Annotated in this window: 48 protein-coding genes (1 of these 48 only partly in view); 17 read left to right on the forward strand and 31 right to left on the reverse strand. The window is 64.8% G+C overall.

What is annotated here, in order from left to right:
* The first annotated feature begins 271 nt into the window (after positions 1–271).
* Positions 272–1,759 carry a lipopolysaccharide biosynthesis protein gene (locus tag SxD43FB_RS17500; protein ID WP_096063291.1) on the forward strand — a complete coding sequence of 496 codons (1,488 nt, stop codon included), beginning with the start codon at positions 272–274 and terminating at the stop codon, positions 1,757–1,759.
* A gap of 22 nt (positions 1,760–1,781) precedes the next feature.
* Here SxD43FB_RS17500 and SxD43FB_RS17505 read toward each other — a convergent pair whose 3' ends face one another.
* Positions 1,782–2,210, reverse strand: a complete 429-nt coding sequence (locus tag SxD43FB_RS17505) for a CBS domain-containing protein (RefSeq protein WP_096063292.1) — start codon at positions 2,208–2,210, stop codon at positions 1,782–1,784.
* 73 nt (positions 2,211–2,283) lie between these two features.
* Here SxD43FB_RS17505 and SxD43FB_RS17510 point away from each other — a divergent pair, with 73 nt between their 5' ends.
* Together SxD43FB_RS17510 and SxD43FB_RS17515 are read left to right on the forward strand one after the other, a co-directional pair.
* On the forward strand, positions 2,284–2,583 hold the full coding sequence (locus SxD43FB_RS17510) for a hypothetical protein (RefSeq protein ID WP_037479592.1): 300 nt from the start codon (positions 2,284–2,286) through the stop codon (positions 2,581–2,583).
* On the forward strand, positions 2,576–2,953 hold the full coding sequence (locus SxD43FB_RS17515) for an acyl-CoA thioesterase (protein WP_096063293.1): 378 nt from the start codon (positions 2,576–2,578) through the stop codon (positions 2,951–2,953). The genes SxD43FB_RS17510 and SxD43FB_RS17515 overlap by 8 nt, the downstream gene beginning before the upstream one ends.
* A 3-nt stretch (positions 2,954–2,956) precedes the next feature.
* Here SxD43FB_RS17515 and SxD43FB_RS17520 read toward each other — a convergent pair whose 3' ends face one another.
* From SxD43FB_RS17520 to hisS, 6 genes are all read right to left on the reverse strand, one after another.
* Positions 2,957–4,471 (reverse strand): hypothetical protein, encoded by a 1,515-nt coding sequence (locus SxD43FB_RS17520; RefSeq protein WP_096063294.1) that lies wholly within the window; start codon positions 4,469–4,471, stop codon positions 2,957–2,959.
* A gap of 10 nt (positions 4,472–4,481) precedes the next feature.
* Positions 4,482–5,885 carry a DUF4139 domain-containing protein gene (locus SxD43FB_RS17525; RefSeq protein WP_096063295.1) on the reverse strand — a complete coding sequence of 468 codons (1,404 nt, stop codon included), beginning with the start codon at positions 5,883–5,885 and terminating at the stop codon, positions 4,482–4,484.
* Between the two features lie 133 nt (positions 5,886–6,018).
* Positions 6,019–6,969: a DUF4167 domain-containing protein gene (locus SxD43FB_RS17530; protein WP_096063296.1), complete on the reverse strand. Its 951-nt coding sequence runs from the start codon at positions 6,967–6,969 to the stop codon at positions 6,019–6,021.
* A 299-nt stretch (positions 6,970–7,268) separates the two neighbouring features.
* Entirely contained in the window at positions 7,269–8,084 is an 816-nt protein-coding gene (prmC, locus tag SxD43FB_RS17535; protein ID WP_096063297.1) for a peptide chain release factor N(5)-glutamine methyltransferase, read from the reverse strand.
* Positions 8,081–9,172 carry a peptide chain release factor 1 gene (prfA, locus tag SxD43FB_RS17540; RefSeq protein ID WP_037473367.1) on the reverse strand — a complete coding sequence of 364 codons (1,092 nt, stop codon included), beginning with the start codon at positions 9,170–9,172 and terminating at the stop codon, positions 8,081–8,083. Before prfA ends, prmC begins: the two co-directional genes overlap by 4 nt.
* 133 nt (positions 9,173–9,305) lie before the next feature.
* Positions 9,306–10,631 carry a histidine--tRNA ligase gene (gene hisS, locus SxD43FB_RS17545; protein WP_096063298.1) on the reverse strand — a complete coding sequence of 442 codons (1,326 nt, stop codon included), beginning with the start codon at positions 10,629–10,631 and terminating at the stop codon, positions 9,306–9,308.
* 143 nt (positions 10,632–10,774) lie between these two features.
* On the opposite strand from hisS, the gene SxD43FB_RS17550 reads away from it, so the two are divergent.
* Entirely contained in the window at positions 10,775–12,706 is a 1,932-nt protein-coding gene (locus SxD43FB_RS17550; protein ID WP_096063334.1) for a M61 family metallopeptidase, read from the forward strand.
* Between the two features lie 37 nt (positions 12,707–12,743).
* On the forward strand, positions 12,744–13,283 hold the full coding sequence (gene ppa, locus SxD43FB_RS17555) for an inorganic diphosphatase (RefSeq protein ID WP_037473364.1): 540 nt from the start codon (positions 12,744–12,746) through the stop codon (positions 13,281–13,283).
* A 175-nt stretch (positions 13,284–13,458) separates the two neighbouring features.
* On the opposite strand, the gene SxD43FB_RS17560 is transcribed toward ppa, so the two are convergent.
* A complete protein-coding gene (locus SxD43FB_RS17560) occupies positions 13,459–14,922 on the reverse strand; it encodes a PLP-dependent aminotransferase family protein (RefSeq protein ID WP_096063299.1) in 1,464 nt (487 codons plus the stop codon).
* A gap of 155 nt (positions 14,923–15,077) precedes the next feature.
* Here SxD43FB_RS17560 and SxD43FB_RS17565 point away from each other — a divergent pair, with 155 nt between their 5' ends.
* Positions 15,078–16,262: a hypothetical protein gene (locus SxD43FB_RS17565; protein WP_096063300.1), complete on the forward strand. Its 1,185-nt coding sequence runs from the start codon at positions 15,078–15,080 to the stop codon at positions 16,260–16,262.
* Positions 16,263–16,417: 155 nt separating this feature from the next.
* Here SxD43FB_RS17565 and SxD43FB_RS17570 read toward each other — a convergent pair whose 3' ends face one another.
* Entirely contained in the window at positions 16,418–16,897 is a 480-nt protein-coding gene (locus SxD43FB_RS17570) for a hypothetical protein (protein ID WP_096063301.1), read from the reverse strand.
* 86 nt (positions 16,898–16,983) lie between these two features.
* Between SxD43FB_RS17570 and gyrB the strand changes: the two genes are divergently transcribed.
* Positions 16,984–19,473, forward strand: coding sequence for a DNA topoisomerase (ATP-hydrolyzing) subunit B (gyrB, locus tag SxD43FB_RS17575; protein WP_096063302.1), 2,490 nt, complete (start codon positions 16,984–16,986; stop codon positions 19,471–19,473).
* Between the two features lie 172 nt (positions 19,474–19,645).
* Here the strand turns inward: gyrB and SxD43FB_RS17580 are convergent, their stop codons facing one another.
* The 3 genes from SxD43FB_RS17580 to SxD43FB_RS17590 form a co-directional block, all read right to left on the reverse strand.
* On the reverse strand, positions 19,646–20,194 hold the full coding sequence (locus tag SxD43FB_RS17580; RefSeq protein ID WP_096063303.1) for an ankyrin repeat domain-containing protein: 549 nt from the start codon (positions 20,192–20,194) through the stop codon (positions 19,646–19,648).
* A gap of 117 nt (positions 20,195–20,311) precedes the next feature.
* Entirely contained in the window at positions 20,312–21,979 is a 1,668-nt protein-coding gene (locus SxD43FB_RS17585; RefSeq protein WP_096063304.1) for a catalase, read from the reverse strand.
* 145 nt (positions 21,980–22,124) lie between these two features.
* Positions 22,125–24,533, reverse strand: a complete 2,409-nt coding sequence (locus SxD43FB_RS17590) for a ligase-associated DNA damage response DEXH box helicase (RefSeq protein WP_096063305.1) — start codon at positions 24,531–24,533, stop codon at positions 22,125–22,127.
* Between the two features lie 280 nt (positions 24,534–24,813).
* On the opposite strand from SxD43FB_RS17590, the gene SxD43FB_RS17595 reads away from it, so the two are divergent.
* The 3 genes from SxD43FB_RS17595 (at position 24,814) to SxD43FB_RS17605 (ending at position 28,979) form a co-directional block, all read left to right on the forward strand.
* Positions 24,814–26,133, forward strand: a complete 1,320-nt coding sequence (locus tag SxD43FB_RS17595; protein WP_096063306.1) for a cystathionine gamma-synthase family protein — start codon at positions 24,814–24,816, stop codon at positions 26,131–26,133.
* A gap of 3 nt (positions 26,134–26,136) precedes the next feature.
* Positions 26,137–27,066, forward strand: a complete 930-nt coding sequence (locus SxD43FB_RS17600; protein WP_096063307.1) for a 2-hydroxyacid dehydrogenase — start codon at positions 26,137–26,139, stop codon at positions 27,064–27,066.
* A 110-nt stretch (positions 27,067–27,176) separates the two neighbouring features.
* On the forward strand, positions 27,177–28,979 hold the full coding sequence (locus tag SxD43FB_RS17605; RefSeq protein WP_255245789.1) for an AsmA-like C-terminal region-containing protein: 1,803 nt from the start codon (positions 27,177–27,179) through the stop codon (positions 28,977–28,979).
* 63 nt (positions 28,980–29,042) lie between these two features.
* Here the strand turns inward: SxD43FB_RS17605 and SxD43FB_RS17610 are convergent, their stop codons facing one another.
* A complete protein-coding gene (locus SxD43FB_RS17610; RefSeq protein ID WP_096063308.1) occupies positions 29,043–29,717 on the reverse strand; it encodes an HAD-IB family hydrolase in 675 nt (224 codons plus the stop codon).
* A gap of 98 nt (positions 29,718–29,815) precedes the next feature.
* Here SxD43FB_RS17610 and SxD43FB_RS17615 point away from each other — a divergent pair, with 98 nt between their 5' ends.
* Genes SxD43FB_RS17615 through SxD43FB_RS17630 form a run of 4 tightly spaced genes read left to right on the forward strand, consistent with a single transcriptional unit; the run spans position 29,816 to position 33,392 of the window.
* Positions 29,816–30,925 carry an MlaE family lipid ABC transporter permease subunit gene (locus tag SxD43FB_RS17615; RefSeq protein ID WP_037473350.1) on the forward strand — a complete coding sequence of 370 codons (1,110 nt, stop codon included), beginning with the start codon at positions 29,816–29,818 and terminating at the stop codon, positions 30,923–30,925.
* On the forward strand, positions 30,925–31,797 hold the full coding sequence (locus SxD43FB_RS17620) for an ABC transporter ATP-binding protein (protein ID WP_096063309.1): 873 nt from the start codon (positions 30,925–30,927) through the stop codon (positions 31,795–31,797). The genes SxD43FB_RS17615 and SxD43FB_RS17620 overlap by 1 nt, the downstream gene beginning before the upstream one ends.
* A gap of 3 nt (positions 31,798–31,800) precedes the next feature.
* Positions 31,801–32,763, forward strand: a complete 963-nt coding sequence (locus SxD43FB_RS17625; RefSeq protein ID WP_037473348.1) for an MlaD family protein — start codon at positions 31,801–31,803, stop codon at positions 32,761–32,763.
* Between the two features lie 17 nt (positions 32,764–32,780).
* Positions 32,781–33,392 (forward strand): ABC-type transport auxiliary lipoprotein family protein, encoded by a 612-nt coding sequence (locus tag SxD43FB_RS17630; protein ID WP_096063336.1) that lies wholly within the window; start codon positions 32,781–32,783, stop codon positions 33,390–33,392.
* Between the two features lie 40 nt (positions 33,393–33,432).
* Here the strand turns inward: SxD43FB_RS17630 and pepN are convergent, their stop codons facing one another.
* The 7 genes from pepN to SxD43FB_RS17665 all read right to left on the reverse strand — a co-directional run bounded on the left by pepN (position 33,433) and on the right by SxD43FB_RS17665 (position 41,892).
* Positions 33,433–36,030, reverse strand: coding sequence for an aminopeptidase N (gene pepN, locus SxD43FB_RS17635; RefSeq protein ID WP_096063310.1), 2,598 nt, complete (start codon positions 36,028–36,030; stop codon positions 33,433–33,435).
* 68 nt (positions 36,031–36,098) lie between these two features.
* Positions 36,099–37,019, reverse strand: a complete 921-nt coding sequence (locus tag SxD43FB_RS17640; RefSeq protein ID WP_096063311.1) for a ParB/RepB/Spo0J family partition protein — start codon at positions 37,017–37,019, stop codon at positions 36,099–36,101.
* Positions 37,016–37,798 (reverse strand): ParA family protein, encoded by a 783-nt coding sequence (locus SxD43FB_RS17645; protein ID WP_069065606.1) that lies wholly within the window; start codon positions 37,796–37,798, stop codon positions 37,016–37,018. Before SxD43FB_RS17645 ends, SxD43FB_RS17640 begins: the two co-directional genes overlap by 4 nt.
* Complete coding sequence (rsmG, locus tag SxD43FB_RS17650) at positions 37,795–38,439, reverse strand: 16S rRNA (guanine(527)-N(7))-methyltransferase RsmG (RefSeq protein ID WP_096063312.1); 645 nt, start codon at positions 38,437–38,439, stop codon at positions 37,795–37,797. Before rsmG ends, SxD43FB_RS17645 begins: the two co-directional genes overlap by 4 nt.
* Complete coding sequence (gene mnmG, locus SxD43FB_RS17655; RefSeq protein ID WP_096063313.1) at positions 38,436–40,286, reverse strand: tRNA uridine-5-carboxymethylaminomethyl(34) synthesis enzyme MnmG; 1,851 nt, start codon at positions 40,284–40,286, stop codon at positions 38,436–38,438. Before mnmG ends, rsmG begins: the two co-directional genes overlap by 4 nt.
* A 60-nt stretch (positions 40,287–40,346) precedes the next feature.
* A complete protein-coding gene (mnmE, locus tag SxD43FB_RS17660) occupies positions 40,347–41,624 on the reverse strand; it encodes a tRNA uridine-5-carboxymethylaminomethyl(34) synthesis GTPase MnmE (RefSeq protein ID WP_096063314.1) in 1,278 nt (425 codons plus the stop codon).
* A gap of 16 nt (positions 41,625–41,640) precedes the next feature.
* Positions 41,641–41,892: a DUF6489 family protein gene (locus SxD43FB_RS17665; RefSeq protein ID WP_096063315.1), complete on the reverse strand. Its 252-nt coding sequence runs from the start codon at positions 41,890–41,892 to the stop codon at positions 41,641–41,643.
* Positions 41,893–42,052: 160 nt separating this feature from the next.
* Between SxD43FB_RS17665 and SxD43FB_RS17670 the strand changes: the two genes are divergently transcribed.
* Both SxD43FB_RS17670 and SxD43FB_RS17675 read left to right on the forward strand, forming a co-directional pair.
* Positions 42,053–42,754, forward strand: a complete 702-nt coding sequence (locus SxD43FB_RS17670) for a dienelactone hydrolase family protein (RefSeq protein WP_096063337.1) — start codon at positions 42,053–42,055, stop codon at positions 42,752–42,754.
* Positions 42,754–43,722: a quinone oxidoreductase gene (locus SxD43FB_RS17675; protein ID WP_255245790.1), complete on the forward strand. Its 969-nt coding sequence runs from the start codon at positions 42,754–42,756 to the stop codon at positions 43,720–43,722. Before SxD43FB_RS17670 ends, SxD43FB_RS17675 begins: the two co-directional genes overlap by 1 nt.
* 78 nt (positions 43,723–43,800) lie before the next feature.
* Here the strand turns inward: SxD43FB_RS17675 and SxD43FB_RS17680 are convergent, their stop codons facing one another.
* Both SxD43FB_RS17680 and rho read right to left on the reverse strand, forming a co-directional pair.
* A complete protein-coding gene (locus SxD43FB_RS17680) occupies positions 43,801–44,478 on the reverse strand; it encodes a TerC family protein (RefSeq protein ID WP_043151875.1) in 678 nt (225 codons plus the stop codon).
* Between the two features lie 24 nt (positions 44,479–44,502).
* Positions 44,503–45,759, reverse strand: coding sequence for a transcription termination factor Rho (gene rho, locus SxD43FB_RS17685; protein WP_037478949.1), 1,257 nt, complete (start codon positions 45,757–45,759; stop codon positions 44,503–44,505).
* A 340-nt stretch (positions 45,760–46,099) separates the two neighbouring features.
* Here rho and SxD43FB_RS17690 point away from each other — a divergent pair, with 340 nt between their 5' ends.
* Positions 46,100–47,014 (forward strand): retroviral-like aspartic protease family protein, encoded by a 915-nt coding sequence (locus SxD43FB_RS17690; protein ID WP_255245791.1) that lies wholly within the window; start codon positions 46,100–46,102, stop codon positions 47,012–47,014.
* Positions 47,015–47,023: 9 nt separating this feature from the next.
* On the opposite strand, the gene SxD43FB_RS17695 is transcribed toward SxD43FB_RS17690, so the two are convergent.
* The 9 genes from SxD43FB_RS17695 to SxD43FB_RS17735 form a co-directional block, all read right to left on the reverse strand.
* Positions 47,024–49,120, reverse strand: coding sequence for a PBP1A family penicillin-binding protein (locus SxD43FB_RS17695; RefSeq protein WP_096063317.1), 2,097 nt, complete (start codon positions 49,118–49,120; stop codon positions 47,024–47,026).
* Positions 49,121–49,237: 117 nt separating this feature from the next.
* Entirely contained in the window at positions 49,238–49,639 is a 402-nt protein-coding gene (gene msrB / locus SxD43FB_RS17700) for a peptide-methionine (R)-S-oxide reductase MsrB (RefSeq protein WP_096063318.1), read from the reverse strand.
* Between the two features lie 31 nt (positions 49,640–49,670).
* Positions 49,671–50,747, reverse strand: coding sequence for an FAD-dependent monooxygenase (locus SxD43FB_RS17705; protein WP_096063319.1), 1,077 nt, complete (start codon positions 50,745–50,747; stop codon positions 49,671–49,673).
* On the reverse strand, positions 50,744–51,418 hold the full coding sequence (locus SxD43FB_RS17710; RefSeq protein WP_096063320.1) for a methyltransferase domain-containing protein: 675 nt from the start codon (positions 51,416–51,418) through the stop codon (positions 50,744–50,746). Before SxD43FB_RS17710 ends, SxD43FB_RS17705 begins: the two co-directional genes overlap by 4 nt.
* Positions 51,415–52,467 (reverse strand): type III polyketide synthase, encoded by a 1,053-nt coding sequence (locus tag SxD43FB_RS17715; protein ID WP_096063321.1) that lies wholly within the window; start codon positions 52,465–52,467, stop codon positions 51,415–51,417. Before SxD43FB_RS17715 ends, SxD43FB_RS17710 begins: the two co-directional genes overlap by 4 nt.
* Before the next feature lie 91 nt (positions 52,468–52,558).
* The gene (gene holA / locus SxD43FB_RS17720) at positions 52,559–53,584 is read right to left on the reverse strand and encodes a DNA polymerase III subunit delta (RefSeq protein ID WP_096063322.1); all 1,026 of its coding nucleotides are present in this window, start codon (positions 53,582–53,584) and stop codon (positions 52,559–52,561) included.
* On the reverse strand, positions 53,581–54,081 hold the full coding sequence (gene lptE, locus SxD43FB_RS17725; RefSeq protein WP_096063323.1) for an LPS assembly lipoprotein LptE: 501 nt from the start codon (positions 54,079–54,081) through the stop codon (positions 53,581–53,583). Before lptE ends, holA begins: the two co-directional genes overlap by 4 nt.
* Before the next feature lie 121 nt (positions 54,082–54,202).
* Positions 54,203–56,731, reverse strand: a complete 2,529-nt coding sequence (leuS, locus tag SxD43FB_RS17730) for a leucine--tRNA ligase (protein ID WP_096063324.1) — start codon at positions 56,729–56,731, stop codon at positions 54,203–54,205.
* A gap of 104 nt (positions 56,732–56,835) precedes the next feature.
* Positions 56,836–57,117: the 3' portion of a DUF3576 domain-containing protein gene (locus SxD43FB_RS17735; protein ID WP_096063325.1), read on the reverse strand. Its footprint extends 168 nt past the window's final position; only the last 282 of its 450 coding nucleotides appear in the window; its start codon lies off the right edge, out of view; its stop codon occupies positions 56,836–56,838.

Consider the following 57,117-nt stretch of genomic DNA (forward strand, 5'->3'; position numbering starts at 1 on the left):
TTCATCTAAACCAACAATGTCAAAGAACCAGCCAAACTAAAAACCGGACAACCAAGCCCACCTGATCCTTACGGTCCAGGTGAACCAGCGTCCCGCCATAGTGGCAACCTTCCAGAGCGCTTCCATAAGGCAGCGCCCCGTCCGGTGAACACGCCTCTAAGCGGGGAGGCCTGACCCGTCAAACGCTTTTTGCATTTTTGTTTCAGAAATTTTTGCAGGTTAAGGGCTACACCACGTTCGACGGCGACCATGGCCAAGGGTGACAAAGAGAATGAGTTTGCAGGATGCCGACGCGAATGACGCGGGATTCGGCGCGCGCATAAGAAGCGCGATCTTCTGGCGTTCGGGCAGCCAGATCGTCTCGCAGATGATGAGCTGGGTCGTGACCCTGGCCGTCATCCGCCTGCTCGATCCGGCGGACTATGGTCTGTTCGCCATGACGCAGGTGATCCTGAACTTCGCGACCTTCTTGAATGGCTATGGCCTGGTGAGCGCGTTGGTCCAATCCGATTCGGTCACGCCCCACCGGTTGCGGCAGGCATTCGGCATCATGCTGCTGCTCAATGGCGCACTGGCCGCGCTGCAACTGGCGATCGCGCCGATCGCGGCGGACTATTATGACCAGCCGATGGTCGCGGACCTGCTGCGGGTGCAGGCGCTGCTCTATCTATCCACACCCTTCATCTCCATTCCCGAAGCCATCATGGGACGGGCGCTGGATTTCAAACGGCCTGCCTTGGTCAATCTGATCGCGGCCTTCGCCTCGGCGGCCGTCGCGCTCTATGGGGCGCTGTCCGACTGGGGGGTGTGGACGCTGGTGTTTGCGCCGATCGCGGGATTCTGGATCAAGGGGCTGGGCTATATAGTGGCGACGGGTTTCCGGCCGATTCCCAGTTTCGATTTTCGCGGGACCGGGGCGATGGTGACCTATGGCGCGTCGCTGCTGGGTGGCCAGCTGTTCTGGATCGCGCAGAGTCAGGCGGATATCTTCATCGGCGGGCGGGTGCTGGAGCCGCATCAGCTTGGCCTTTATGCCGAAGCTTTGTTCCTGACGCAGATCTTCGTCAGCAAATTCATCCCGCCGCTCAACGATGTCGCCTTCCCCGCTTATGCGCGGATGCAGAAAGACCCGTCGCGCGTCGCTTGGTCCTTCTGCAAGGCGGTGCGGTTGCTGTTGCTGATTTCCTGTCCGGTCTATCTGGGCATGGCGGTGACGGCCGAGCCGCTGGTCGAGACATTGTTCGGCGTGAAGTGGTTGGAGATGGCCCCGTTCGTGGCGATTCTCGCGCTCGCCATGCCATTCATGACGGTGCAAGTGATGTTCGCGCCGGTGAGCAATGCGCTGGGTCGGCCCGGCACCACGGCGCGAGTCGCGGCGGTCGGTGCGGTGCTGATGCCGGTATCTTTTCTGATCGGCATCAAATTCGGTGCGATCGGGCTGGCGTGGGCCTGGCTGGGTGCCTTTCCGATTCTGACCGCAATCACCGCGCGGCTGGCGGGCGCGCCGATGGGGTTGCGCCTCATCGATCTGGTCCACGCGGCCGCGCCGGCGCTGGGCTGTTCGGTGTTGATGGCGGGTGTCGTGATGGCGGTTGATTTTCTGCTGCCGCCGCTGGCCGCGCCAATCCGGCTCGCGATCCTAGTGCCGACGGGCGGCATCGCGTTTCTTGCCGCGTTGATGCTGTGTTCGCGCGCCACGGTGATGGAACTGGTCGCGCTGGTGGTGCGGCGTGCGCCCCCAGCCCAGGCACCGGCCTGAACCGAGGGGGCAGCCGCCTGTTTCAAGCCGTCTGGATATAATCGCGCAGCGCGCTGGCTTCCGATTCGATGCTATCGATGCGGAATTTCACCAGATCGCCGATCGAAATCAGGCCGACCAACTGGCCATCGACCACCACCGGCAGATGGCGAATGCGCCGCTTGGTCATCAGCGAGAGGCCATGGATCACCTGCATCTTGTCATCCACGGTGATGGCGGGCGAGGTCATCAGGTCGCCCACCGGATGGTCGAGCGCCGCTGCGCCATCGGTCGCCACGCGATAGACCAGGTCGCGTTCGGAAAAGATGCCGACCACTTCGCCATCATCGACCACAGGCACGCAGCCGATTCGCCGATCGGCGAGCAACTGGACAGCGGACAACACCGTATCGGTGGACCGCACCTGGACGACATCGCCCCCCTTGCCCCGCAAAATCGCTGCAATCGTCATGGCTGCTCTCCTTCTGCCCTATAATTTGGTTCAGGCGCTTGATGATCCCACTTTCGCGGGCCAAAGAAAAGGGATGACACGCAAGCAAGCGCTCGATGATCCGCAGATCGCCGCCGTGGCCTGGACCCGGTTTCGCCGCATCATGGCGTGGATGGCGCTGGGCGGGGCGGCCTGCACCGCGCTGGCGCTGCTCTTTCTCTATTATCGGTCGGAAACCATGCCGATCCATATGATCATCGCGACCATATTGGGGGTGTGGCTGACCTTCATGCTGGGCACGGGGCTGATGGCGCTCGCCTTCCTGTCGCATGGCACCGGCCATGACGAGCAGGTGATGGACCGGTTGAAGGACGAGGTGCCGCTGGATGACTGACAAGCGCGACGATGTGGTGTTGCGGGTCATGCCACGCATCGCCGACATCAACGCCAACGGCCATATTTTCGGCGGCTGGGTGCTGAGCCAGATGGATATTGCAGGCGGCATCGTCGCGCATCGAATCGCGCAGGGGGCCGTGGCCACGGTCGCGATCGAGAGCATGAAGTTCATCACGCCGATTTTGCTGGGCGATGTCGTGTCGGTCTATGCCCATGAGGAGCGGCGCGGGCGGACCTCGCTCGCCATCCGCATCGAGGTGGTGGCGACGCGCGGGGCGGAGCAGGAGCAGGTCGATTTGACCAGCGGCCTGTTCACCTTCGTCGCGCTGGATGAGAATCACCGGCCGCGCCCCTTGCCCGCGACCTGATCATCAGCGGGGCGTCCGCAGGCGGTAGTCGAGTTGGGCCGTTCCCTGCGCGGGCACGGTGACCGCCCATAGCCAAGCCCCATCGCGACGGACGAGACGCGGACGTGATCCGACGAGTCGGTTGGCTTCGTCATCCTGCACGATGATTTCCGCGACCAGCGGTTCGGTGCCGCTATTGATCAGCCGAAGACCGTATCGCTGCGTTTTGTCATCGAAGGAGCGTTCGTAGCGCAAGTGCGGGCTTTGACCTGCGGCGATCTCTACCTTGTCGCCGATCGCCTGGTCACGCATTCGCGCCTGCGCCAGCAACAGCGATTCGCCCCCGCGCATCGCGAACAGCGACAGGCCGCCGGACGGGAGCGGCACCCCTGCCCCGCTTTCGCCCCGGTTGGTGAAGCGCAGCGTGCGGGTGAGCGGGCCGCCCTCGCTGGCCTCGCCCTGCGCCGACAACCGCGCGGTGTAGAGGATGGTGAAGGCAATCGCCCGCTGGTGCAGGAGGGCGACCTGCTTTTGGCTGCTGGGGTTGAGATCGACCGCCATGGGCACACGATACAATTTGAGGTCGCCCAGTTCCTCCTGCGTTGCGACGCGGCGACCCGTCACCATGATTTCCTGGGCCGCCATCATCGGCGGGGGTGGTGGTGGCGGGGGAGCCATGCCATATACCATCTCGTCATCCTCCCCGTCATAACTCGGTTCGGGCCAGCAGCTCAGGTAAAGCGGGGGCGTGTCCGGCGCGCGTCCGAGATCGGCATAATCCGATGTGCGGTTGAGTCGTCCCGCAATCGCCAGCAATCGGGCATCGGGGAAGGCGACGCTGTTGCCGTTGGCGACCGTCAGCCAGGCGAACAGGTCGAGCGTGCGCCCGTCCGGCGCGATTCGCGCGACATAGTCGGCAGCCCAATCGAAGCCGGTCGTGAGATAGGTGAGCGTCACATCGGCCTGCGTCGCTCGATCGCTCTGCGTGTCGATCGACAAGGTGGGGGTGACGGACAGGTCGGACGGCACGCTGTCATGGATCAGCGTTTCGGGCAGGCCCGAACAGCGCAACGCCTCTACCCCGTCCGCGCTTTCGATGACGAGCGCCTGGTCGGGCGTGGAGCGGACGATGGCGTCCTGCTCCACCACCTTGCCGGTCGCGGGGTCGGTACGGCGCAGATGCACCGCCTTGCCCAGCGCGCCGAGCGTCAGGCTGGCGGGCGACAGCAGCCGAGCGTCGCGATTTTTCTGGATGACGCCGCCGGGCAGGCCGGTCACCGCCGCGCTGACCGCGATCATGCCGTCCGCCACGCCCTCGAAGCGGATGGTCGAATCGCCGGGTGGGAGGGTGATGCGCCGCTGTTCGGTGACGAGCGCGAAGCCGGTGGGGAAGCGGGCGTTGATACTCCCCTCGCCGCGTTCGGGGTCGCGATAGACGGTGACCGAGCGGGAGTGCGCGCCGGGCGAGACGATAAGCGTCTGCGCAGACGCGGGCGCGCCCGTCATGACGAGCAGCAGCAGGATCAGCCAGCGGCGCATGCGCGGGCCGTCAGTAGCGGGTTTCGAAAATGGCGGTGAGGCTGGTGGTGCCGTTGGCGGGCACCGTCACCTGCCAGCGCGCGCTATTGCTGTCGATCCGCTGCGACGGCAGGCTTTCGCTGACGATGCGGGTATCGTCAAAGGCGAAGTCGAGGCCCGACTGGGTCAGTTCGATCGTGACCGGCTGATCCTTCGCATTGCTGAGGTCGTAGCGCATATGACTGCGCCATTTGCTGTTCGAGACACGCTCGCGCTGTTCCACGACGGGCTTGACCTTCACGTCGAAGGCGTCGCCGGTGGCGAGCGCCAGATCGCTGCCCATCGGCGTATGATCGACCTGATTTTCGCCGATGAACTGCGGCGCGCCGCCGGCATCCTTCATATAGAAGCGCACCGTTCCGGCGGGTAGCGCGTCGCCAAGGCCGCCTGCCCGTGCGGTCGAGAAATGCACGACGCTGCGGACGCTTTGCGGCTCTTCGCTGCTGGCGAGCCAGCCGTTGCGATAGGCATAGCCCGCGCGGGCGGGCACGCCCTGTACGTCGAGGAAACTGACCTGCTTGGTCTGGCGATCGGCGATTCGGGTGCGGGCGGCGATGGGGTAGAGGTAGAAATCGCCCAATTGCTCGCGCGGCGCGGTTTCGGTTCCGGCGCGGCGAAGGGCGGTGGCACGTTGCGGGCGATAGCCGCCCTGGCTTTGGCCGACGCTGCCCGCGACCAGCAGCGTGCGGGCATTGTCATAGCTGGTGCCGCTGGTGTTGGTGAGCGTGACCCAGCCCTGCACGTCGATCCGCCCGGCCTTCGCATCGAACAGCGCGACATAATCCGCCGCCCAGCCAAGCCCCGGCGTCAGATAGCGCAGCGAGGCCGCGCGGGTGCCGGCGCGGGCGCTGTCCACCGTCACCGACAGGGTCGGGCGCGCGCGCAGATTGGCGGGCACCTCGTCGAAGATGACGCGCACCGGCAGGCCATCGTCACGCAAAATTTCGATCCGCTGGCCGATTTGCAGCACCACGCCGCCCTGGACGCTCAGCACCTTGGCCTGTTCGCGCTGTTCCGCGCCAGTGGCGGGGTTGGTGCGGACGATGGTGACGGTGCGGCCGATCGCCTTTTCCATCAGTTTGCCGGGGGACAGCAGGTCGAAGTCGAAATTTTGTTCGACGATCGATGCGCCATCGGCGGCGAAGGACAGGGTTTCAGGCCGGATCTGCGCCGACACATCGGGAAATTCGATGCGGCTGATCCCGGCGGGGATGGCGAGTTGGCGCACATCCTGCACCAGCGCGAGATTATTATTGTAGATGGTGACGGCCACGTCGCCCTGCGCCGAGGCGGCGGTCGGGTTTGTCGCGTCCAGCGCCAGCGCGGCAGCGGGCAGGAGAGCGAGCAGGGGCGCAAGCAGGAACAAGCGGGGCATGGCGGCATCTCTCCGGTCGGAACGCCAGTGCCTTGTGCCGGATCGCGACGGGCTTGGAAAGCGGGCATGAAAAAGGGGATGGTGCATCGGCTGCGCCATCCCATTTTTTGTCCGGTAGAACCGCTGTGCGGCGTTATTCGGCCGCTTCCGTCGCGGGACGGGTGCGGCGGGTGCGCTTCTTGGGCGCTTCGACTTCACCGTCATTGTCGGCGCGACCGATGGCGGGCGGCAGCACGGTCAGGTCGAGGCTTTCGTTTGCCTGTTCGGCTTCGGGCACGACCTTGCGCGGGCGACCACGGCGGGGACGCGGCGCTTCGGCTTCGGGCTGCGGCGCGGGTGCCTGTTCGACGACGGGCTGCGGCGCGGGCGCGGCCTGCTCTACCGGAGCCTGCGATTCGGCGGCGACGGGGCGATCGCGCCGCGGACGGTCGCGACGGGCATTGCGATCCTCGCGCGGTTCGTCCTGGCGGCGATTCTGGTCGCGCGGGGCACGATCGCCGAACTCGCGGGGTGCGCGGTCGGCCTGATCGCGTTGCGGACGGTCGCCCTGGTCGCGTTGTCCGCGATCGGCATAATCGCGCTGGGGCCGGTCGCCCTGCTCGCGCGGGGCACGGTCGTTACGGTCATTGCGATCGTTACGGTCATTCTGCTCACGCGGGGCGCGATCGAAACCGGGCTGTTCGCGCGGCGTGCGGTCGTAGGACGAATTGTCGGTGCGGAATTCGTCGACACCGTCGGCGACGCCCTCGAAATCATCGCCATCCTCGTCGAAATTCTCGTCGGGGCGACGCTGGCGCTGGGGCTGGCCCTGCTGCTGTTCTTCCTGCCGGGCGCGATTGTCGGCCAGGACGCGGAAATAATGGTCAGCAAATTGGAGATAATATTCGGCATTGACCCGATCACCCGACATCTGGGCATCGCGCGCCATATTCTTGTATTTTTCAAGAAGCTGGGTCGCATTGCCACGGGCGCGATTGTCGATGCGGTTGCCGCTGTCGCCACCCCCGCCCCGATTGTTGGTGTTGGGACGTCCGTTATTATTCCGGCCGCGATTGCGGCGACCGGCCTGCCGGTTGTTGATCAAGATATGATCCTTGTGTTCGCTGTCATAACCTTGGCTGAAAACACTGTTCCGTCGCCATCCCCAAGCGCGACCCGCTCATCGGGCCGGATATAGCTCCGCAGGACATAGGCCATTATCTGGCTTATGCCGTCCAATGCCAGAGGTGCCGCGCAGCAGCGCCATCATGACTTTAAGGAGCTAGAAAACAGCTTTTCCATCAATGACCTAAAAGGGTCATGTCGCCGGAGCGTGCTGTTCCTGACGTCGATGTAATGGCTTTCATGGGATAAACCAAGCAAATTCGGCTTTATCATCGTTAATCATCGGGTGGCGACCAGGCAGCGGTCCAGCCCGGCCAGATCGCGCAGCGGCCGCACGGCAAGGCCGACGCCCTCCAGCAGCGCCGTAACGGCAAGGCGCTGGTCATGACCAATCTCGATCGCGGCCATGCCGCCCGGCGCGATCAGGCGCGGCAGGTCGGGTGCGATGCGGCGATAATCGTCCAGGCCATCGCTGCCCGCAAACAGCGCGCTGCCCGGTTCACGCAGCACATCGCCCGCCAGCGCTGCGTCGCGCGCGATATAGGGCGGGTTGATGAGGAGGAGGTCGAACGGGCCGTCCACCCCCTGCCCCCAATCACCGAGGCGGAATTGCGCGCGCGTCGCCAGGCCCAGCCGCGCGGCATTGCCCTGCGCGACGGCAAGCGCGCCGGGCGAGGTGTCGATCCCCAAGCCCTGCGCAATGGGCCATTCGCTCAGGGCCGCGAGCAGGAGCGCGCCGGAGCCGGTACCAAGGTCGAGAACGGACGCAGGCGCGCGCCCCGCGAAATGCGCGACCGCCGCGTCGATCAGCGTTTCGCTGTCGGGGCGCGGGATCAGCACGTCGGGCGTGACGGTCAGGCTGATCGTCCAGAAATCACGCATGCCGCTGATATAGGCGATCGGTTCGCCGTTCAGGCGGCGGTCGAGCAATGCGGCGAAGGCGGCGGGGACCGCCAGGTCGCGCTGGCGCAGCAGCATGTCGGCGCGCGAGAGGCCCAGCGCATGGGCCATCAGCAATTCGGCGTCGAGCCGCGCTGTGTCGCTGGTCGCGCTCAAACGGGCCGTAGCCTCGCGCAGCGCAGGCGCGATGCTCACCCCACCCCGTCCAGTTGCGCCAGCCGTGCGGCTTCGTCTTCGGCGATCAGCGCGTCGATGACTTCGGCAAGGCCCGGCCCTTCGAGAATTTCGGGCAGGCGGTGCAGCGTCAGGTTGATGCGGTGATCAGTGACGCGGCCTTGCGGGAAATTATAGGTGCGGATGCGTTCTGAGCGGTCGCCCGACCCGACCATCGCCTTGCGCGCGCCGGCCTGTTCGCTCTGGGTGCGTTGCCGTTCGGCTTCGTAGAGGCGCGCGCGCAGCACCTGCATCGCCTTCGCCTTATTCTTGTGCTGCGAGCGTTCGTCCTGCTGAATCACGACGAGGCCGCTGGGCAAATGGGTGATGCGGACGGCGGAGTCGGTGGTGTTGACGTGCTGGCCGCCTGCTCCGCTAGCGCGGTAAATGTCGATCTTGAGGTCGCCGTCAGCGATCTGGACATCGACTTCCTCCGGTTCGGGGAGGACGGCGACGGTCGCGGCGCTGGTGTGGATGCGCCCGCCGCTTTCGGTGACGGGGACGCGCTGGACGCGGTGGACGCCGCTTTCGAACTTGAGCTTGGCGAAGACGCCGGTGCCGGTGATGGAGGCGACGATTTCCTTGAAACCACCCGCTTCGGACGCGTTGGCCGTCATCTGCTCCATCTTCCAGCCCTGCGTATCGGCATAGCGCTGATACATGCGGAAGAGGTCGCCGGCGAACAGCGCGGCTTCGTCGCCGCCGGTTCCGGCGCGGATTTCCAGCATGGCGGGGCGGGCATCGGCGGAATCGCGGGGCAGCAGTTGCAGCGCCAGCGCGCGTTCGGCCTGGGGCAGCTGGCTTTTGAGGAGCTGCATTTCCTCCTGCGCCATTTCGCGCATCAACGGGTCGGCATCGGCGTCGACCCCGCCCGCCATATAATCGAGCGCGGCCAGTTCCTGCCGCAGGCGGCGCACTTCATGCGCGGCGCGGGCGACCGGCTCAATCTCGGCATATTCCTTCGACAGGCGCACGAACGCATCGGGGGCAAGGTCGGCGCGCGTCATCGACGCCTGCACCTCATCCCGGCGCGCCTCGATCTGCGCGATGCGTTCAGGCGAGATGTGCATTAAGTGTTGCCCCTAAATCCGTTCGGGCTGAGCTTGTCGAAGCCCCGTCCTTTCTTGCAGGCAGCAGAAAAACGGCCCTTCGACAAGCTCAGGGCGAACGAAGGTGGGGAGGCGCGATTGGCGGTGAAGGGCATTAGTCGGCCGTTGCCTTCACGCCTTCAAGCAGCGCTGGATTTCGCGCCATGCCTTCACCAACCAGCAGCATCTTCAACAGTTCATATGGAGAAGTCAGTGGCACTTCCTGCTGCTCACCCGACCGCAGATTTTTGAGCGCCATTACCCCTTGGGCGATTTCATCATCACCCAGGATAGCCGCAAATAACGCCCCGGAAGCATTCGCACGCTGCATCCGCTTTTTCATATTGCCGCGAAAACCCATGTCGCAGGCGATACCAGCGCGCCGCAGATCAGCGATGATGCCGGTGGCCTTCACTTCGGCGGCTTCCCCCATCGGGATGATGGCGACTGTTGGCTTCTCAATCTCCGGCGCATCCACAAGCATCGCCAGCCGCTCGATCCCCGCCGCCCAGCCGACCGCTGGCGTCGCAGGACCGCCCAGATTTTCGATCAGGCCGTCATAGCGCCCGCCGCCCAGCACCGTGCCCTGCGCGCCCAGGCGATCGGTGACGAATTCGAACGCGGTGTGGCGATAATAATCGAGGCCGCGCACGAGGCGCGCGTTGCGTTCCCAGGCGACGCCAGCGGCATCCAGGCCGCTCGTCACCTTGTCAAAGAAGCTGCGGGCTTCGTCGGTCAGATAGGCGTCGATGTCGGGCGCGCTGTCGGCAACGGGGCGGTCGCGCGGGTCTTTGCTGTCGAGTATGCGGAGTGGGTTGCGCTGCAGGCGATCGACGCTGTCTTCCGACAACTCCCCGCGATGCGCCTCGAAATGCGCGATCAGCGCGCCGCGCCAGGCGTCGCGGCTGGCGGCATCGCCCAGCGTGTTGAGCGTCAGCGTCACGCCGTCATCGATGCCCAATTCCTTGAGCAACTGGTCGGCCATGACCAGCAATTCCACGTCCGCGCCCGGCTCGGCCGCGCCGATGATTTCGGCGTCGAGCTGGTGGAACTGGCGGAAACGGCCCTTTTGCGGGCGTTCGTAGCGGAATAGCGGGCCGTGGGTCGCCACTTTAAGCGGCGCATATTGCTGCCAGCCCTCGGTGATATAGGCGCGGCTGATCCCGGCGGTAAATTCGGGGCGCAGGGTGATGCTGTCGCCGCCGCGATCGTCGAACGTGTACATTTCCTTGGACACGACGTCGGTGCTTTCGCCCAGCGAGCGGGCGAAGACGGCGGTGGATTCGAACACCGGCACTTCGACGCGTTGAAAGCCGTAGAGTTTGCGCACCCGGTCGAAGGTCGCGACCACATGCGCGAAGCGTTCCTGGAACGCTTCCGTGGTGCCGCCCAGCATGTCCTGCGTGCCGCGTACCGGACGCGGCGTTTCGATTTTAGCCATGGGGATGGGCCTTTAACCGCAATTGGCCCCCAAGGAAACGCGCTTTTTGCGCGCCTGCATCAAGGGGTGGACGCGCCCGCGTAGCGACGCCATTGTGCGGGCATGAGGGCCGTCCGGCCCAGACTGCATTTTCGGAGATGTTCATGATCCGCAGCCTTGCTGCCGCCCTTTTCCTGACAACGGGCCTTTCGACCGCGATTGTCAGCCCCCTTTTCGCGCAGGAGGCGATCCGGTCCAAGCCGACCGCCCTGCCCGTCGATGACGCGACCCCTGCCCCAAAAGACGTGCCCTATCCCGGTGGCACCATCAAGCTGGAGGTCGATGCGAGCGACACGACCCAGCGCATTTTTCGCGTGAAGGAAACGATTCCCGTTGCGGCCAGCGGTCCGATGACGCTGTTGATGCCTGCCTGGTTGCCCGGCAATCACGCGCCGCGCGGGCAGATCGAGAAGCTGACGGGGCTGACCATCACCGCCAATGGCCAGCCGGTGGCGTGGAAGCGCGATCCGCTCAACGTCTTCGGCTTCATCATCGACGTGCCGCAGGGCGCGCGCGAAGTCGTGGCGCAATTCCAGTTCCTGTCCGCGACCCAGCCCAATCAGGGCCGCGTCGTCATCACGCCCAAGATGCTGAACATCCAATGGGAAAGCGTCTCACTCTATCCGGCGGGCTATTATACGCGGCAGATCCCGGTGCAGGCGACCGTTACCTATCCGGCAGGCTGGCAGGCGGCGACCGCGCTGCGCGGGACCAAGAGCGGCAACCGCGTTGCCTATGAGACGATCGATTATGAGGCGTTGCAGGATTCGCCGGTCTTTGCGGGCCGCTATTTCAAGGCGGTGGACCTGGGCAAGAATGTGACGCTCAACATCGTCGCCGACGATGCCGACGAGTTGGACTATAAGCCCGAACAGATGGCCAAGCATAAGAAGCTGGTCGATGAAGCGGGCGCGCTGTTCGGCAGCTATCATTTCGACCATTATGATTTCCTGCTGGCGCTGACCGACGAGATGGGCGGTATCGGCCTGGAGCATCATCGCTCCTCGGAAAACCAGGTCGAGCCGGGCTATTTCAAGAAATGGGAGTCGGGCGAGGCGCTGCTGGACCGCAACCTGTTGCCGCATGAATTCACCCATAGCTGGGACGGCAAGTTCCGCCGCCCCGATTTGCTGTGGACCCCCGATTTCCGCACGCCGATGCAGGATAATCTGCTGTGGGTCTATGAAGGGCAGACGCAGTTCTGGGGCTATGTGCTGGGTGCCCGGTCGGGGATGTTCACCAAGCAGGAAACGCTGGACGCCTATGCCCAGATCGCGGCCAAGCTCGATACCAATGTCGGGCGGCAATGGCGGCCGATGGAAGACACCACCCATGATCCGATCATCTCCGCGCGGCGGCCCAAGGGCTGGGCCAGTTGGCAGCGGTCGGAGGATTATTATAATGAAGGGCTGATGATCTGGCTGGAGGCCGATGCGATCATTTCGAAGGCGACGCGCGGCACCAAGGGGCTGGACGATTTCGCCAAGGCGTTCTTCGGCGTGAAGCCGGGCGACTGGGGCCAGCTCGTCTATAATCGCCAGGATGTGATCGATACGCTCAACGGCATCGCGCCTTATGACTGGGCCGGTTTCTTCCGCACCTATGTCGACAGCCCGACCAAGGAAACGCCCAAGGGCGGCTTCATCCTGGGCGGCTATAAGCTGGTCTATGGCGACGAACCGAACGCCATCACCAAGGCCGCCGAGGGCGCGAACAAGATGGTCGACCAGAGCTTTGGCCTGGGCGCGATCGTCAAGAATGACGGCGATATCAGCGCCGTCATCTGGGACAGTGCGGCGTTCAAGGCCGGGCTGGTGATCGGTGCCAAGATCGTGGCGGTCAATGGCGACGAATTTTCCAGCGACGTGTGGAAGGCGGCAATCAAGGCCAAGCAGCCGATCCAGATCATCCTAAAGCAGGATAAATATTACCGCACATTGTCACTCGATTATTCGGGCGGGCTGCGCTATCCGCGCCTCGAAAAGACAGGAGAGGGTGAAGGCAGTCTCGACCGACTGCTCAAGCCGAGAACATAATCACCCGTAGCGCATCATCGTAGCAAAAGGCGTTTCCATGAATATCGAACTGATCCCGGTGGGCGACGATCCGCCAAACAGCCTGAACGTCATCATCGAAGTGCCGGTCGGCGGCGAGCCGGTGAAATATGAATTCGACAAGGCGTCGGGCGCGCTGTTCGTGGACCGCATTTTGCATACGCCGATGCGTTACCCCGCCAATTATGGCTTCGTGCCGCACACGCTGTCGCCCGATGGCGATCCGCTCGACGCGCTCGTCATCGCGCGCTCGCCCTTCGTCCCCGGTTCGGTCGTGCGCGCGCGCCCGATCGCGGTGCTGAATCTGGAAGACGAGGCCGGCGGCGACGAAAAGCTGGTGTGCGTCCCCGACAACAAGACCTTCCCTTATTATGCCGACATCAGCGAGAAGGACGACCTGCCCGGCATCGTGATGGAGCAGATCGAGCATTTCTTCACCCACTATAAGGACTTGGAAAAGACCAAGTGGGTCCGCATCGGCACCTGGGGCGGCGCGGAAGACGCCAAGCAGATCACGCTGGAAGCCATCGCCCGCTATCAGGCGGCGAAGGCAGGCTGAGGCTGTAAGGTTTGAGCGAATTAAGAGGCCGCGCGGGGTGACCTGCGCGGCCTTTTTTGTGGCAGACAAGTGGCAGCGTCGAGCCCCCTCATCCAACTTCGCCTAAGTGCCTGCGGCACCAAGGCTGCGTATCCTTCTCCCCGCCGGGAAGAAGGGGCATCTACTCGTTACCCCCTCAAATCAATCGGTCTGCTTCCAGCGCGAGCGCGAGCGAATCGCGGCTTCTGGGCAGGCGGGCGTGGAGGCGGGCGTCGGCTTCGGCGAGGCGTTCGATGCCGGTCGCGAGTTGCTCTTCGGACAGAGTGAAGGGCAGCCGCAGGAAGCGTTCGAACGCGCCGCTGACGCCGAAGCGCGGTCCCGGCGCGACGCGCACGCCCAGATTTTCGGCTAGCGCCGCGAGTGCGGTGGCTTCGGCGCGGGGGAGTTGCGCCCAGAGCGACAGGCCGCCCGCAGGCGCTTCGACCCGCCAATGGGGCAGATGCCGGTCGATCAGGCCAAGCAGATGGTCGCGCCGGTCGCGCAGCATCGCGGCGCGGCTGCCAAGCCCCTCGCCCGCATCCAGCAGATGCGCGACGGCGAGCTGTTCGAGGACGGGGCTGGCCATGTCGGTCGTCGTGCGCAGGCGGGCGAGCGCGGCGATCGTCTGCGGGTCGGCGCGAATCCAGCCGGTGCGCAGGCCGCCCCAATAGATTTTGCTGGCCGAACCCATGGTGATGACCTGCCGCCCCGACGGATCGTGCAGCGCGACCGGCGGCGGGGCGGTGAAATCGAGGCCCATCGCCGCCATCGTCTCGTCGATCACCAGCGGCGTGTGGCTGCGCGCGGCGACCGCGACCAGCGCGCGGCGCGTGGCCGGGTCCATGCTGCGCCCGGTGGGATTGTGGAAATCGGCGATGATATAGGCAAAGCGGGGGGCCGTCTGGCGGAAGGCGGCGTCCATCGCGTCGATATCCCAGCCCTGGGTGGGGAGGCCCACGGGCACCGGCACGACATGGGCCCGCTGCAACGCCTGGATCGCATTATGATAGGTCGGATGATCGATGACGACGCGGTCGCCCGGCCCGGCGAGCCAGTGGAGCAGCAGCGAAAAGCCCTGCTGCGCGCCGTTGGTGACGATGATCTGGTCCGGGCTGGTCGGGCAACCGCGCCGTTCATAATCGGCGGCGATCGCACGGCGCAGAACGGGAAGGCCAAGCGGATCATAGCCAAGGTCGCCCAGATGCGCGGGCAGCGCGTCGAGCGCGGCGGCATAGGCGCGCGCCACGCCGGGCGCGGCGGGGAGCGCGGCATGGGTCCAGTTCAGGAGGTTGCCGCCGCTGGCGATGTCGTCGTCGGCTGGTGGTGCGGGCGCGTCGCCGGGTGGCAGGCGCGTGACGCTGCCTGACCCCTGGCGACTTTCAAGATAGCCTTCGTCGCGCAGCCGATCGAAGGCGGCGGCGATGGTGGTCCGGCTGAGTCCGAGCGCGGCGGCCAATTCCCGCTCGCCGGGCAGGCGGACGTTGAGGCCGATCCGGCCGTCCAGCACCAGCATCCGCAAGGCCTGCGCAAGCTGGCGATAGGCGGGCTGGGCGCTATCCAGTGCGCGCCACGCGCCGAGCAGGCGCAGCAGCGAGGGCGGGCGAAGGTGCGAAGTGGACATGGCCTAGCGTTCCATTTGGGGAGCAATGCCATGCCATTTACCGCGCAATGGCCCTGATGGGAAAGGCCAGTTGCAGCGAACCTGCCTGCGCCGTTGACCTGTCGGATCAGATGGGCATGATCCCGCCAACCCGTTGATCCCAGGAGCCTGACCCCATGCGCCCCGTCCTTGCCTGCGCCCTTCTTCTGATGTTGGGTGCCGCTGCGCCCTCCCCGCCTGCCCTGTCGCCGCTGGCGTTCGAGCAGATTGCACCGGCTGGCACCAAAATGCCGCGTTTCAAGGTGGATGCCGCCTGGCCGACGATGCCGGACGACCTTTTGCTGGGGCAAGTGAGCGGCGTCGCGGTGGGGCCAGACGATTCGGTCTGGGTCGTGCATCGGCCCCATTCGCTGACCGGCACCGACACGGGCTTGGCGCAGACGCCGCCGATCGCGGTCTGCTGCAAGCCTGCGCCGCCGGTGGTGCGGTTCGCCAAGGATGGCACGTATATGGGCGGCTGGGGCGGCGCGGCGAGCGCGCCCACGGTCGATGGTGTCAGCCAGTGGCCCGCCAGCCTGCATGGCATATTCATCGATCAGGCCAACACGGTCTGGTTCGGCGGCAATGGCAAGGACGATCATGTCGTGCTGAACTATAGCGCGGACGGCACATTCTTGCGCGCCTTTGGCCAACGGGGCGAGACCAAGGGCAATGATTCGACCGACCGGCTCGGCAATCCGTCCGACGTGCATCAGGTCGATGGCATGGTGCTGGTGTCCGATGGCTATGTGAACCGGCGGGTGATCGGCTTCGACGCGAAGACCAACGGTTATAAGGGGCGCTGGGGCGCCTATGGCAAGCCGCCGATCGCGCCGACCCGTCAAGGGGCCTTCGACCAGAGCCATGCGGTCGATCCCAGCAAGGTGGCCAATCCCAAGTCCGACATCTTTGGCGACATCGTGCATTGCGTGGTGCCGACGAAGGATGGGCATGTCTATGTGTGCGACCGCAACAACAACCGGGCGCAATTGTTCAAGCGCGGCAAGGACGGGGCGCTGACTTTCGTCCGCGATCTCGCCATCGCCCCGGAAACCGGGGGCACGCATACGGTGACCGACATCGCCTTCTCGCCTGACCCGGAGCAGACCTATCTCTATGTCGCCGACATGATGAACGGGCGGGTGTGGATTTTGCTGCGCAAGACGCATGAAGTGTTGGGGGCGGTCGGGCGGATCGGGCGGCAGGCGGGACAGTTCACCTGGCTGCACAGCATCGATACCGATAGCGAAGGCAATATCTATACGACCGAGGTCAATACAGGGCGGCGGGTGCAGAAGCTGGTGTTTACCGGAGTCGAGTGAATGGGTTCACGCGGAGGCGCGGGGACGCGGAGGGATATTGGGGCGAGCCAGACCTGCCGTCTGCTGCCGCTCGTGGCTTGGTACGGTAGAGAGATGGATTTGCCGCTTTACGGCCCACCCTCTCCGCGTCTTCGCGCCTCCGCGTGAACCCGATCCTACCCGCCGATCAACCGCATATAGGGGCTGGCGAGCCAGCCGCTGACGCAGGGGCCGTCATAGGGTTGTTTGCGGTCCACGGGCGACGACACGCCGCAATCGCCCGCCGGTTCGCCCTCTTGCGCGGGTGCGGGCTGCACGACGACGCCCAGCCATTTCTGGTCGAGGCTGCGGGTGCAGATATAGGCGCGCTGGCCTTCGGGCAGTTGGGCGATCACCTTGGCATCGGCGAACGGCGCGGCGAGCAGGGGAAGCCCCCCTGCCCCGCTGCGGCTTACCTGGCCAAGGCCACCACAGGCGTCGAGCCGTGGCCCGTCTTCGCCGATCGTCACGGGCCGAGCGGATGGCGTATCCATGCGGGTTTCGGAAACCTCCGGGCGCGGCGCATCGGCGAGTGAGCTGTTGGGCAGTTCGTCCAGCACCTCGCGGCTGTCGGAGCAGGCGGTGAGCATCAGGATGAGGGCAAGGGTTCGGACCATGGAGACGGGATAGACCGGCAGGCTGGTGGGGGGAAGGGCCCATGTTTCGCTTTAGTTTCAGCCCGCCTTTCCCTATAGGCTGGGCTATGAGCGAAGAACCCGTAAACTCCCCGAACAGCAACGAATATGGCGCCGACAGCATCAAGGTGCTGAAAGGTCTGGACGCGGTCCGCAAGCGGCCGGGCATGTATATCGGCGATACCGATGATGGCAGCGGCCTGCACCATATGGTGTTCGAGGTGAGCGACAATGCGATCGACGAGGCGCTGGCCGGACATTGCGACCGGATCGACATCACGCTGAACCCCGATGGATCGGTCAGCGTGATGGACAATGGTCGTGGCATCCCGACCGGCATCCATACCGAAGAAGGCGTGTCGGCGGCCGAGGTCATCATGACCCAGCTGCACGCCGGGGGTAAGTTCGAGAATACGTCGGACGACAATGCCTATAAGGTATCGGGCGGCCTGCATGGCGTGGGCGTGTCCGTGGTGAACGCGCTGTCCGACTGGCTGGAGCTGAACATCTGGCGCGACGGCCAGGAACATTGGATGCGGTTCCGCCATGGCGATGCCGAAGCGCCGCTCAAGGTGCTGGGTCCGGCCGCGCCGGGGCAGAAGGGCACGAAGGTCACCTTCATGTTCTCGACCGACACGTTCAAAAATGTCACCGACTATGATTTCGACAAGCTGGAGCATCGCTATCGCGAGTTGGCGTTCCTCAACAGCGGCGTGCGCCTGTTCCTGACGGATGCGCGTCATGAGGAGAGCAAGACGGTCGAACTCTATTATGAAGGCGGCATCGCGGCCTTCGTCAGCTATCTCGATCGCAACAAATCGGCGATGATGCCGGAGCCGATCGCCATTTCGGGCACGCGTGACAATGTGACCATCGAAGTCGCGCTGGAGTGGAACGACAGCTATTATGAAAATGTGCTGTGCTTCACCAATAATATCCCGCAGCGCGACGGCGGCACCCATTTGGCGGCGTTCCGCGCCGCGCTGACCCGCACCCTCAACAATTATGCCGAAAAGTCGGGCATGTTGAAGAAGGAGAAGGTGAGCCTGACCGGCGAGGATATGCGCGAAGGGCTAACCGCGATCGTCTCGGTCAAGCTGCCCGATCCCAAATTCTCGTCGCAGACCAAGGACAAGCTGGTCAGTTCCGAAGTGCGCCAGCCATTGGAAAGCCTGATGGCCGACAAGATGGCCGAGTGGCTGGAGGAAAATCCCGCCCACGGCAAGATGATCATCCAGAAGGTGATCGACGCCGCCGCCGCGCGCGAGGCCGCCAAGAAGGCGCGCGAGCTGACCCGGCGCAAGGGCGTGTTGGATATCGCCAGCCTGCCCGGCAAGCTGGCCGATTGTCAGGAGCGCGACCCGGCCAAGTCCGAACTATTCCTGGTCGAGGGCGATTCGGCTGGCGGTTCGGCAAAGCAAGGCCGCAACCGGCATAATCAGGCGATCCTGCCGCTGAAGGGCAAGATCCTGAACGTCGAGCGAGCGCGCTTCGACAAGATGTTGTCGTCCAAGGAAGTCGGCACGCTCATTCAGGCGATGGGCACGGGCATTCGCGACGATTTCAACCTGGAAAAGCTGCGCTACCACAAGATCGTCATCATGACCGACGCGGACGTCGATGGCGCGCATATCCGCACGCTGTTGCTGACCTTCTTCTATCGCCAGATGCCGCAGATCATCGAGGGCGGGCACCTCTATATCGCCCAGCCGCCGCTCTATAAGGCGACGCGGGGCCGCAGCGAACTCTATCTGAAGAACGATACCGCGCTGGAGCAATATCTGGTCGATAATGGTGTCGAATCGATGGTGCTGGAGGGACCAGCCGGCACGCGGACCGGCAATGACCTCAAGAGCCTGGTCGATCATGCGCGGCGGATGCGCGCGGTGATGCGCTACGTCCCCCGCCGTTATGACCCGGCGATCATCGAGGCGCTGAGCCTGACCGGGGCGCTCGACCCCGAATTGTCGCAGGACGAGCAGGCAACCCGACTGGCCGCTGCCGTTGCCTGGATGGGCGCGCAGGATGCCGAGGGCAAATGGACCGGCCGGATCGCCGAAGAAGGCGGTTTCCATTTCGAACGGCTGTGGCGCGGCGTGACCGACCATCATGTCATCGAACATGGCTTCGTCGGGTCGGCCGAGGCGCGCAAGTTGCACACATTGGCGAGCGAAGAATCGCAAAGCTATCTGACCCCTGCCCGGCTGGTGACGGCCAAGGCGGCGATGGCGGCCGAGGAAGCGGGCGACGACGACCTGCCTGCGGCACCGGCCAAGGGCATGACGCTGGTGACGCGGCCGAGCGAATTGCTGGAAGCGATTTTGGCGGCCGGGCGCAAGGGGCTGGCGATCCAGCGCTACAAGGGGCTGGGCGAGATGAATGCCGAGCAGCTGTGGGAAACCACGCTGGACCCCGACAACCGGTCGATGCTGCGGGTCGAGGTCGAGCAGGCGGATATTGCCGACGAGATTTTCAGCCGCCTGATGGGCGAAGTCGTCGAACCGCGGCGCGAGTTCATTCAGGATAATGCGCTGAACGTCGCCAATCTGGACGTCTAAAGCGGACAGCGAAGCGGACATTGGTTTGCGAAAATGACGTTGGACGGGGGTGGTTCGCCGCCCCGTCCGGTGTCGCCCCATGTCCGCTTTGGTTGATCGGAAGATGCTGAAATAGCGCCATCTTCTGTTTCACGTGGAACAGGCTTTGTACGCTATTCCCGCCAAATGGGGGTTATGGCCTGGCGTCGAGCTGTTTGACCATCGCGTCATTGCCCTGGCCCTGTGCGACGGCCTTGGCGGTGCGGCCGGAGGCGTCAGCCAGCGCGGGATCAGCCCCGGCTTTCACCAGCATCGCGACCTGAGCGCTGCGGCCGAAGAGCGCGGCCATCATCAGCGCGGTTTGCCCCGCCTTGTTGCGGGCGTTGACGTCGCAGCCTGCGGTCAGCAGCCGCGCGGCGATCGCGTCATTGCCCTTGAAGGCGACGCCCATTTGCGCGGTGTTGCCCTGCGATTCGTCGGGCTTGCAGGGGTCCGCACCAACGGCGATCAGCGCGTCGAGCGTGTCCGCCTGACCATTATAGGCCGCGAGGATGAGCGGGGTGAATCCGCGGGCGTCGGTGGCGTTGAGATCGACGCCTGCCTTCACGAGGGGTTCGATCATGTCGGTACGGCCGAGTCGGGCGGCGTCGAACAAGAGTTGCTGGCGGCGTTCGGGGGGGGGGAGTGCGTCGGGCGCGGGCGTTGCGGCGGCCAGCGCTGTGGCCAGGAGGAGGGAGAGCATCGCTAGTCAGCCTTATTGTAGAAGATATCCGTTCGGGCTGAGCCTGTCGAAGCCCCTCCCTTCTTTACATAGGGAAAGAAGGAAGGGCCCTTCGACAGGCTCAGGGCGAACGGTGTTTTAACGCACGGTCAGGCGTTGTTGCGGGTAGGCGGCTTCATATTCGGAGACCGCCTTGGTCACTTCCGCCATGGGCACGTTGACCGCCTTGGCGATGCGGGTGCCGTAATCCTTGTCGGCCTGGTAGAAATAGCTGACCATCATCGTGCGAGTGCGGTCGGAGGTGACCTGGCCCAAATCGCCCGCGAGGTTGGCGATCAGGTCGGCCTTGTCCTTGGCCGACAGTGCGCGATAGAAAATGCCAGCCTGCGCGAAATTATTGGTCTTTTCGATCGGCTTGGTATCGACCGTCGCGTTGATTTCGTAGGTCGACTGGCCAAATTCGGCCGCTGCCTGCTTCTGCACCATCGCCGGGAAATAATTGACGTTCGAGGTCGAGCCGGTCGCGTCCATCACGCCGTCCTGCGAATTATTGACCACCGGCGCCAGCGGCTTGTTGACCGGCAGTTGCAGGACGTTCGCGCCGACGCGATAGCGCTGCGTGTCGGCATAGCTGAACAGGCGGCCCTGGAGCATACGGTCGGGCGAGGCTTCGATACCGGGCACCATGTTGGACGGCGCAAAGGCCGACTGTTCGGTGAATTCGAAATAATTGGCCGGCATCTTGTTGAGCGTCATCTCGCCGATCTTGCGGAAGGGCACGTCGAGCCATTCCTTGGTATCGTCGAACGGATTATAGTCGAGGCCTGCAAATTGTTCGGGGGTCATGGTCTGCACCAGCAGATCCCAGGTCGGGAAATTGCCCTTACCGACTTCACGATAGAGATCGTCAGTCAGGAAGTTGAACTGGGCCGCGCCCGCATCCTTCCCGGTCAGATTCTTGACGCCCTGGCGGCTGATCCAGCGGAACTTGGCGAAGGTCACCTTGCCCTGCGCGTTCACCAGCTTGAAGGCGTGGACGCCATTGCCGTCCATGGTGCGGTAGGAAGATGGCGTGCCCAGGTTCGAATAAAGCTGGGTCAGCATATTGGTGGATTCAGGCGTGTTCGAGAAGAAGTCAAAATAGCGGTTCGGGTCTTGCTTGTTGGTGACCGGCGAAGGCTTGAGGCTGTGGACCATGTCCGGGAACTGCATGGCGTCGCGGATGAAGAAGATCGGCAGGTTGTTGCCGACCAGATCCCAATTGCCCTGATCGGTGTAGAATTTGGTGGCGAAGCCGCGTGGGTCGCGCAGGCCTTCGGGGCTGCCCGACGGGTGGATGACGGAGGAGAAGCGCACGAAGACCGGGGTTTCCTTGCCCGATGTGAAAAGCGAGGCGCGGGTCAGGTCGCTCATGTCGGCGGTGGCGCGGAATACGCCGTGGGCGCCGGTGCCGCGGGCGTGGACGACGCGCTCTGGGATGCGTTCGCGATCGAAGCGGGCGAGCTTTTCAATCAGCGTGGTGTCTTCGAGCAATACCGGGCCAAGGTCGCCTGCGGTCTTGCTGTTGCGGTTGGCACCGATCGGCGCGCCATTGTCGCGCGTCAGGTTGGGGACGGTCGCGGGCGCGGCTTCGGCCGGGACGGTCATGGTCTGCCCGGCATCGGCGGGCAAGGTGACGGTGGCCATGCGCGGAGCGACCTGCGTGCTGGTCTGGGCCAGGGCCTGTGCGCCGACAAGCGCGGACAGGCTGACGGCAGCCAGGGTCAAGCCGCGCAAGGGCGCGGCCGAAATCGGTGAATTCGACATAATCAGGTTCCTCTGTTGTTTTGTCGATCGTGACGATCGACACCCCTCGGACTGGGAAACGATGGATGGACCCGTAAGGTCCGCAAGAGAAACGGCTTATCTAGCTTTCAGATAGTGGGATTTTCGATCATTGCCGCAGCAATGCTCAATCGGCGCGCATCGCCAACGTCACCAGTGCTTCGGCTTCGATCAGCAACGCATCCTCGGCAGCGCTTTGCGCGACCTGCTCGCGGCCGATGAGGATGAGGACCGGCACCGCGAGCGGGCTGACCCGGTCGAGCGTGACATGCAGCATCGTGGTCGCCGCCCGGTCGATCAGGTCGCCCAGCCGCCCGACATCGGTCATACGCGCGCGGGCGTCGGCCCAGGCCGCCTTGATCAACAGATGGTCGGGCTGATATTTGCGCAGCACGTCGTAGATGAGGTCGGTGGAGAAAGTCACCTGCCGTCCGGTCTTGCGCTTGCCGGGATGCTGACGCTCGATCAGGCCGGAGATGACCGCGACGTCGCGAAAGGCGCGCTTGAGCAGGCTCGACTGTTCGACCCAATCGACAAATTCATGGTCGAGTATGTCGGCGGAAAAGAGGCTTTGCGGGTCGGTGACGGGCTTGAGGCCATAGACTGCCAGCGCATAATCATTGGCGACGAAGCCCAAGGGCATGAGGCCCTGGCTCTCCATCCGGCGGGTGAGCAACATGCCAAGCGACTGATGCGCGTTCCAGCCTTCGAAACTGTAGCAGATAAGATAGTGGCGGCCTTCGTGCGGGAAGGTTTCGATCAGCAGTTGGCCCGGTTGCGGCAGGACGGAGCGGAGTTTCTGCATGTCCAGCCATTCGCGCACGTCGGACGGGAAGCGATGCCACTGATCAGGGCTGGCGAGGAAGGCACGCACCCGGTCGGCGAGGCGCGTGGACATGGCCATGCGGCTGCCGCCCCAACTGGGGATGCGCGCTTGTTTGGAGGTGGCGCGGACGACCAAGTCGGTGGTGTCCATCTTGACCACTTCCAGCGCCATGCCGGAGAAGAAGAAACTGTCGCCGGGCGTAAGCTGGGCGGCGAAGCCCTCCTCCACCGTGCCGAGTTTGCGACCATTGGCGAAGCGAACGGCAAGCGCGGGTTGATCGACAATGATCCCGGCGTTGAGGCGATGCTGCTGGATGAAGCGGGGATGGGCGACGCGCCAGGTGCCGTCCGCATCCTGCGCCAACCGCTTGAACCGGTCATAGGCGCGCAGGGCGTAGCCGCCGCCTTCGATGAAATGCAGGACGGAGGCGAAAGCGTCGGGTGTCAGCGCGCTATAGGGGGTGGCGGACTGGATTTCGGCGAGCATCGCGGCTTCGTGGAAGGGACCGGCGCAGGCGAGGCCCATGATATGTTGTGCCAGCACATCGAGGCTGCCGACGCGGAAATCATCGGCATCGCGTTCGCCCGCCTCCACCGCATCCAGCGCGGCGCGGGCTTCGAGATATTCGAAGCGGTTGCCGGGGATGAGGATCGCCTCGCTGGCCTGATCGAGCCGATGGTTGGCGCGGCCGATCCGCTGGAGCAGGCGCGAGGAGCCCTTGGGTGCGCCCATCTGGATGACGCAATCGACATTGCCCCAATCGACGCCGAGGTCGAGCGAAGCGGTGGCGACCAACGCGCGGAGTTTGCCATCGGCCATCGCGCTTTCGACCTTGCGCCGGGCTTCGATTGACAAGCTACCATGGTGGATGGCGATCGGCAGGTTGGCGTCGTTCGCTGACCAGAGTTCCTGAAAGATGAGTTCGGCGAGGCCGCGCGTGTTGCAGAAGACGAGCGTGGTTTGATGCGCGGCGATTTCGGCCATCACCTGATTGGCGGCATATTTGCCCGAATGGCCCGACCAGGGAACGCGGCCTTCGGGGATGAGGATGGTGACGTTCGGCTCCGCGCCCGCCTCCCCCAACACGGCGGCGACCGTGTCGATATCGCCATCGGGCGCGAGCCAGGCGCGATAGGCGTCTACGTCCGCCACGGTGGCGGACAAAGCGACGCGGCGCAGGGCGGGGTTGATCGTCTGCAGCCTCGCCATCGACAGGCTGAGCAGATCACCGCGTTTCTGCGTGGCGAAGGCGTGGACTTCATCGACGATGACGGTTTGCAGGTCGGCGAACATCAGCGCGGCATCGGGATAGCTGAGCAGCAGCGAGAGCGATTCGGGGGTCGTGAGGAGGATGTGGGGCGGCTTGACGCGCTGGCGCGCCTTGCGGTCCGAGGGCGTGTCGCCAGTGCGGGTTTCGACGCGGATGGGGAGCGCCATCTCCTCAATCGGGGTCAGGAGATTGCGGCGGACGTCTACCGCCAGCGCTTTGAGCGGCGAGACATAGAGGGTGTGGAGCCGGTCGGTCGGGCGGTCGATCAGGTCGGCCAGGGTCGGCAGGAAACCCGCCAGCGTCTTGCCCGCCCCGGTCGGGGCGACGAGCAGCGCATGATCGCCCCGGCGCGCGGCGGCGAGCATGGCGCGCTGGTGCGAACGTGGCGCCCAGCTGCGGGCGGCGAACCAGTCTTCCAGCACGGGGGGGAGGGCATCCATGGGGTGGATGTAGGGAGTCGGCCCCAGCCTGTCACGACATGGGCGGGAAGAAGGGTTCGCGCGGAGACGCAGAGACGCGGAGGGCATAGCCGACCGTGCGCGCGCTCCGCGGCTCCCCGCATGGATATTCGCCGATGATCTGCACGGCGCGATCGCGTAATTTAAGTCCACGTCGGTAAAATTTTATGTCGCTGCCCTCTGGCCGTCCGACCTGTCCCTGCGTTACCATCGCGCCATCAAGAGCGGCGCAGCAGATGCCGCATCATGCAGGAGATATGATATGTCTGGCGAAACCGAAGCCGATCTGACGGGTGTCGAGTCCAACCGCCGCCGTCCCAAGCCGCCGATCATGGAGATTGACGGGCGCAAGTTGAAGCCCGCGACGCTGATGATGGGGCATGGCTATGACCCCACCCTGTCCGAAGGATCGTTGAAGCCGCCGATCTTCCTGACCTCCACATTTGCGTTCGAGAGCGCGGCGGCGGGCAAGCGGCATTTCGAGGGGGTGACGGGCATCAGGCCGGGCGGATCGGAAGGCCTCGTCTATTCGCGCTTCAATGGTCCCAATCAGGAAATTGCCGAGGATCGGTTGTCGGTGTGGGAAGAGGCCGAGGATGCGCTGCTCTTTTCCAGCGGCATGTCGGCGATCGCCACCACCCTGCTGGCGATGGTGCAGCCGGGCGACGTGATCGTTCATAGCGCGCCGCTCTATGCCGCGACCGAATCGTTGATCGGGCGGATATTGGGCAAGTTCGGGGTGCAGTGGCTCGATTTTCCCGCTGGCGCGAGCGCCGACGAGATTGGCGCGGTGATCGAGAAGGCCAAGGGGCTGGGTCGCGTGGCGATGATCTATCTCGAAAGCCCGGCCAATCCGACCAATGTGCTGGTTGATATCGAAGCGGTGGTTGCGCGGCGCGACTTGGCCTTTGCGGGCGAAGACCATGTGCCGCCGATCGCAATCGACAATACATTTTTGGGGCCGTTATGGTTGAAGCCGTTGGCCCATGGCGCGGATCTGGTGATCTACAGCCTGACCAAATATGCTGGCGGGCATAGCGATCTGGTCGCGGGCGGGGTGCTGGGGTCCACGGCGCTGATCACGACCATAAGGTTGATGCGCAATACGATCGGCACGATTTTGGACCCGCATTCGGCGTGGATGCTGATGCGCAGTCTGGAGACGCTGGAATTGCGGATGAGCCGGGCGGGCGAGAATGCGGCCAAGGTGTGCGCCTGGCTGCGCGACCAGCCGCAGGTGGAGAAGATCGTCTATCTGGGCTTTCCCGAAACCGAGCGGCAGCGCGACATTTACGAGCGGCATTGCACCGGGGCAGGATCGACCTTCTCGCTCTATCTGAAGGGCGGCGAGGCGGAGGCGTTCGCTTTTCTCGATGCGCTCAAGATCGCCAAGCTGGCGGTTAGCCTGGGCGGGACCGAGACGCTGGCGAGCCATCCCGCCGCGATGACCCATTTGTCGGTGCCGACCGCGCGCAAGGCGGCGTTGGGGATTGGCGACAATATGGTGCGCATCTCGATCGGCTGCGAGGATGCCGACGACCTGATCGCCGACTTTGCGCAAGCGCTGCGGGCGATCGGGTAAGCCATGACGCGACCGGTTCTCTTGGTGGGGCAGCCTTTGCTGGCCCCGGTCGTGCCGCTGCTGGCGCAGGATTATGACGTCATGGCGCTGTGGGAAGAACCCGACGCGGCGGCGTTGGCGCGGGTGGATGCGGTGATCTGGGCGGGTGAGTTCGTGCTGGAGCGGGCGCTGGTCGACGCGATGCCGCGCCTGTCGCTGATCGCCTGCTTCACTGTCGGCTATGACGGAGTGGACCTGGCGCTAGCGCGGGAGCGCGGCATTGCGGTGACTCATGCGGGTGACGCCAATGCGCAGGATGTCGCCGACCATGCGATCGGCCTGATGATCGCACATCGGCGCTGGATCGTGGGCGGCGACCGGCATTTGCGGGCAGGCAAATGGACGATGGAGGCCAAGACGCGGACCCGGTCGATGGGCGGGGCGAAGCTCGGTATCATCGGCATGGGCTCGATCGGCGTTGCGGTGGCGGAACGGGCGCAGGCGATGCGGATGCAGGTCCGTTGGTGGGGACCGCGCGAGAAGCCTGCCCTCCCCTGGCCGTGCGCCGCCAGTCTGGACGCGCTGGCGCGGGAGAGCGACATATTGTTGGTCGCGGCGCGGGCGGATGAGAGCAATCGCGGCATGATTTCGGCCGATATCCTGGATGCGCTGGGGCCGGAGGGATTGCTGGTCAATGTCGCGCGGGGGCAGTTGGTGGATGAGGCGGCGCTGATCGCGGCGCTCATATCCGGGCGGCTGGGCGGTGCGGCGATCGACGTCTATGATCCCGAACCGACCGACCCCAAGCGCTGGGTCGATGTGCCCAATGTCGTGCTGACCCCGCATACCGGCGGGGCCACGCATGAGGCGGTGGCGCATATGGCGCAGATGCTGCTCGCCAATCTGACGGCGCATTTCGCAGGCAGGCCGCTGATCTCGCCGGTGCGCGGCTGAACCCTAAGACGAGTTGTGCGTTGAGCGCGACACAATGATGGGGGACTTGGGGGGTGTCGGTGAACGCAAAGCGGGGAGCGCGATGGGCCATAGGCATTGGGGCCGGGCTGGTGGCATTGCTGGTCGTTGCGACACTGCTGCTGGCGGCCTTCCCCTGGGGGATGTTCAAGGATCGGATCGAGGCACGATTGTCGGCGCGGATCGGCAAGCCCGTCACGATCGGGACCATGACGCGCGAGGATAGCCTGTCCTTCCATCCCGTCGTCCGCCTGACCGATATGCGCGTGCCGCAACCCGATTGGGCGAAGGGCGATGGCGATCTTGCCCGGATCGGCGAGGCGCGGGTCGGCTTTTCGGCGCTGGCGCTGCTGACCGGCGGGCCGGTGGTCGAGACGCTGGACCTGCGCCGCGCGCGCTTGAACTTCTATCGCGCGGCCGATGGACGGGAAAGCTGGAGCGGGGAGCGGAGCGGTGGCGATGAGCGCAAGGGCCGACGTCCGGCGTTGCGCAGCCTGACCGTCAGCGACAGCCGCATCGCCTATCGCGACGACAAGCGCGGCCGGTCGGTGGACGCGGCGCTGGCCGTGGATGGCAAGGGGCTGCGCCTGTCCGGCAAAGGCGATGTGCGCGGCTATCCCGTCACGGTCACCGCCAGCGGCGCGCCGATACTGGGTCATAAACCAAGGACTCGCTGGCCATTCCGCGCACAGATTGCGGGCGATGCCGTGGGCATGACGTTCGATGGCACCATGGATGGCCCGCTCGACATCGGCCATTTGCGCGGCAAGGTGACGGGCCATGCGATCGACCTGCGGGTGCTGGACGCGATCATCGAGGCGGGCCTGCCCGGCACCCAGCCCGTGCTACTGACGGCGCAGGTTGTGCGCGAGCGGCCCGACTGGATCATCGAATCGCTCAAAGGCACGATCGGGCGGTCCGAGATTGCGGGCCATGCCACCGTGCGCAAGCGCGAAGGCCGTACCCGGATCGATGGCGCTATCCGCGCGGCGCAGCTGGATTTCAACGATCTGTCGTCGGATGAAGGCCGACGCAAGGCATTGGCCAAGCGTGCGCGGCTGGGCGACCGGCTGATCCCCGACACCGCGATCGACCTGCGCAAGATGGCGCGCACCGATGGGCGGCTGGAGATACAGGCCGACCGGCTGTTATGGCCTGGGTCCAGCCCGTTCCGGTCGCTCAAGGGCGTGTTGACGCTGGAGCGCAGTCGGCTGGTGGTCGAGCCGTTGCGGATGGACCTGATGCGCGGCGTGCTGGGCGGGCGGTTGACGGTGGATCAGCGTGACGGCGGGCCGCGACTCGATCTGGCGCTTGATCTGCGATCGGCGCGATTGCTCGATTTCTTTCCCGAAACGCGGATCGACGGCGGGCTGGTAGGGCGGATCGCGCTCAATGGGCCGGGGCGCACCATCCGCCAGGCGGTGGGGCAATCATCGGGCACGATCGCGCTGGTCGCACGCGACGGATCGATCCCCGCGCGCACGGCGGCGTTGATGGGGCAGGATGTCGGCAAGGGGCTGACGCTCGACAAAGACAAGATGGCGGTCCTGCGCTGCATGGTCGCGCGGTTCGACGTCAAGGGCGGGGTCGCGCGGACCAACCCGGTGCTGATCGACACATCCCGCGCACAGACGCGCGCCACCGGCACGATCCGCCTGTCGGACGAGACGCTGACGCTAACGCTGAGCGGGCAGCCCAAACAGGGGAGCCTGTTGCGGCTGAAAGGCACGGTGCCGATCCGCGGCACGATCAAGGCGCCCGATATTCAGGTGCCCAAGGAAGCGCGATCGGCCAAGGGCATCCTCAAGATGATCGGCGATGCCATCGGCGGCGACAAGGTGCCACGCGCCAGCGATGCGGATTGCGACGCGCTGGCACGATCGGCGATGCGTTAGACCGACATATCGGTGCGGTTCGCGCGTTTCTCGACTTCGCTCGCAACGAACGCATGTCTATGTCTAATTCCAGTCGACCCGCGTCCAGCCGCGCACCGCCGCCAGTTTGGCCAGCGGCTTGTGCGGGTTGGAGGCGATGGGGACATCGGCGAATTCCAGCATCGGCGCGTCCGACACATGGTCGGAATAGGCGCGGATATGGGTCTGGGTCCGGTCGATCGCCTGCGCCGCCATCCAGGCCTTGATCATTCGCAGCTTGCCGGTGTCGTAGCAATTTTCGCCGGCAATCTTGGCGCGGACATAGCGCAGATCCTGCGAGAGATGGTCGGTCGCGATCACCGCGTCGAAACCCAGCCGCCGGGCGATCGGTTCGACATAGAGGCGGTAGGAGGCCGTAGCGAGAACGAGGCGATAGCCATCGGCGCGGTCGCGCGCGATCTGCGCCACGGCATCGGCGCGCAGATTGGTCGCCAGCACCTTGTCGGCATAGCTTTCGACATGGGGCATCAACCGGGCGCGTTCCACATGGACCCCGATCATCAGCGCCTGATTGAGTTCCTTGAGCCGCTGGCGCGACAGCAGTTTGAGCACATAGGCCAGCATCAGCAGCACGACGCAGGGCAGCAGGATCAGCCGCCACGGGGCCATCGCCCGCGCCACATGGATGAGGAAGCCGGTATAGGTGCCGCTGAACGTCACCGTGCGGTCCATGTCGTAAATCGCCAACCGATGCGTCATGCCGTATCCGAAACTTTTGCCGCTGCCCTTCGTTCGGACTTGCGGATGGGCCGTTTCGGCTTGCCGTGCAACCGATATTGGACCACTAATCCCATCGCATGAATAAAGCCGCTTCACTGGCCGAAGAACAAAGCGACGGCGGCAGCGTGCTGCGGCTGTCCGGTTCGCTGGCGATCGCATCGCTGCATGACCTGCCCGACCGGCTGGATGCCGTGCAGGGTCCGGTCGGGACGATCGACCTGTCCGACGTCGATCATATGGACACGATCGGCGCGTGGACGGTGCATCGCACCGCCAAGCGGCTGGGCAGTCAGATCAGCGGCGCGCACCCGGATGCGCAGCGGCTGATCGATACGGTCGGCGCGCTGGACGATCCGGTTTCGATCCACCCAGACAGCGTTCCGGCCCTGCGCCGCGTCGTCGGCCAGATCGGCGAGGCGGTCAGCACCGCCGGGTCGACCATGTTGGGACTGCTGGGCTTTTTCGGCGCGACACTGGTCGCGGCCTGGAGCCTGATCCGCCATCCCAGCCGCTTCCGCGTCAATGCAGTGGTGCAGCGTTTCGAGGTCGTGGGCGTGTCCGCGCTGGGCATCATCGGCCTGATGAGCTTCCTGATCGGCATCGTCATCGCCCAGCAGGGATCGGTGCAGTTGCGTCAGTTCGGCATGGAGATGCTGACGATCAACCTGGTCGGTCGCCTGACCTTCCGTGAGTTGGGCGTATTGATGACCGCGATCATGGTCGCTGGCCGCTCCGGCTCAGCCTTTGCCGCGCAATTGGGCACGATGAAGTTGACCGAGGAAATCGACGCGATGCGGACCATCGGCGTGTCGCCGATGGAAGCGCTCGTCCTGCCGCGCACGCTGGCCGTCATCATCATGATGCCGCTGCTTGGCTTTTATGCGTCGATTCTGTCAGTGCTGGGCGGCGCTTTCCTGTGCGCGATCGCGCTCGATATTCCGCCTATCACCTTTTTCCAGCGGTTGCGCGAAGTCGTGCCGATCACCGACCTGTGGGTCGGGCTGATCAAGGCACCTGTGTTTGGCCTCATCATCGCCATTTCCGGCTGTTTTCAGGGGATGCAGGTCAAGGGCAATGCGGAGGAAGTGGGGCTGCGCACCACCGCCGCCGTCGTGCAGGCGATCTTCCTCGTCATCGTCATCGATGCTTTCTTCGCGGTGTTCTTCACCTGGGTAGGGTGGAACTGATGACCGAAGACGAACAGCGCCAGGCCGAAGAGCAGCGGCTCGCCCAAGCGGTCGAAGAGTCCGACATCGCCATTTCGGTGCGCGGCATTCGTAATGCCTTTGGCGACCAGGTCATCCATGATGGCCTCGACCTTGATGTGCGCAAGGGCGAGATATTGGGCGTGGTCGGCGGATCGGGCACCGGCAAGTCGGTGCTGATGCGCGCGATCATCGGCCTTCAGACGCCGAACGAGGGCGAAATCCATGTCTTTGGCGAATCGATGGTCGGGCGGCTGGACGATGATGCGCTGGCGATCCGCAAGCGGTGGGGCGTGTTGTTCCAGGGCGGTGCGCTGTTTTCGACGCTGACCGTGGCGGAAAATATCGAAGTGCCGATCCGCGAATATTATCCCAATATCGGGGCGCAATTGCGTGACGAGATTGCGGCCTACAAGATCCGCATGACCGGCCTGCCCGCCGAGGCGGGGCCGAAATATCCGTCGGAATTGTCGGGCGGCATGAAGAAGCGCGCTGGCCTGGCCCGCGCGCTGGCGCTGGACCCGGACCTGCTGTTCCTCGATGAGCCGACCGCTGGCCTTGATCCGATCGGCGCGGCGGCGTTCGACGAGCAGACCCGCAAATTGCAGGAGACTTTGGGTCTTACCGTCTTCCTCATCACCCATGATCTCGATACGCTCTATTCGATTTGTGATCGGGTGGCGGTGCTGGCGGATAAGAAGGTGATCGCGGTCGGCACGATCGATGAGCTGCTGGCGCTCGACCATCCGTGGATCCAGGAATATTTCAATGGGCCGCGTGGCCGTGCGGCGACGGCGGCAGTATCGCGGGAAAAGAACAAGGCGGCTCAGACCCCGCCGGACGGAAGGCAATAGGATATGGAAACCCGCTCCAACCATGTGCTGGTGGGCACGGTCACGCTGCTGCTGCTGGCGGCGATCATCATCGCGGCCTTCTGGTTCTCCCGCATATCCGACGGGCAGAACAAGCAATATGATATTTTCTTCAAACAGTCGGTCAGCGGCTTGGCCAAGGGTTCGAGCGTCAACTATGCGGGCGTCCCCTCCGGTCAGGTGGAATCGATCGACCTGTGGAAGCGCGATCCAAGCTTCGTGCGGGTGCGCATTACGGTGAAGGACGGGACGCCGGTGCTGCAGGGCACGACCGCGAGCATTGCGGGCGTCGGCTTTACCGGGGTGAGCGAAGTGGTGCTGGACGGCGCGGTCAAGGGCGCGCCGCCGATCATTTGTCCGGCGGAAAATCCCCAGGCGGTATGCCCCGATGGCGTGCCCGTGATCCCGACCAAGCCGGGGGCACTGGGCGAATTGCTCAATAGCGCGCCGCAATTGCTGGAGCGCTTGTCCACGCTGACGGAGCGGCTGACCGAAGTGCTGAGCGACAAGAATCAGCAGTCGATCGCGGGCATATTGGCCAATGTCGAGCGGGTGTCGGGGGCTTTGGCCGACCGTAGCCCGGAGATCGCCGCAACCCTGGCCGAAGCGCGTATCGCAGTGCAGCGCACCGGCGTTGCCGTCGAGCAGATCGGCAAGCTGGCCGCGACGACCGACGCGATGCTGAACGAAGAAGGCAAGCCATTGATGGCCGATCTGCGCAAGAGCGTGCAGTCGGCGACGCGCAGCATCGATACGCTGGACAAGACCATCGGCGCGGCGCGGCCGGGCGTGGAGGCGTTCAGCACCCAGACCATGCCGGAAGTGAACCAGCTGGTGCGCGACCTGCGCGAAATGTCGCGCGCCTTCCGCGGCGTTGCCGAGAAACTGGACCAGCAGGGCGCTGGTTCGCTGGTCGGATCGCCCAAGCTGCCGGACTATAAGCCATGATGAGAGAGATGCGGACCATGTTCCATGCCAAACCCACGGGCGCCCTTGCGGCGCTGACCGCCGCCGTCCTGCTGTCGGGCTGCGTCTCGATCGGCGGGAAGGTGCCCGAACGGCTGTTGACGTTGGATGCGGTGCAGAAGGTGCCGACGGGCACGGCGCAGCGTGCTGGCGCTGGGCGCACATTGATCGTGTCCGATCCCGACGCACCCAAGATGCTGGATACGATACGTATCCCGGTGCAGACCAGTCCGACGTCGGTCGCCTATGTGACTGACGTGCAATGGGCCGATACACCGCGCCATCTGTTCCGGCGCTTGTTGGCCGAGACGATTTCGGCGACGACGGACCGGGTTGTGCTCGATTCGGGGCAGTTTTCGGGTGATGGCGGGCAGCGGCTGTCGGGCGAGTTGATTGCCTTTGGGCTTGATGCGCCGGGGAATAATGCGGTGGTGACCTATGACGCCGTGCTGACGACGCCCAATGGGGTCGCGCTGGCGCGGCAGCGTTTCACCGCCAGCCAGCCGGTGGGTGGGAAGATTGAAGCTGCGACTGTTGGTACGCCGCTCAACAGTGCCGCCAACAAGGTCGCGAGCGACGTGGCCGCCTGGGTCGCGGCGATGAAGGACTGATTGCTGCTCCGTTTGCGTCGCGCGAACGGAGTAATCTACTCTAATCCAGAATTTTACCGGCCTGCTCGGTCACGTCCTTGGACAGGCCGGGCTGCGCCAATATGCGCTCCAGTTCGCCTCGCATCAGCGCGCCGCGGGTTGCGTCGAAGCGCTTCCAGCGGCCGAGTGGCGGCACGAGGCGTGCCGCCGTTTGCGGATTCAATCGGTCCAGCGCAATGATGCAGTCCGCCACCAACCTATAGCCCTTGCCGGATATGTGGTGGAACGCCCACTGATTGCCGGTGAAGGCGCCATAGAGCGCGCGGACGCGGTTGGGATTGGTGAGGGTGAAGTCCTTGTGCCGCCCCAGTTCCTCGACCAGATCGACCGTGTCGGGATGGACGGCGAAGGCCTGGGTCTGGAACCATTTGTCGAGCGTCAGCGCGTCGGCGCCATAACGGTTGTAGAAGATGTCGAGCGCCGCCACGCGCTCGGCGCTGTCGCCATTGGCGAGGACGGCGAGGGCCGCTTGCCGCTCGGTCATATTATGGGCGTGGTCAAACTGGACGAAGGCGGTTGCGGGGCCGTCCATCGCACCTGAGGCAACGAGATAGCCAAGCGCGCTGTTGCGTAGCTTGCGCGCACCCTTGGCGGCGGCGGACATGGAAAATTCGGTGGCTTTGGTGCGGGCATGGATCGCGCGCCAGTCCGGCTCCAATTCTGCGCCGATCCGCTGTTGCAAGGCTTCGCGCGCGGCGTGGATCGCGTCGGGATCGACCTGCGCCATCTGATCGCCGAGATAGGCTTCGCTGGGCAGGCGGATGGCTTCGGCGACGAAGGCGGGATCAAGCATGGGGTCGGTGATGACCTGACGGAACGCGGCGATCACAGGGCCGTCGTCCATGGGCTGACCGGTGATGCGGCCGACCAATATGTTGACCATCAACTGTTGCATCGCCTCATAGCGGGCGAATGGATCATCATCATGGGCGGACAGGAAGGCGAGATCGTCTTGGCTGCGGTTGGTGTCGACGATCACGGGAGCGGAGAAGCCGCGATTGATCGACAGGATCGGCGCGGTCGTGAAGTCGGGGAAGGTGAAGCTTTGCTGCGGCTCGGTGAGTAGCAGCAGTTCATCGCCATGATGGGTGCTGGTGGCGGGATCGAACAGGGCGACGCGCAGTGGGATCGCCATTGGGGCCTTGTCCGGCTGGTCGGGCGTGGGGGCGAGCGACTGGTGCAGATGCAGGTTCACCATCCGGGTCACCGGATCATGGTCGAGCGTGGCGCGGACGTGCGGGGTTCCGGCCTGCTCATACCAGCGACGGAATTGGCTGAGGTCGATCTCCCCGCCCTCTTCCATCGCCAGGACGAAATCCTCGCAGGTGGCGGCTTGGCCGTCATGGCGATCGAAATAAAGATCAGCGCCCGCGCGGAAGCGTTCCGGCCCCAGCATCAGGGCAATCATGCGGATCAGCTCCGCGCCCTTATTATAAATGGTCGCGGTGTAGAAGTTACTGATTTCCATATAGGATTCGGGCCGCACGGGATGCGCGAGCGGGCCAGAGTCCTCCTGAAATTGGGCGGCGCGCAAGATGCGCACATCTTCGATCCGCTTGACCGCATGGCTGCCCATGTCGGCCGAGAAATTCTGGTCGCGAAAGACGGTGAAGCCTTCCTTGAGACTGAGCTGGAACCAGTCGCGGCAGGTGACGCGATTGCCCGACCAGTTGTGGAAATATTCATGCGCCACAACGCCTTCCACGCCATCATAATCGATATCCGTCGCGGTTTCGGGATCGGCCAAAATATAGCGTGAATTAAAGATGTTGAGGCCTTTATTCTCCATTGCGCCGAAGTTGAAATCGGCCACGGCGACGATGTTGAACACATCGAGATCATATTCGCGGCCGTAGACGCGCTCGTCCCATGCCATGGAGTTTTTGAGCGCCTGCATGGCATGGCCGGTGCGTGGCAGGTCCGCCTCACGCACCCAGATGCCCAATTGCACTTCCCGGCCGCTCATCGTCACGAAGCTGTCGGCATTGCAGGCCAGGTCGGCAGCGACCAGCGCGAACAGGTAACAGGGCTTGGGGAAGGGATCGACCCAGCGTGCCCAATGCTGTCCAGCGTCACCCTCGCCCTGCTCCACCGGATCGCCGTTGGAGAGCAATATGGGAAAGCGCGCCTTGTCGGCGCGCAGTGTCACATCATAGCGCGACAATATGTCCGGGCGATCGGGGAAGAAGGTGATGCGGCGAAAGCCCTCCGCCTCGCATTGGGTGCAAAGCAACCCGCCGCTGGCATAGAGGCCCATTAATTTGCTGTTCGATTCCGGGGCCATCTCGACCAGCGTTTCGACACTGTGCGCCGAACCGGACAGCGACACGGACAAGGAGCCGGCTTCCATATGCCATAGGTCGGACGTGGCGAGTTCGCCATCGATGCGCACCTCCAACGGAATGAGGCCATCGCCGTCGAGCCGCAAGGGCCGGTCATGACCGCCATTGCGCGTGACCATGAGCGTCGCGCGGACGCGGGTGCATGCGGGATCGAGGTCGAAATCCAGCTCGATATCGGGCACCAGCCAGTCGGGCGGGCGATAATCCGAACGACGAATGACGGAAGGAGAAGCGGGGGAAGCGTGCATGTCGGCCATCCCCCCAAGCTAGGGAGACGGCCGGGAAAAGGCCAGCGGCGTGGCCCGGTTTTTCGCGTCCTGCCCGCTTAAATCCGTTCGCCCGACAGGCGTTGGCAGAGCATGTCCAACTGATCGAGGGTCGAATAGCGCAGGGTCAGCGTGCCGCCGCCATTGCCTTCATGTCGGATGTCGACTTTCAGCCCCAATATGTCGGCCAGATGCTGTTCCAGCGAGGCAATGTCCGCGTCCGGTTCGGCGGCGGCACCGGTGCGACGCGCGGCAGGCGTGTCGTCGCCGGTCTTCATGCGGCGGACCAATTGTTCGGTATCGCGGACCGACAAACCCTTGTCTTCGACCTGCCGCGCCAGCGTCTCACAATCGGGCACGCCGATCAGCGCGCGGGCATGGCCCATGCTGATCTTCTGCTCCATCACCTGCTGCTGCACCGAAGCGGGCAGGTCGAGCAGGCGCATGAGATTGGCGATGTGGCTGCGCGATTTGCCGACGATGCGACCTAGGGCGTCCTGCGTGTGCTGGAAGTCGCCGATCAGTTTGCGATAGGCTTCGGCCTCTTCGATCGGGTTGAGATCCTCGCGCTGGATATTTTCGATCAGCGCGATTTCGAGCGTTTCCTGCTCGTCAAAATCGCGGACGATGGCGGGGATGCGGTGGAGCTGCGCCCTTTGCGCCGCGCGCCAGCGACGTTCGCCCGCGACGATCTGAAAGCCGCCGCCATGCGGGCGGACAATGATCGGCTGGATCACGCCGCGCTTGGCGATGCTGTCGGCCAGCTCCTGCAACGCGCCTTCGTCGAAATGGCGACGCGGCTGTTCAGGATGCGGCTGAATGAGCGACACTTCAATGTTCTGCACCGCCTTGCTGGACGGCGAAGCGGCGGGCGCAACCGGCTCTTCGCGCGCAACGTCGCCGAGCAGCGCGGACAAGCCGCGCCCCAGGCCGTGCGGCCGCTTCACAGTTTTGGGCTTGTCGGTCGTTTCGTCGCTCAAGCGGCAACCTCCTGTCGGGGCAGGCGCGCGATCAATTCGCGCGCGAGCCGCATATAGGCTTCCGATCCTGAGCAGCGGAAGTCGTAAATCAAGGCCGGAACGCCATGGCTGGGCGCTTCGGACAGGCGCACATTGCGCGGGATGACGGTGGTGAACACCAGATCACCAAGGCAGGCGCGGACATCGTCGGCGACCTGATCGGTCAGCCGGTTGCGCCGGTCATACATGGTCAGCGCAACCCCCATGATCGACAGGCCGGGATTGAAGCGTCCGCGAATGCGCTCGACCGTCTGGAGCAATTGCGACAGCCCTTCGAGCGCGAAAAATTCGCATTGCAACGGGACGAGCAAGGATTGCGCCGCGACCATCGCGTTGATCGTCAGCAGGCCAAGCGACGGTGGGCAATCGATCAGGCAAATGTCCCAACGGCCCGGAGGGGCTTCGGCCAGCACCCGTTCGAGCCGGTGGGTACGCTGTTCATATTCGATCAGTTCGATCTCGCAGCCCGACAGATCCTGGGTCGCGGGGACGAGGTCGAGCTTGGGCACGCGGGTCGTGACGATCGTGTCCTCCAGCGCGCAATTGCCGACAAGCAGATCATAGCTCGACCGCGCCCGTTCGGACTGGCCGACGCCCAAGCCGGTGGAGGCATTGCCCTGCGGATCGAGATCAAGCAGCAGCACGCGCAGGCCGGTGGCGGCGAGACCGGTGGCGAGGTTGATCGCCGTCGTGGTCTTGCCCACGCCGCCCTTCTGATTGGCGATAGCGATACAGATCATGCGCGACCTTTCCTTCTGGCGACGGGTTTGACGGCGTGCGCGACGATGATGGCGCTATCGGCGTCCGTCACGCTCGGTTCCACGTGAAACACACCCTGCCATGATGGGCGCGTCGCCTCCAGTTCATTCTGCGCATTTCGTCCCTTAGGCAGCACCCATAGCGTATTTTTGTCGGAAAGATGCGCGGCGGATTCGAGCAGGCGCGGGAGTGGTGCATAAGCGCGCGCGCTGATGACGGCGGCGGCGCAAGGCGGCACCATCTCGACCCGGCCGCCGAAGACCGTGGCGTTGGGCAGGTCCAATGCGGCGATGGCTTCGTTCAGAAAATCGATGCGTTTGCGCCGGGATTCGACCATCAACATGGGTCGGTCGGACAGGCAGGCAACGACGATACCGGGCAACCCGGCTCCCGATCCGAGGTCGATCCATGCGCCCTCCCCCGCCGATTGGGCGCGGGTGAGGAGCTGCGCAGAGTCCACGATATGCCGCGCCCAGACATGGGGGCGGGTCGATTCGGCGATGAGATTCTGTTCGCCCATCGCATCCAGCAGGATCGCAACGAAGCGTTCCAGACGCGCCATTGTTTCACGTGAAACATCGAATTGGCCCGTCAGCCAGGCGCGGGCTTCATCCTCCGTCATGCTGCAACCTTGCGGACATGCACGAGAATGGCGGCGAGGGCCGCAGGGGTAACGCCCCGGATGCGGCCTGCTGCGGCGAGCGTATCGGGACGCGCGGCGTCCAGGCGTTCGATCATCTCGGTGGACAGGCCGCCGATACTGGCGAAGTCGAAATCGGCGGGGATGAAGACGCGCTCGTTGCGGCGCAGGTCGGCGATCTCCGCATCCTGGCGGTGGAGATAGGGGGCGTAATGGGCGTCCTCCAATATCTCTGCGCGCAGGTTAGCGGGCGCTGCGGCGAGGCGGGGGGCGAGCGACAGGATCAAGGCCCGATCGACTTCGGGGAAGCGCGCCCATTCGAACAGGCTGCGGCGTATGCCATCCTGCCGCACCGACGCGCCCGCGCGGGCCATGGTCGTGGCACCGATGGGCTGCGCGAGTTCAGTCTCTATCTCGGCGCGCAGGGCATCGCGCTCGGCCAAACGCGCATAGCGGACGGGGCCGATGATGCCATGCGCGATGCCGATCGCGCCAAGGCGCGTTTCCGCATTGTCGGCGCGCAGGCGCAGGCGATATTCGGCGCGCGCGGTCAACATGCGATAGGGTTCGGTTACACCCTGCAATGTGAGGTCATCGATCATCACGCCGATATAGCTGCTGGCGCGGTCGAGGATCATGGCCGCTTCGCCGCGTGCGCGGGCGGCGGCGTTGACGCCCGCGATCAAACCCTGAGCGGCTGCCTCCTCATAGCCGGTCGTGCCGTTTATTTGCCCGGCGCAAAAGAGGCCGGGGATGGCGCGGACCTCCAATGTGGCGTCGAGCGCGCGCGGATCGATATGGTCATATTCGACGGCATAGCCGGGCACGACGATGTCGGCGCGTTCCAAGCCGGCCATTGACCGGATCATAGCGACCTGAACATCGGTCGGGAGCGAGGTGCTGATGCCATTGGGATAGACGAGTGGGTCGTCCAGCCCTTCGGGTTCCAGAAAAATCTGATGCCCATCGCGGTCGCCGAAGCGCTGGATCTTGTCTTCGATCGACGGGCAATAGCGCGGTCCACGTCCTTCGATCGCGCCGCTGAACAAAGGCGACCGGCCGAGGCCATCGCGGATGATCTGATGGGTGCGCGCATTGGTGCGGGTGATGGCGCAGGCGAGTTGGGGCAGTGGGCGACCGTTGGACAAAGGCGACATGGTCCAGCCGTCACTGTCCGAAGGCTGCGCTTCCAGCCGCGCCCAATCGATCGTGCGGCCGTCGATGCGGGGTGGCGTGCCGGTCTTGAGGCGACCGATGGGGAGAGCGAGATCGCGCAGTTGGATGCCCAGGCTGGTCGCGGCTCGTTCGCCGACGCGACCACCCGTTTCGCGTTCATCGCCGCGGAACAGCTTGCCGCCGAGGAAGGTGCCGGTCGCCAGTACGACTGACGCGGCCTCCAGCACGCGCCCATCGGCAAGGGACAGACCAGCGATCAGACCATCTTGCAGAAGCAGCCCTGCCGCCTCGCCCTCTACGATTGTCAGACATTCTTGCGCATCAAGCATCTGATGGATAGCGGCGCGATAGCGTTTGCGGTCGGCCTGGATGCGCGGCCCCTGGACCGCGGCGCCCTTGCTGCTGTTGAGCATCCGATAGTGGATCGCGGCCTGGTCTGCGGCGCGGCCGATCAGGCCATCCAGCGCATCGACTTCGCGCACGAGATGGCCCTTGCCCAACCCGCCGATCGCCGGGTTGCAGGACATGGCGCCCACGGTAGTACGGTCGAACGTCAGCAGCGCGACGCGCGCGCCTTTGCGCGCAGCGGCCGCCGCCGCTTCGCACCCGGCATGGCCGCCGCCGACCACAATCACATCATAGCGAGTTTGCATGGGTGGCCTGTAGCAGATGCAGGCCATCGCGGTCAAAAGCGTTCCACGTGGAACATCGCGCTATTTGCCGATGCAGAAGCCCGAAAAGAGACGGTCGAGCATGTCCTCGGTCCCCGCCTGTCCGGTGAGCGCATCGATCGCGCGGCGGACCTGCCGCAGCTCTTCGGCGATGACGAGCAGGTCATCGCTGCGCCGTGCGGCGTCGACATGGGCGAGCAATTCGCCGACCCGCGCACGCTGGCGGGCGTGGAGGGCATAATCGCCCTCGCCCGGCAAGAGTTGCGCGGCGCGATCCAGCAGGGTGGTGACGAGGCTGTCCATCCCCTCCCCTGTTCGCGCGGACAATTGCAGGCCGGGTCGGGTCGGATCGCGATCGCATTGGGCGGCGATCAACAGCGCATCAGCGCGCGGCAGGTCAGCCGCATCGCCCAGCCATAGGATGATGTCCGCTGCGTCGAGCGCCGCACGCGCGCGATCCATGCCGATCGCCTCGATCGCGTCCCCAGTCCCCTCGTGCAGACCGGCGGTGTCGGTGAAGAGGAAGGCGGTGCCGCCGATTGCCGCAGGCACTTCGATGCGGTCGCGCGTCGTTCCGGCAATGTCGGACACGATTGCGGCGTCGCGCCCGACCAGCGCATTGAGCAGGGTCGACTTGCCTGCATTGGGTGGCCCCGCCAGTACGACGCGGATGCCGTCGCGCAACCGCTCAGCCGACGGCGCGGCCAATGCGGTGCCAATGTCTTCCGCAAGCGCCGCGATGCCCACACCGATCCGCTGCTCGATCGCAGCATCGGGCACATCATCCTCGTCGGAGAAATCGAGCGCGGCCTCGGCCATGGCCGACAGGTCGAGCAGATCGCGCCGCCAGCCTTCGACCCGGCGGGAAAAATGTCCCTCGGCCATCATCAACGCAGCACGGCGTTGCTGCTGGGTCTCGGCGGCGAGCAAGTCCGACAGGCCCTCGACCGCATTGAGATCCATCCGACCATTGAGAAAGGCGCGGCGGGTGAACTCGCCCGCTTCGGCCATGCGCAGCCCTGGCATCGCGGCCAGCACCGCCTCCACCGCCGCAACGACAGCGCGGCCGCCATGGCAATGAAGTTCGACCAGATCCTCGCCGGTCACCGTGCCGGGGCCAGGGAACCAGAGGATGAGCGTGCGATCTAGGGGCGCGCCATCCTGCGGGTCGGTAAGTAAGGCGAGGCTGGCCTGACGCGGCGGCGGGACGCGCTGGGCAAGACTTTCCAGCGCCGCGCGGGCGTGCGGCCCGCTGACTCGCACCACCGCAATCCCGGCGGGCGGCGCGCCGCTGGACAGGGCGAAAATCGTGTCGGTCATCGGCGTGGCGACGATCCTATTTCTTGTCGCCCGTCCCGCCCATGCCGGACAGGCCGATATTCATCATCTGCTGGAACAGGCGCACGCCCGCATCGCCCATCGGCGAGAAGCTCTTGAACAGGGTTTCCATCTGCTCGACATTGCCGACCCCTTCGAAACTGTCGAGGACGGTGCGGATATATTTGTCGTGGATGGGCGTCACGTCGGGCAGGCCGAGAAAGGCGCGCGCCTCGGCTGGGCTGCAATCCACATCGACCGTTACCTTCATAATCCTGGCCCTTCTGGTTCTTCTATCGTCTGTTTCCCGTCATGCCGCAAACAGGCACATGGTGGCAAATTTTTTGCGTCGGTCGATGGTTGCGCGCCTACCGCGATGCGCCAATATGCGGGCCAGCCGCCTAATGGCCAACCGCGAAAAGGAATGCGACATGACAGGCTTTACCCCGATCGAGACGCTGGAGGGCGGTGCCCGGTTCGACGCCTATGTGGCACGACCGGAAGGCGATGAGGCCAAGGCGGCGATCATCGTCATCCAGGAAATTTTCGGCGTGAACGAAGGCATCCGCCGCAAATGCGATAATTGGGCGAAGGCAGGCTATGTCGCTTATGCCCCCGACCTGTTCTGGCGCGAGACGCCGCATGTCGAACTGGACGCCGATGTGCCGGAGGAATTCCAGGCTGCGCTCGGCCATATGCAGAAGCTCAATCAGGATCAGGCGATCCGCGACATCGAAGCGACGGTTAAGGCGGCGCGTGCGGCGGTGGATGGCGGCAAGGTCGGGCTGGTCGGCTATTGCCTGGGCGGGCGGCTGGCGTTCATGGCGGCGTGCCGTACCGATGGCGATGCGTTCGTGTCCTATTATGGCGTCGGGATCGACGGCTTGCTGGGCGAAGCGAAGGCGATCGGGAAGCCCGTCATGCTCCACATTCCGACCGCCGATCATTTCGTCCTGCCGGACGCGCAGAAGGCGATGCATGACGGGCTGGAGTCGAACCGCCATATTGTCCTGCATGACTATGACGGACTGGACCACGGGTTCGCCGCCGAGATGGGCAGCCGACGCGACGAGGAAGCGGCTGAGCTGGCCGACCAGCGCACCGCCGATTTCTTCGCCGAGCATCTCGCCTGATGGTCGATGCCTGGCGGATGGTGGCCCGCAGCCATGGCGGGCCGGAGGTGATCGCGCGCGAGGATTTCGATCCGGGCGTGCCGGATGACGGCGAGCTGCTGATCGCGCAGGAGGCGATCGGGCTGAATTTCATCGACACCTATTATCGCACCGGCCTCTACCCTGCCCCCCTCCCCACCCCCTTGGGGTCGGAGGGGGCAGGCCATGTCGTTGCGGTCGGGCCGGGCGTGTCGGGTTTTGCCGTCGGCGACAAGGTCGGCTGCGCGCATGGACTGGGTGCCTATGCCAGCCACCGCATCGTCGCGGCCGAGCGCGCAGTGAAGATCCCCGATGGCGTGTCGAGCGAGGATGCCGCCGCGATGATGCTCAAGGGCATGACCGCCTGTTACCTCGCCGAAGACACGATCAATCTGGCGGCAGGTCAGGTTGCTCTCGTCCACGCAGCGGCGGGCGGAGTCGGATCGGTTCTCGTGCCGTGGCTGCGCGACAAGGGCGTGGTGGTCATCGCCCATTGCGGGTCGGCGGAGAAGGCCGCGCTGGTCGATGCCGACCATAGCCTCCATGGTCCGTTCGCCGATCTGGCCGCGGCCGTTCGCGACCTGACCGGTGGTCAGGGCGTCGATGTCGTCTATGACGGCGTCGGCAAGGATAGTTGGGCGGCTTCGCTTGCCAGCCTTAAGCGCCGTGGGCTGATGGTGAGCTATGGCAATGCGTCGGGCGCGGTGCCGCCGATCAGTCTGCTGAACTTGAGCAAGGGCGGATCGCTCTATGTCACGCGGCCGACGCTGTTCGACTATGTCGCAACGGCGGAGGCGCTGGCGCATACGGCCGACCGTTTGTTCGACCGGATGCAGCGCGGCGTGGTGCGGGCGGTGATCGGTCAGCGCTTCGCGCTTGCCGATGCAGCCGAGGCGCACCGGGCACTGGAGGCACGGCAGACGACCGGCGCGACGATCCTGCTACCCTGATCGGGGTGGCCAGCAGACACAAAAAAGGGGGGCGAAACCATGATGGTTTCGCCCCCCTTTTTAGGTCAGATCAGCAACTTATCGGAACAGCTGCAGCAACCCGACTTCCTGATCGGTGATCCCGGTATAGATCATCGTGCTGGCAACATAGAGGATGACCAGCAGGCCAACCCAGGCGATCCAGCGATAGCGCTCGATATATTTGGCGATGATGTTGGCAGCGATACCCATCAGGCCGACGGCAATCACCAGCCCGACCATCAGGATGCCCGGATGATCGCGTGCCGCACCAGCGACGGCCAGCACATTGTCGAGGCTCATCGACACGTCAGCCACGGCGACCGCCCAAGCGGCGGCGGCGAAGCTCTTGGCGGGCTTCATGCCAGAATGTTCGTCGCCTTCAATTTCCGGCGACCCGGCGCTTTCGCCGCCATGGCCGATTTCGCGATACATTTTCCAGGCGACCCAGAACAGCAGGACGCCGCCCGCGAACACCAGGCCGATCAGCTGCAGCAACTGCGTCACCACCAGCGCAAAGCCGATGCGCAGCACCAGCGCGGCGATGATCCCGATCAGGATCACCTTCTTGCGCTGATCAGCGGGCAGGCCGGCGGCCAGCGCGCCGATGACGATCGCGTTATCGCCCGCCAGCACGATGTCGATCAGGATCACCTGACCAAAAGCCAGCCAGGCCGATCCACTGCCAGAAAATAGCCCGGCAAAATCCGTGACGATATGGCCCCAAATGTCGGTCATGTCCGTCTAGTCCCCTTCACGCCGTCACTGGTTCATCGAATCGAAGAAATTCTCGTTGGTCTTGGAATCCTTCATCTTGTCGAGCAGGAATTCCATCGCATCGATCGTGCCCATCTGCATCAGGATGCGACGCAGCACCCACATCTTGCTGAGCGTGCCCTTGTCCACCAGCAATTCTTCCTTGCGGGTGCCCGACTTGCCGACATCCAGCGCCGGGAAGATGCGCTTGTCGGCGACCTTGCGATCCAGCACGATTTCCGAGTTGCCGGTGCCCTTGAATTCTTCGAAGATGACTTCGTCCATGCGGCTGCCGGTGTCGATCAGCGCAGTGGCGATGATGGAGAGCGAACCGCCTTCCTCGATATTGCGCGCGGCACCGAAGAAGCGCTTGGGTCGCTGGAGCGCATTGGCGTCCACGCCGCCGGTCAGCACCTTGCCCGACGAGGGGACGACGGTGTTGTAGGCGCGGCCGAGGCGGGTGATGGAATCGAGCAGGATGACGACATCCTTCTTATGCTCGACCAGGCGCTTGGCCTTTTCGATCACCATTTCAGCGACCTGGACGTGGCGGGTGGCAGGCTCGTCGAAGGTGGAGGACACGACCTCGCCCTTCACGCTGCGCTGCATGTCGGTGACTTCTTCCGGCCGTTCGTCGATCAGCAGGACGATCAGGAACACTTCGGGATGATTGTCGGTAATGGCCTTGGCGATATTCTGCAGCATCACCGTCTTGCCGACGCGGGGTGGGGCGACGATCAGCGTGCGCTGGCCCTTGCCCTGGGGCGAGACGATGTCGATGACGCGCGCCGACTTGTCCTTCTGGGTCGGATCGCCCGGATCGAGCGTCAGTTTGGATTCGGGATAGAGCGGCGTCAGATTGTCGAAATTGACGCGATGACGGACCACATCGGGATCGTCGAAATTGACGGTGTTGAGCTTCACCAAAGCGAAATAACGCTCGCCATCCTTGGGCGCGCGGATTTCGCCGTCCACCGTATCGCCGGTGCGCAGGCCGAAGCGGCGGACCTGGTTAGGCGAAACATAGATGTCGTCGGGACCGGCCAGGAAGTTGGCTTCCGGGCTGCGCAGGAAACCAAAGCCATCGGGCAGCACTTCGATCGTGCCTTCACCCATGATCTGCTCGCCATTTTCCGCCTCGGCCTTGAGGATCGCGAACATCAGATCCTGTTTGCGCAGGGTCGACGCACCCTCGACGCCCAGTTCCTCGGCAAGCTGCACGAGGTCGGCGGGCGCTGTTTTCTTAAGGTCCTTGAGATGCATTGCGAGTCGGTCCGATGACGAGAGGGAGACAGGCGCCGGAAACGGCGAGAAACAGGCGAGCAGGACGCTGCCAGACGCTTGCCGCGAACAGGCAAGGTCGATCGTGCGCGCATTTAGCGAGGCGCGGCCCGCCAAGTCAAGGCGGGAGTGCGCCAGACGGGTGCGGAAAGCGCGGCGCGGCGGCGATTCGGGGCCAAGGGTGGCGCTGGCGCGATGACCGGGATTCATGCTATAGCGGGAGCATAAGATAAGCGGAAAGGATGCGGACATGAGACGGCACCGCGCAGGGCTTTGCGCCGTGCGCTTCGCGGGATTGGCGATCGGGCTGGCGACGGCCTGGATGCCGCTGGCCGCGCAGGACGTCCCCGCGCTTGACCCCGACATTCCGCCCGCCGTCGTCCGCACCGGCCCCTCGCTCGATGCGCGGGTGACCATCCCCATCCATATCGATGGCAAGGGGCCGTGGAACTTCATCATCGATACCGGGTCGCAACGCACCGTGATCGCGCGCGACCTGGCGGAGCAACTGGCCCTGCCCGCGCGCACCAATGTCACCATCATCAGCATGACCGGCCGGTCGGAAGCGACGACGGTGGCGGTGCCGCGCCTCGGCTTTGCGGGCGGCACGATCGACGATATCGAAGCCCCGGTGCTGGAGGGCGAGCATCTGGGCGCGCCGGGCCTGCTGGGGCTGGACAGCCTGCACGCCAAGCGGGTGACGCTGGATTTCCGCAGCGGACAGATGGCCATCGCCAGCAGCAACGCGCGCCGCAGCGCCAAGGTCGATCCCGATACGATCGTGGTGGAGGCGCGGCGCAAGCGCGGTCAGTTGATCCTGCTCGATTCCAACGTCAACGGCATGCGCGTGGCCATCATGCTCGACACCGGCACCAATTTCAGCATCGGCAATATGGCGCTGCGCAACAAACTGATCGCCAAGAAGCGCGCGCCTGAATTGCTCACCGCGTCGCTGACCAGCGTGACCGGCGGGACGCTGACCGGCGAAGTGGGGCGGATCAAGGCGGTACGGATGGGCCGGGTCAATTTGATCGACGTGCCGGTGCTGTTCGTCGATGCCAGCCCTTTTGCGGAACTGGGCATGGCGGACAAGCCGGCGCTGTTGCTGGGCATCAGTGCGTTGCGGCTGTTCGACCGGGTCGCGATCGACTTCGGCCGGGGCAAAGTGGACTTCCTGCTGCCCGATGCGAGCGCGCTCGACAAGACGCAGTTGGCGGCCAACGACGTCCGCCCTTAGGCGCGCGCCTCAAGGATAAGGGTTGGGACGCGGGGGTGGCTGGCGCTGACGATCACGGTCGCGGCCCAGCACATTGTCGATCCATTGCTGGTCGATCTGCTGGGGCGGCTGTTGCCGATCCTCCGGGTCCACCTCAAGCTGTTGCTCGTCACCCTCGTCTTCCATCGCCGGGGGACGGGGGCGTTCGACGGGGAAGCCATTCTCATCGACCATCATGCCGCCCTCGGCCTCGCCATCAGGCGTGCCATAATAGGCTTCCTCGTCCGGCTCCAACTGCCATTCGGGCAAGGTGACTTCGGTTTCGAACTGTTCCACGGGGCGTTTGGCGACGGCGACCTTCATATAATCGGCAAAGGCGCGGGCGGGGGCACGGCCACCCTGCAGCACGCCCACCGCGCGCGCATCGTCGCGCCCCATCCATACGCCGGTCGTGATGCCGCTGGAAAAGCCCAAGAACCAGCCATCCTTGTTGCTGCTGGTCGTGCCGGTCTTGCCCGCGACCGGGCGGCCGATCTGCGCCGCCTTGCCGGTGCCGGTGGACACGGCGGTCTGCATCAGGTCGGTCATGCCGGCCGCGACCCAGGGGGCGACCAGCACGCGGCTGGTGTCGTCCTGATGCTCGTAGAGCAGTCGGCCGTCCGCCGTCGTTACCTTGGTAATGCCATAGGGGGTGACGGCAATGCCCTTGCGCGCGATCGAGGCGAAGGCGCGGGTCATGTCGATCAGGCGCACGTCCGATGTGCCTAGCACCATGGAAGGATGGGTGTTGATCGGCGTCGTCACACCAAAGCGGCGGGCCATGTCGGCAACGGTCGGAAAGCCGACCTCGACACCCAGCTTCGCCGCGACGGTGTTGATCGAATAGGCGAAGGCGGTGCGGATATCGATATCGCCCGAAAAGCGCCCGGAACTGTTGCGCGGCTTCCACCCGTTGATATCGACCGGCTCGTCGGTGACGCCGGTATCAGGGGTATAGCCCGCCTCAAGCGCGGCCATATAGACGAAGATCTTCCACGCCGATCCCGGCTGCCGCGTCGCTGTGGTGGCGCGATTATAATTGGACGTCACATAATCGAGGCCGCCGACCAGCGCGCGCACTGCGCCATCGCGGTCCAGGCTGACCAAAGCGCCCTGCGTACCCGAAGGCACATTGGCCTTGATCGCCGCCGTCGCCGCATTCTGCATGCTGAGGTCGATGGTGGTATAGACTTCCAGCGGTTCGTTGGACTCGTCGATCAGCACATCGAGCTGCGGCAGCGCCCAGTCGGTGAAATAGCGCACGCTGTTCTGCGGCGGTTCGGGCGCGAGCGCGACATTGGCAATGTCGGCCGCCGCCTTGTCCGCTGCGCTGATGACGCCGTTCTGCACCATCAGGTCCAGCACCACGCCCGCTCGGCCGATCGCGGCTTCGGCATCGGCGGTGGGCGAATAGCTAGACGGCGCTTTCACCAGCCCTGCGACGATCGCCGCTTCGGGCAGGTCGAGCGTCGTGGCGGGATGGCCGAAAAATTTGCGGCTGGCGGCGTCGATGCCATAGGCGCCGCCGCCGAAATAGACTTTGTTGAGGTAGAGTTCGAGGATCTGCCGCTTCGAGAATTTGCGCTCCAGCGCCAGGGCCAGCACCATCTCGCGGATCTTGCGGCCGAAACTATAGCTGTTGTTGAGGAAGATGTTGCGCGTCACCTGCTGGGTGATGGTCGATGCGCCCTGCAGGCGGCGGCCGGTGCCGCGATTTTCGACCGCGACCCAGGCCGCGCGTGCCATGCCGACCGGATCGACGCCGGGATGATGATAAAAGCGCTTGTCTTCGGTCGACACCATCGCGTCGATCATGACCTGCGGGATTTGATCATAGTCGAGCCAGCGGCCAAAGCTCGGCCCCAGTGACACGATTACACTGCCATCGGCGGCATGGACGCGGATCATCTGGCCATTGGGCGAGGATTTGAGGCTGCCATAATCGGGCAGCGACTGAAGCGCGATGACCACCGCAATCACGATCGCCAACAGGCCCGCCACCGCCGCCGCCACGCCGATCTTCACCGTGCGCAGCGCCCATGTCTTCGCGCGGCTGGGCGCGCCCTTGCTCTTGCCTGATCCTGCCATCTGTGCCGCCCCGGATACGCGCTAATCCCGGCCCCGGCCAGCGTGATTTAGACGCTTTGCCGGGAAAAATGCCGTGGCCGTCTCCATGACGATCGCCGCTTTACGGACGATGAACGATCAGTCGTCCTGGCGCGGTTTGAAGTCGAGCGAGGCGCTGTTCATGCAATAGCGCAGGCCGTTGACGCCTGGACCATCGGGGAAGACATGGCCCAGATGCCCGTCGCACTTGGCGCAGCGGACTTCGGTGCGGACCATGCCGTGGCTGACATCGCGGATTTCCTCGACCGCATCGATATCCACCGGTGCGGTGAAACTGGGCCAGCCGGAACCGCTGTCATATTTTTCCTCGGCATCGAATAATCCGGTGCCGCAGCCCGCACAATAATAGCGGCCATCGACCTTGTTGGCGTTGAGATTGCCGGTAAAGGCCCGCTCCGTGCCGCCTTCGCGCAGCACATGATAGCGTTCAGGCGAAAGGCGCGCGCGCCATTCCGCATCGGTCAGAGTCAGCTTTTCCATGGCGGCAATATGGGTGCGCAGAGCGCGCCGATCAAGCGTCCGCGATGCGGGTGAGGCGCATGGCGAGACCCGCGGCCCCCGGTGTTGCGCTCAGGACACGGAGCAGGCCGGGATAGCGCCCCAGCGCGCGAAAACCCGCCGCCGCGCGCAAGGGCAACAGCGCTCGCCGCCCGAAATGGCGCTGGTAAGGCTCTGCGCCGTCGCGCCCCTGCACCTGCCATTGCGCCACGGCTTCTGCGGCGCTGGCCAGCGCGATGCCAATCCCCTCCCCCGCCAGCGAGGGAATCACTGCGGCCTGATCGCCGAGCCGATAGAGGCCCGGCCAGGTCGTGGTTGCGCGCCAGCCATAGGGGACATCACCGATCGCATCGACGCGAGCGTCAGCGGGCACATCCCCCAGCCGATCGGCCAGCGCGAGCGAGCGGTCGGCCAGCGCCGCGATCAGGCCGAGCGGACGGCCGCCCGCTGCAGTCAAGCGGCTCTTGCGCACCGCCATGCAGAGATTGGCGCTGCCATCCTCCTGCAGCAAGAGGCCGACATAGCCGCCCTCGACCCAATGGAGTTCGATGCGGCCACCGATCAGGCGTTGGCGCGCAGGGCTGGCGGGCAGGCGCAGCCGCAGGCCGAGTTCGGGGTCTGCGCCGTCACGGGGCCGCGCCGCGCCGCGCACATCATGCTTGCCGGTGGCGAGAAACAGGCTGTCCCAGTCGAGCACCTGCCCATCGTCCAGGGTGATCGCGGTCGGCGTCAGCGTGCGCACGGCATGGCCCAGCCGGAAGGTCACCCCCGCCTCGGTCGCGGCGGCGCGCAGCAGCCTGTCGAGTCGATGCCGCGACAGGCCCATGCCGGGCGCGGGGAGCGGCAGCTCTATCTCCCGCCCGCCCGCGAACAGCGCCAGCCGGTCGATCCGGTGACCGCCGAGCATGGCTGCGTCAATGCCCAGCGCCTCGATCTGCGCGATCGTCGCCCAACTCAGGAATCCGCCGCACAGCGCATCCCCCGGCACCTGTTGCCGATCGATCAGCAGCGGCTCCGCGCCCAGCCGTGCGAGCCGCAGCGCCGCCGCTGCGCCTGCCGGGCCTGCGCCGAGGATCAGTGGCGGGGTCATCGCTGGCGGGCGACGCAGAGCCGGAAGGGGAAGACACGCTCAATGCGCGCATCGCCGATATGCGCCGCCGCCAGCATCGCCCGCCATTCGCCGGGCACGAAGCTGCGCGCGATCGACAATCGCCCGTCGGCGCGGACGATCGGATGGACGCCGAGCAAGCGGGCGAGCAGCGGATAGCCATGATAGGCAAAGCCATGGCGATGCAGGTCGTTGACGAACCAGCCCATGCGCGCCTGATCCTCCATGAAATGCAGGAACGCCAGCCGCTCCGCATCCTCCATATGGTGGGTGACCAGGCTGGAGATAATGATGTCCCATGGTTCATCCGCCAGCGCGACATAGTCGCCGGTGCGATAGTCGATGGCCAGCGCCGGGTCGGTGCGCGCCTGCGCCACGGCCTGGCTGCGCGGGTTGAGGTCGATGCCGACGAGCGTGCAGGCAATGCCACGCCGCTTCGCCCAGGCCGCGATCCGCCGCAGCATGCCGCCATCGCCATAGCCGACATCGAGCAGCCGGAACGGGCCGGTTACCGCGCGATCGAGAAAGCGGAGCGTCGGCCGCGCCGCCAGCGTGACCCGATTAACCCGGTCGAGATCGGCCAGCACCCGCGCATAGACGGCTTCGGGCAGGTCGGCCGCATCCATCTGCTCCTGCGCCAGCGATCGCTTCATGCGTCCGCCCGGTGGAAGGTCAGGCCTTCGGCCGCAAGCCCCGGCCCGAAGGCCAGCGCCATCCCCTGCCCGCGCGCATTGCCCGCCAAGATGCGCGCCAGCACGAACATCAGCGTCGCCGACGACATATTGCCAAAGGCGCGCAGCACGGCGCGGCTATGGTCGAGCGCGTGGGGGGCGAGATCGAGCGCGCGGGCTACCGCGTCGAGGATCGAACGGCCCCCGGCATGGACCGCCCACAGATCGATGCTTTGCGCCGGAATCGGCAAGGTGATCGTTCCGGCGAGCGCCTGCGCGATCGCGCCGGGCACTTCGCCCGACAAATGCATGGCGAAACCATGGTCGCCCAAATCCCAGCGGATCAGCGCCTCCGTATCGGGCACGGTCATGGCGAAGGGCTGGCCGAGCGTGATGCCGCCCGCCGCCGCGCTCACCAGCGCCGCCGCCGCGCCATCGCCAAATTGCAGCATCGCCAGCAACGGTTCGACCCGCGCATCGTCCTGCAGATGCAGGCTGCTGAGTTCCACGCACACCACCAGCACGCGCGCATTCGGTTCCGATCGCACGATATGGCGCGCGGATCGCAGCGCGACGATGGCGGCATAGCAGCCCATATAGCCGACCATCAGCCGCTCGACCGTCGGGTCCAGCCCCAGCATCGTCACCAGTTTCTGGTCGATCCCAGGCGCAATAAAGCCCGTGCAACTGGCGACCACCAAATGAGTGATACCGTCGGTCGCCACCTGGTCGGCGAGCGCCGCCACTGCGCGCGTGGCCAGCATCGGCGCGGCGTCGGCATAGATGGCCATGCGCTGCGCCGTGGTTGGCCATGACCCGCCGTAAAAGCCGCCTTGCGCGGTCGGCGATCCAGTGCCGCCATCCAGCACCGACCAGCGATGTTCGATCCCGCTGCGCTGCGCCATGCGCGTGAACAAAGCCCGTTCGCGCGGGTCGGCGATCCGTTCGCCTGCCCAATCGATAAAGGCCGGGTGGATGTCGGTGTCCGGGACGGCCGTGCCGATGGCGTGGATCGTGGCGGGAAGGGAAATGATGCGCTGCCTTTGTTGCGCGCGGACGCGGTGGGCCGGTCATACCACCAAGTCGCGACCTGTTCAGCCCTGCAAAGCGCCCGGACCCGCCCTATCGTTCCCGCGCCGCCTGCCGCGCGATGGTCAGCAATTCGTGGCGCACCAGCAGGTCGCCGGTGCCCCGGCCTGATCGGGTAGCGCGTTCCGCCTCCAGCAGGCGCTGGATCACGCGCGCGATGCCATGGCTGTCCCACAGCCGCACTTGCCGCGACACCAGCCCTTTTTCCTTCCAGAACACGGCCTTGCCCGCCGCCTCCATCGCCGTTTCCAACCGTCCGCTGGCGTCGAAACTGGTGCGGATATTGGCGATCAGCATCGCGCGGGTCATCAGCGGACGGATGACGGAGGCCATTGCCGTGCTGGTTTCCTGCAGGCGCGTGAGTTCATGGTGCATGGCCTTTAGGTCACCACCCAGCACGGCGTTTACCAGCGGCGCGACCTCCGTATCGGGATTGTCCGCTGACAGCGCGTCCAGCGCCTCCGCCGTCGCTTCGCACGGCCGGTCGGGCGCAGCGTCGAGATAGAGGATCAGCTTTTCGACCTCGCCCTGCATCAGCGCGCGATCGCCATTGGCGAGCGCCACGATCCGCCGCGCCAGGTCCGACGAGAGGCGCAGGCCGCCTTCGCGGGCGATGGCAATGGCGATCTGCTCGGCCTCGCGCGCGTCGGGCTGGTAGGAAATGAAGGCCAGCGTCGCCTTATGATCGAGCGCCAGCTTGAGCAGCTTGGACGTGGCCTTGAGCGCGCCCGCCACGGCCACGACCGGATTGCCCGCCGCCGGGCTTTCGAGCAGCGCGGTCAAGGCGGGCAGCGATTCCTCGCCTATGCCATTGACGCGAATCCAGCGCCGGTCACCGAACATGGAAAAGGACGCGGCCTCATCCGCCAGCCGGGCGGGATCGTCGCGCAGGGTCGATCCGTCGAGGTCGATGCGTTCGGCCTGCGGCCCCATCGCCCGCTCCAGCCGCTTGAGCAGCGCCTGGCTGCCCGCATCGTCGGGACCGTAGAGCAGGAAGAAGCGGACGTCGGCAGGCGGTGCGTCGAGCGCCTTTTCGATCTGGCCGCGATTGGCCTTCAAGGATTGGCCGCCTTGCGTGAAAACAGCGCCAGCCGGGTGACGATCTGGTCCGCCACCGTCTGCGACAGCCGCTCCAGCGCCGTGTCTTCGGCTGCGATCGTCGCATATTCGCTCGACGTGACGTCGATGCCCGCGTCCGACCCGGCGGTGTCATCCAGGATTTGCGCGCCAGTCGCTTCGTCGATCAACTGGTAACGCGCGCGCAAAGTGCGCCGTTCGCGGGTGACGGCCGCGTCGGCGCGCAGGCCGAAACCGGTGATCTGGTCATCCAGCTTCACCACCAGACGATAGCGCGGACCGCTGCCGCCGCTCATCGCGCCCAGCCGATCGTTGAGCGCATTGCGGACGAGCCAGCCACCGCGCCCCTCGATCGGCGCGACATCGACATTGCCCAACGCCTGCGCCACCGCGCCCTGCGATCCCCCGCCATAGACCGGGCGGAGGCCGCAGCCGGTCAGCAGGAGCGGGATGGCGAGAAGGGGGAGGAGACACTTCATGACCAGAACCCTTATCCGTTCGGGCTGAGCTTGTCGAAGCCCTTTGCTGAGCGGAGCGAAGCTGCTTCGCCTCCGCTCAGCAAAGCCCTTCGACTTCGCTCAGGGCGAACGGATTTTGCACCTAAATAACCAGATTCACCAGACGATCGGGCACGACGATGATCTTCTTAGGCGTCGCGCCATCCAATATCCGCATGACATTCGGAGCCGCGAGCGCCAGCCGCTCCAGTTCGTCTTTCGCCGTCCCCTTGGGCACGGTGATGGTGTCGCGCAGCTTGCCCATCACCTGGCAGGCAATCGTCACTTCGTCATCGACCAGCAAAGCCGGATCGACCGTGGGCCAGGCGGCATCGGCGATCAGGCCGGTCTCGCCCATATCGGCCCAGGCTTCTTCGGCGAGATGCGGCGTCATCGGCGCGACCAGCAGCGCGAGCGCGCGGATGGCGGCGTTGCGCGATGCGGACGGCGCGGCCTTTTCCACCGAGTTGGCCAGTTCGTAAATCTTGGCGACTGCCTTGTTGAAGGACAGCGCCTCTATATCCCTGGCGATCCCGTCGATCGTCTGGTGCAGTTTGCGGTCGAGCGGCTTGTCGGCGCCTTCCGCCCCCGCCTCGATCTGGCCGAAGAGCCGCCACAAGCGGTTGACGAACCGCCACGATCCCTCGATCCCGCTTTCGGTCCAGGGCAGGTCGCGTTCGGGCGGGCTGTCCGACAGCATGAACCAGCGCACCGCGTCCGCGCCATATTGGGCGATGATGTCATCGGGATCGACGACATTCTTCTTGGACTTGGACATTTTGACGACCCGGCCAACCTCGACCGGTGCCTTGTCCGCGATCAGCGTCGCGCCCTCGGCGGCCCGTTCGATCTCGCCCGGCGCGAAATAGACCGGCGGCAACCCCTCGCCCTGCTCCCGGCTATAGGTCTCATGCGTTACCATCCCCTGCGTGAACAGGCCGGTGAACGGCTCGGCAAAGCCCAATTGCCCCATATGCTGCAACGCCCGCGTCCAGAAGCGCGCGTAGAGCAGGTGCAGGATCGCATGTTCGACCCCGCCAATATATTGGCCGACCGGCAGCCATTTCTCGACCGTCGCGCGGTCGAATGGCTTGTCCTTGGACTGGCTGGCGAAGCGGATGAAATACCAGCTCGAATCCGCGAACGTATCGAGCGTATCGGTTTCCCGAACCGCCGCCTTGCCGCACTTCGGACAATCGACATGCTTCCAGGTCGGATGGCGATCGAGCGGGTTGCCCGGAATGTCGAAGGTCACATCGTCGGGCAGGACGACCGGCAACTGCGCCTTGGGCACCGGCACCGCGCCGCAAGTCTCGCAATGGATCACCGGTATCGGCGTGCCCCAATAGCGTTGGCGGGACACGCCCCAGTCGCGCAGGCGGAACACGGTCTTGCCCGCGCCCCAGCCTTCGGATTGCGCGCGGGCGATGACGGCGGCCTTCGCGTCCTCCACGCTCATGCCGTCGAGGAAGCGGCTGTTCACCAACTTGCCCGGCCCGACATAGGCTTCGTTGTGAATCGGCTTGGCTTCGTCACCTTCCGCAGCCACGACACGCTCGACGGGCAGCATATATTTGCGCGCAAAGTCGAGGTCGCGCTGGTCATGCGCGGGAACGCCCATCACCGCGCCGGTGCCATAGTCCATCAGCACGAAATTCGCGATGAACACGGGCAACTGCCAGTCGGGATCGAACGGATGCGTAACAGTCAGGCCCGTGTCGAAGCCGAGCTTCTCCGCCGTTTCCAACTCGGCCGCGGTCGTTCCGCCCGCCTTGCACAGGTCGATGAAGGCCTGCGCGTCCGGGTTTGCGGCCGCAACCTGCTGCGCCACTGGATGGTCGGCGGCGATCGCGACGAAGCTCGCGCCGAAAATCGTGTCGGGCCGGGTCGAATAGACCTCGATCGCCTGATCGAAGGGCGCAACCGGCTTGAAATGGAATTGCAGGCCGACCGACTTGCCGATCCAGTTTTCCTGCATCGTCCGCACCTTTTCGGGCCACTGGTCTAGGCTTTTCAGCCCTTCCAGCAGATCGTCGGCGAACTGGGTGATTTTGAGGAACCATTGCGACAGCTTGCGCTTCTCGACCGTCGCGCCCGACCGCCAGCCCTTGCCGTCGATCACCTGCTCATTGGCCAGCACGGTCATGTCGACCGGATCCCAATTGACCGCGCTTTCCTTGCGATAAACGAGGCCCGCTTCCAGCATGTCCAGGAACAGCGCCTGTTCATGGCCATAATAATCGGGGTGGCAGGTCGCGAGTTCGCGGCTCCAGTCCAGCGCAAAGCCCAATTTCTTGAGCTGCGCCTTCATGTTGGCGATATTCTCATAGGTCCATTTGCCGGGATGGACCTTTTTCTCCATCGCGGCATTTTCAGCCGGCATGCCAAAGGCGTCCCAACCCATCGGGTGCAGCACTTCATGGCCCGTCATCCGGCGGAACCGTGCCAGCACGTCGCCCATCGAATAGTTGCGGACATGGCCGATATGGATGCGGCCCGACGGATAAGGGAACATCTCCAGCACGTAGCTGCGCGGCTTGTCCGACATATCGTCGGCCTTGAAGCTCTGCTGCTCGTCCCAGATCGCCTGCCAGCGGGCGTCGGCCTCCAGCGGATTGAAGCGCCTTTGCATGTTCACGTCCTACCCAAATGCGAGGGGGCTGGGCCTTTGCAAGCCCAGCCCCGAACCGTCAAAAAACAAAGGCGGTGCCTGCGCGCCGCCCAAGCGAAGAAGAATCAGCCGCCAATCGACGTGCGGCGCAGGTCGCGGGCCTTGGTCAGGATCACCTCTTCCAGCTTCTGCACGGTCGCCGCCTTCACCGGCGCGTCGAGCCACTGGCCATTCTGGCTCACCTGGCGGCTGGCCGCGACGCGCAGCGCGTCGGCGCGCAGATCCTGGTCGAGGATCGACACGGTCAGCTTCATCCGCTCATTGGGGCTGTTGGGGTTGGCGTACCAGTCGGTCACGATCACGCCACCGTTCGAATCGGTCTGCACCAGCGGCATGAAGGAAATCGT

Source organism: Sphingobium sp. D43FB, from assembly GCF_002312805.1.
In the GTDB taxonomy this organism is placed as follows: domain Bacteria; phylum Pseudomonadota; class Alphaproteobacteria; order Sphingomonadales; family Sphingomonadaceae; genus Sphingobium.

Coding starts and splice junctions, on each gene's coding strand:
- SxD43FB_RS17500 (WP_096063291.1), top strand. CDS start 272: ATGAGTTTGCAGGATGCCGACGCGAATGACGCGGGATTCGGCGCGCGC.
- SxD43FB_RS17505 (WP_096063292.1), bottom strand. CDS start 2,210: ATGACGATTGCAGCGATTTTGCGGGGCAAGGGGGGCGATGTCGTCCAG.
- SxD43FB_RS17510 (WP_037479592.1), top strand. CDS start 2,284: ATGACACGCAAGCAAGCGCTCGATGATCCGCAGATCGCCGCCGTGGCC.
- SxD43FB_RS17515 (WP_096063293.1), top strand. CDS start 2,576: ATGACTGACAAGCGCGACGATGTGGTGTTGCGGGTCATGCCACGCATC.
- SxD43FB_RS17520 (WP_096063294.1), bottom strand. CDS start 4,471: ATGCGCCGCTGGCTGATCCTGCTGCTGCTCGTCATGACGGGCGCGCCC.
- SxD43FB_RS17525 (WP_096063295.1), bottom strand. CDS start 5,885: ATGCCCCGCTTGTTCCTGCTTGCGCCCCTGCTCGCTCTCCTGCCCGCT.
- prfA (WP_037473367.1), bottom strand. CDS start 9,172: ATGCACATCTCGCCTGAACGCATCGCGCAGATCGAGGCGCGCCGGGAT.
- hisS (WP_096063298.1), bottom strand. CDS start 10,631: ATGGCTAAAATCGAAACGCCGCGTCCGGTACGCGGCACGCAGGACATG.
- SxD43FB_RS17550 (WP_096063334.1), top strand. CDS start 10,775: ATGATCCGCAGCCTTGCTGCCGCCCTTTTCCTGACAACGGGCCTTTCG.
- ppa (WP_037473364.1), top strand. CDS start 12,744: ATGAATATCGAACTGATCCCGGTGGGCGACGATCCGCCAAACAGCCTG.
- SxD43FB_RS17560 (WP_096063299.1), bottom strand. CDS start 14,922: ATGTCCACTTCGCACCTTCGCCCGCCCTCGCTGCTGCGCCTGCTCGGC.
- SxD43FB_RS17565 (WP_096063300.1), top strand. CDS start 15,078: ATGCGCCCCGTCCTTGCCTGCGCCCTTCTTCTGATGTTGGGTGCCGCT.
- SxD43FB_RS17570 (WP_096063301.1), bottom strand. CDS start 16,897: ATGGTCCGAACCCTTGCCCTCATCCTGATGCTCACCGCCTGCTCCGAC.
- gyrB (WP_096063302.1), top strand. CDS start 16,984: ATGAGCGAAGAACCCGTAAACTCCCCGAACAGCAACGAATATGGCGCC.
- SxD43FB_RS17580 (WP_096063303.1), bottom strand. CDS start 20,194: ATGCTCTCCCTCCTCCTGGCCACAGCGCTGGCCGCCGCAACGCCCGCG.
- SxD43FB_RS17585 (WP_096063304.1), bottom strand. CDS start 21,979: ATGTCGAATTCACCGATTTCGGCCGCGCCCTTGCGCGGCTTGACCCTG.
- SxD43FB_RS17590 (WP_096063305.1), bottom strand. CDS start 24,533: ATGGATGCCCTCCCCCCCGTGCTGGAAGACTGGTTCGCCGCCCGCAGC.
- SxD43FB_RS17595 (WP_096063306.1), top strand. CDS start 24,814: ATGTCTGGCGAAACCGAAGCCGATCTGACGGGTGTCGAGTCCAACCGC.
- SxD43FB_RS17600 (WP_096063307.1), top strand. CDS start 26,137: ATGACGCGACCGGTTCTCTTGGTGGGGCAGCCTTTGCTGGCCCCGGTC.
- SxD43FB_RS17610 (WP_096063308.1), bottom strand. CDS start 29,717: ATGACGCATCGGTTGGCGATTTACGACATGGACCGCACGGTGACGTTC.
- SxD43FB_RS17615 (WP_037473350.1), top strand. CDS start 29,816: ATGAATAAAGCCGCTTCACTGGCCGAAGAACAAAGCGACGGCGGCAGC.
- SxD43FB_RS17620 (WP_096063309.1), top strand. CDS start 30,925: ATGACCGAAGACGAACAGCGCCAGGCCGAAGAGCAGCGGCTCGCCCAA.
- SxD43FB_RS17625 (WP_037473348.1), top strand. CDS start 31,801: ATGGAAACCCGCTCCAACCATGTGCTGGTGGGCACGGTCACGCTGCTG.
- SxD43FB_RS17630 (WP_096063336.1), top strand. CDS start 32,781: ATGTTCCATGCCAAACCCACGGGCGCCCTTGCGGCGCTGACCGCCGCC.
- pepN (WP_096063310.1), bottom strand. CDS start 36,030: ATGGCCGACATGCACGCTTCCCCCGCTTCTCCTTCCGTCATTCGTCGT.
- SxD43FB_RS17645 (WP_069065606.1), bottom strand. CDS start 37,798: ATGATCTGTATCGCTATCGCCAATCAGAAGGGCGGCGTGGGCAAGACC.
- rsmG (WP_096063312.1), bottom strand. CDS start 38,439: ATGACGGAGGATGAAGCCCGCGCCTGGCTGACGGGCCAATTCGATGTT.
- mnmG (WP_096063313.1), bottom strand. CDS start 40,286: ATGCAAACTCGCTATGATGTGATTGTGGTCGGCGGCGGCCATGCCGGG.
- mnmE (WP_096063314.1), bottom strand. CDS start 41,624: ATGACCGACACGATTTTCGCCCTGTCCAGCGGCGCGCCGCCCGCCGGG.
- SxD43FB_RS17665 (WP_096063315.1), bottom strand. CDS start 41,892: ATGAAGGTAACGGTCGATGTGGATTGCAGCCCAGCCGAGGCGCGCGCC.
- SxD43FB_RS17670 (WP_096063337.1), top strand. CDS start 42,053: ATGACAGGCTTTACCCCGATCGAGACGCTGGAGGGCGGTGCCCGGTTC.
- SxD43FB_RS17675 (WP_255245790.1), top strand. CDS start 42,754: ATGGTCGATGCCTGGCGGATGGTGGCCCGCAGCCATGGCGGGCCGGAG.
- SxD43FB_RS17680 (WP_043151875.1), bottom strand. CDS start 44,478: ATGACCGACATTTGGGGCCATATCGTCACGGATTTTGCCGGGCTATTT.
- rho (WP_037478949.1), bottom strand. CDS start 45,759: ATGCATCTCAAGGACCTTAAGAAAACAGCGCCCGCCGACCTCGTGCAG.
- SxD43FB_RS17690 (WP_255245791.1), top strand. CDS start 46,100: ATGCCGCTGGCCGCGCAGGACGTCCCCGCGCTTGACCCCGACATTCCG.
- SxD43FB_RS17695 (WP_096063317.1), bottom strand. CDS start 49,120: ATGGCAGGATCAGGCAAGAGCAAGGGCGCGCCCAGCCGCGCGAAGACA.
- msrB (WP_096063318.1), bottom strand. CDS start 49,639: ATGGAAAAGCTGACTCTGACCGATGCGGAATGGCGCGCGCGCCTTTCG.
- SxD43FB_RS17705 (WP_096063319.1), bottom strand. CDS start 50,747: ATGACCCCGCCACTGATCCTCGGCGCAGGCCCGGCAGGCGCAGCGGCG.
- SxD43FB_RS17710 (WP_096063320.1), bottom strand. CDS start 51,418: ATGAAGCGATCGCTGGCGCAGGAGCAGATGGATGCGGCCGACCTGCCC.
- lptE (WP_096063323.1), bottom strand. CDS start 54,081: ATGAAGTGTCTCCTCCCCCTTCTCGCCATCCCGCTCCTGCTGACCGGC.
- leuS (WP_096063324.1), bottom strand. CDS start 56,731: ATGCAAAGGCGCTTCAATCCGCTGGAGGCCGACGCCCGCTGGCAGGCG.